At 63.5% G+C, this 57,671-nt stretch carries 42 protein-coding genes (1 of these 42 only partly in view); 17 read left to right on the top strand and 25 right to left on the bottom strand.

All coding sequences use genetic code 11. From position 1 onward, the window contains the following. On the bottom strand, positions 1 to 1,637 hold the 5' end (the start) of the coding sequence (locus OKA05_RS08780; RefSeq protein WP_264486756.1) for a DUF1553 domain-containing protein. It extends 1,741 nt beyond the left edge of the window; the window shows 1,637 of its 3,378 coding nt (coding positions 1-1,637); it begins with the start codon at positions 1,635 to 1,637; the stop codon falls past the left edge of the window. A gap of 254 nt (positions 1,638 to 1,891) precedes the next feature. Continuing rightward, positions 1,892 to 5,395, bottom strand: coding sequence for a hypothetical protein (locus OKA05_RS08775; protein WP_264486755.1), 3,504 nt, complete (start codon positions 5,393 to 5,395; stop codon positions 1,892 to 1,894). 375 nt (positions 5,396 to 5,770) lie between these two features. On the opposite strand from OKA05_RS08775, the gene OKA05_RS08770 reads away from it, so the two are divergent. The 6 genes from OKA05_RS08770 (at position 5,771) to OKA05_RS08745 (ending at position 16,737) form a co-directional block, all read left to right on the top strand. After that, a complete protein-coding gene (locus OKA05_RS08770) occupies positions 5,771 to 6,913 on the top strand; it encodes a TIGR03364 family FAD-dependent oxidoreductase (RefSeq protein WP_264486754.1) in 1,143 nt (380 codons plus the stop codon). 7 nt (positions 6,914 to 6,920) lie between these two features. Continuing rightward, positions 6,921 to 9,395, top strand: coding sequence for a GcvT family protein (locus OKA05_RS08765; protein WP_264486753.1), 2,475 nt, complete (start codon positions 6,921 to 6,923; stop codon positions 9,393 to 9,395). 14 nt (positions 9,396 to 9,409) lie between these two features. Continuing rightward, entirely contained in the window at positions 9,410 to 10,639 is a 1,230-nt protein-coding gene (phnA, locus tag OKA05_RS08760) for a phosphonoacetate hydrolase (protein ID WP_264486752.1), read from the top strand. 12 nt (positions 10,640 to 10,651) lie between these two features. Further along, on the top strand, positions 10,652 to 12,085 hold the full coding sequence (locus tag OKA05_RS08755) for an aldehyde dehydrogenase family protein (protein ID WP_264486751.1): 1,434 nt from the start codon (positions 10,652 to 10,654) through the stop codon (positions 12,083 to 12,085). Positions 12,086 to 12,098: 13 nt separating this feature from the next. Then, entirely contained in the window at positions 12,099 to 13,373 is a 1,275-nt protein-coding gene (locus tag OKA05_RS08750) for an MFS transporter (protein ID WP_264486750.1), read from the top strand. A 382-nt stretch (positions 13,374 to 13,755) separates the two neighbouring features. Continuing rightward, entirely contained in the window at positions 13,756 to 16,737 is a 2,982-nt protein-coding gene (locus tag OKA05_RS08745) for a beta strand repeat-containing protein (RefSeq protein WP_264486749.1), read from the top strand. An 865-nt stretch (positions 16,738 to 17,602) separates the two neighbouring features. Here OKA05_RS08745 and OKA05_RS08740 read toward each other — a convergent pair. The 11 genes from OKA05_RS08740 to OKA05_RS08690 form a co-directional block, all read right to left on the bottom strand. After that, positions 17,603 to 18,661 carry a WGR domain-containing protein gene (locus OKA05_RS08740; protein ID WP_264486748.1) on the bottom strand — a complete coding sequence of 353 codons (1,059 nt, stop codon included), beginning with the start codon at positions 18,659 to 18,661 and terminating at the stop codon, positions 17,603 to 17,605. A gap of 109 nt (positions 18,662 to 18,770) precedes the next feature. Then, positions 18,771 to 20,297 carry an AAA family ATPase gene (locus tag OKA05_RS08735; protein ID WP_264486747.1) on the bottom strand — a complete coding sequence of 509 codons (1,527 nt, stop codon included), beginning with the start codon at positions 20,295 to 20,297 and terminating at the stop codon, positions 18,771 to 18,773. A gap of 92 nt (positions 20,298 to 20,389) precedes the next feature. Beyond that, positions 20,390 to 21,022 carry a hypothetical protein gene (locus tag OKA05_RS08730; RefSeq protein ID WP_264486746.1) on the bottom strand — a complete coding sequence of 211 codons (633 nt, stop codon included), beginning with the start codon at positions 21,020 to 21,022 and terminating at the stop codon, positions 20,390 to 20,392. Beyond that, positions 21,019 to 21,219, bottom strand: coding sequence for a DUF2997 domain-containing protein (locus OKA05_RS08725; protein WP_264486745.1), 201 nt, complete (start codon positions 21,217 to 21,219; stop codon positions 21,019 to 21,021). Before OKA05_RS08725 ends, OKA05_RS08730 begins: the two co-directional genes overlap by 4 nt. Continuing rightward, the gene (locus OKA05_RS08720) at positions 21,216 to 21,605 is read right to left on the bottom strand and encodes a DUF1257 domain-containing protein (RefSeq protein ID WP_264486744.1); all 390 of its coding nucleotides are present in this window, start codon (positions 21,603 to 21,605) and stop codon (positions 21,216 to 21,218) included. Before OKA05_RS08720 ends, OKA05_RS08725 begins: the two co-directional genes overlap by 4 nt. A 287-nt stretch (positions 21,606 to 21,892) precedes the next feature. Continuing rightward, positions 21,893 to 22,465 (bottom strand): hypothetical protein, encoded by a 573-nt coding sequence (locus tag OKA05_RS08715; RefSeq protein WP_264486743.1) that lies wholly within the window; start codon positions 22,463 to 22,465, stop codon positions 21,893 to 21,895. Positions 22,466 to 22,635: 170 nt separating this feature from the next. Beyond that, complete coding sequence (locus OKA05_RS08710) at positions 22,636 to 23,652, bottom strand: DUF3150 domain-containing protein (protein WP_264486742.1); 1,017 nt, start codon at positions 23,650 to 23,652, stop codon at positions 22,636 to 22,638. Between the two features lie 102 nt (positions 23,653 to 23,754). Continuing rightward, on the bottom strand, positions 23,755 to 23,892 hold the full coding sequence (locus OKA05_RS08705) for a hypothetical protein (protein WP_264486741.1): 138 nt from the start codon (positions 23,890 to 23,892) through the stop codon (positions 23,755 to 23,757). A 13-nt stretch (positions 23,893 to 23,905) separates the two neighbouring features. Beyond that, positions 23,906 to 24,097, bottom strand: a complete 192-nt coding sequence (locus tag OKA05_RS08700) for a hypothetical protein (RefSeq protein ID WP_264486740.1) — start codon at positions 24,095 to 24,097, stop codon at positions 23,906 to 23,908. Further along, entirely contained in the window at positions 24,094 to 24,921 is an 828-nt protein-coding gene (locus OKA05_RS08695) for a RecB family exonuclease (protein WP_264486739.1), read from the bottom strand. Before OKA05_RS08695 ends, OKA05_RS08700 begins: the two co-directional genes overlap by 4 nt. Beyond that, positions 24,918 to 25,442: a hypothetical protein gene (locus OKA05_RS08690; RefSeq protein WP_264486738.1), complete on the bottom strand. Its 525-nt coding sequence runs from the start codon at positions 25,440 to 25,442 to the stop codon at positions 24,918 to 24,920. Before OKA05_RS08690 ends, OKA05_RS08695 begins: the two co-directional genes overlap by 4 nt. 378 nt (positions 25,443 to 25,820) lie before the next feature. Here OKA05_RS08690 and OKA05_RS08685 point away from each other — a divergent pair, with 378 nt between their 5' ends. Then, positions 25,821 to 28,109, top strand: coding sequence for a uracil-DNA glycosylase family protein (locus tag OKA05_RS08685; RefSeq protein ID WP_264486737.1), 2,289 nt, complete (start codon positions 25,821 to 25,823; stop codon positions 28,107 to 28,109). On the opposite strand, the gene OKA05_RS08680 is transcribed toward OKA05_RS08685, so the two are convergent. Beyond that, a complete protein-coding gene (locus OKA05_RS08680; protein WP_264486736.1) occupies positions 28,019 to 29,413 on the bottom strand; it encodes a tyrosine-type recombinase/integrase in 1,395 nt (464 codons plus the stop codon). The genes OKA05_RS08685 and OKA05_RS08680 overlap by 91 nt on opposite strands. Before the next feature lie 307 nt (positions 29,414 to 29,720). Between OKA05_RS08680 and OKA05_RS08675 the strand changes: the two genes are divergently transcribed. Further along, positions 29,721 to 30,494 carry a GDSL-type esterase/lipase family protein gene (locus tag OKA05_RS08675; protein WP_264486735.1) on the top strand — a complete coding sequence of 258 codons (774 nt, stop codon included), beginning with the start codon at positions 29,721 to 29,723 and terminating at the stop codon, positions 30,492 to 30,494. 34 nt (positions 30,495 to 30,528) lie between these two features. Here the strand turns inward: OKA05_RS08675 and OKA05_RS08670 are convergent, their stop codons facing one another. From OKA05_RS08670 to OKA05_RS08655, 4 genes are all read right to left on the bottom strand, one after another. After that, positions 30,529 to 31,974, bottom strand: coding sequence for a DUF1501 domain-containing protein (locus OKA05_RS08670; RefSeq protein ID WP_264486734.1), 1,446 nt, complete (start codon positions 31,972 to 31,974; stop codon positions 30,529 to 30,531). Between the two features lie 5 nt (positions 31,975 to 31,979). Next, positions 31,980 to 35,462 carry a DUF1553 domain-containing protein gene (locus tag OKA05_RS08665; RefSeq protein ID WP_264486733.1) on the bottom strand — a complete coding sequence of 1,161 codons (3,483 nt, stop codon included), beginning with the start codon at positions 35,460 to 35,462 and terminating at the stop codon, positions 31,980 to 31,982. 239 nt (positions 35,463 to 35,701) lie between these two features. Then, positions 35,702 to 36,091, bottom strand: coding sequence for a hypothetical protein (locus tag OKA05_RS08660; RefSeq protein WP_264486732.1), 390 nt, complete (start codon positions 36,089 to 36,091; stop codon positions 35,702 to 35,704). Beyond that, positions 36,088 to 36,258 carry a hypothetical protein gene (locus OKA05_RS08655; protein ID WP_264486731.1) on the bottom strand — a complete coding sequence of 57 codons (171 nt, stop codon included), beginning with the start codon at positions 36,256 to 36,258 and terminating at the stop codon, positions 36,088 to 36,090. The genes OKA05_RS08660 and OKA05_RS08655 overlap by 4 nt, the downstream gene beginning before the upstream one ends. A 633-nt stretch (positions 36,259 to 36,891) precedes the next feature. Between OKA05_RS08655 and OKA05_RS08650 the strand changes: the two genes are divergently transcribed. Beyond that, a complete protein-coding gene (locus tag OKA05_RS08650) occupies positions 36,892 to 37,320 on the top strand; it encodes a hypothetical protein (protein WP_264486730.1) in 429 nt (142 codons plus the stop codon). A gap of 270 nt (positions 37,321 to 37,590) precedes the next feature. On the opposite strand, the gene OKA05_RS08645 is transcribed toward OKA05_RS08650, so the two are convergent. Continuing rightward, positions 37,591 to 38,730, bottom strand: a complete 1,140-nt coding sequence (locus tag OKA05_RS08645) for an alpha/beta hydrolase family protein (RefSeq protein ID WP_264486729.1) — start codon at positions 38,728 to 38,730, stop codon at positions 37,591 to 37,593. Between the two features lie 122 nt (positions 38,731 to 38,852). Here OKA05_RS08645 and OKA05_RS08640 point away from each other — a divergent pair, with 122 nt between their 5' ends. From OKA05_RS08640 to OKA05_RS08625, 4 genes are all read left to right on the top strand, one after another. Then, complete coding sequence (locus tag OKA05_RS08640; RefSeq protein ID WP_264486728.1) at positions 38,853 to 39,353, top strand: SMI1/KNR4 family protein; 501 nt, start codon at positions 38,853 to 38,855, stop codon at positions 39,351 to 39,353. Positions 39,354 to 39,453: 100 nt separating this feature from the next. Next, the gene (locus OKA05_RS08635) at positions 39,454 to 40,830 is read left to right on the top strand and encodes a sensor histidine kinase (RefSeq protein WP_264486727.1); all 1,377 of its coding nucleotides are present in this window, start codon (positions 39,454 to 39,456) and stop codon (positions 40,828 to 40,830) included. A 6-nt stretch (positions 40,831 to 40,836) separates the two neighbouring features. Beyond that, entirely contained in the window at positions 40,837 to 41,586 is a 750-nt protein-coding gene (locus tag OKA05_RS08630) for a LytR/AlgR family response regulator transcription factor (RefSeq protein ID WP_264486726.1), read from the top strand. 87 nt (positions 41,587 to 41,673) lie between these two features. Then, a complete protein-coding gene (locus OKA05_RS08625; protein WP_264486725.1) occupies positions 41,674 to 43,710 on the top strand; it encodes a hypothetical protein in 2,037 nt (678 codons plus the stop codon). A gap of 210 nt (positions 43,711 to 43,920) precedes the next feature. Here the strand turns inward: OKA05_RS08625 and OKA05_RS08620 are convergent, their stop codons facing one another. The 3 genes from OKA05_RS08620 to OKA05_RS08610 all read right to left on the bottom strand — a co-directional run bounded on the left by OKA05_RS08620 (position 43,921) and on the right by OKA05_RS08610 (position 48,036). Continuing rightward, positions 43,921 to 44,841 carry a metallophosphoesterase gene (locus tag OKA05_RS08620; protein ID WP_264486724.1) on the bottom strand — a complete coding sequence of 307 codons (921 nt, stop codon included), beginning with the start codon at positions 44,839 to 44,841 and terminating at the stop codon, positions 43,921 to 43,923. Between the two features lie 208 nt (positions 44,842 to 45,049). Next, positions 45,050 to 46,309 (bottom strand): dual specificity protein phosphatase family protein, encoded by a 1,260-nt coding sequence (locus OKA05_RS08615; RefSeq protein ID WP_264486723.1) that lies wholly within the window; start codon positions 46,307 to 46,309, stop codon positions 45,050 to 45,052. Continuing rightward, entirely contained in the window at positions 46,306 to 48,036 is a 1,731-nt protein-coding gene (locus OKA05_RS08610) for an alpha/beta fold hydrolase (protein ID WP_264486722.1), read from the bottom strand. The genes OKA05_RS08615 and OKA05_RS08610 overlap by 4 nt, the downstream gene beginning before the upstream one ends. 282 nt (positions 48,037 to 48,318) lie before the next feature. On the opposite strand from OKA05_RS08610, the gene OKA05_RS08605 reads away from it, so the two are divergent. After that, positions 48,319 to 48,915, top strand: a complete 597-nt coding sequence (locus OKA05_RS08605) for a DUF4304 domain-containing protein (protein ID WP_264486721.1) — start codon at positions 48,319 to 48,321, stop codon at positions 48,913 to 48,915. A gap of 389 nt (positions 48,916 to 49,304) precedes the next feature. Here OKA05_RS08605 and OKA05_RS08600 read toward each other — a convergent pair whose 3' ends face one another. After that, the gene (locus tag OKA05_RS08600; protein WP_264486720.1) at positions 49,305 to 50,801 is read right to left on the bottom strand and encodes a glycogen synthase; all 1,497 of its coding nucleotides are present in this window, start codon (positions 50,799 to 50,801) and stop codon (positions 49,305 to 49,307) included. A gap of 311 nt (positions 50,802 to 51,112) precedes the next feature. Here OKA05_RS08600 and htpG point away from each other — a divergent pair, with 311 nt between their 5' ends. After that, positions 51,113 to 52,957, top strand: coding sequence for a molecular chaperone HtpG (gene htpG / locus OKA05_RS08595; protein WP_264486719.1), 1,845 nt, complete (start codon positions 51,113 to 51,115; stop codon positions 52,955 to 52,957). A gap of 221 nt (positions 52,958 to 53,178) precedes the next feature. On the opposite strand, the gene OKA05_RS08590 is transcribed toward htpG, so the two are convergent. Both OKA05_RS08590 and OKA05_RS08585 read right to left on the bottom strand, forming a co-directional pair. After that, the gene (locus OKA05_RS08590) at positions 53,179 to 54,066 is read right to left on the bottom strand and encodes an aldo/keto reductase (protein WP_264486718.1); all 888 of its coding nucleotides are present in this window, start codon (positions 54,064 to 54,066) and stop codon (positions 53,179 to 53,181) included. A gap of 43 nt (positions 54,067 to 54,109) precedes the next feature. Continuing rightward, complete coding sequence (locus OKA05_RS08585; RefSeq protein ID WP_264486717.1) at positions 54,110 to 55,399, bottom strand: SGNH/GDSL hydrolase family protein; 1,290 nt, start codon at positions 55,397 to 55,399, stop codon at positions 54,110 to 54,112. A gap of 260 nt (positions 55,400 to 55,659) precedes the next feature. Here OKA05_RS08585 and OKA05_RS08580 point away from each other — a divergent pair, with 260 nt between their 5' ends. Both OKA05_RS08580 and OKA05_RS08575 read left to right on the top strand, forming a co-directional pair. Beyond that, positions 55,660 to 56,838 carry an FG-GAP repeat domain-containing protein gene (locus OKA05_RS08580; RefSeq protein WP_264486716.1) on the top strand — a complete coding sequence of 393 codons (1,179 nt, stop codon included), beginning with the start codon at positions 55,660 to 55,662 and terminating at the stop codon, positions 56,836 to 56,838. A gap of 289 nt (positions 56,839 to 57,127) precedes the next feature. Then, positions 57,128 to 57,499, top strand: a complete 372-nt coding sequence (locus OKA05_RS08575; protein WP_264486715.1) for a hypothetical protein — start codon at positions 57,128 to 57,130, stop codon at positions 57,497 to 57,499. Positions 57,500 to 57,671: the final 172 nt, after the last annotated feature.

Raw genomic sequence — 57,671 nt, 5'->3', positions numbered from 1 at the left:
GTGGCACCGTCGACGCGCGAGACGATGCCGCCGTTTGCGGCACCCTGCCCCAGCGGCTCCTCGTTCCAACGCACCCAGGTCGAGACGGTGAAGGGCTGGTCCTTTTCGAAATTTCCGACGTCGGGTGCTTGGAAGCGGGTGTTGTTGTCGAGGCGGAAGGAGCCGGTGAGCAGAGGGTATTCATCCCACAAGGGCGGCGCGCCCTCGAAAGGGTATTCCTTGCCCGAGACCTGGTCGCGGATGACCTTGTCCTGCGGATGGTCCTTTCCGGTGCCGTCGTCGCGGTTCAGGCGAAAGCGGGCCGAGAGGTCCTTGGGATCGATGTCCTTGGGGCCATCCGGGCCGGCCAGCCAAGCGACCACACCGACGTCGGAGGCGGCGTAGAGCGCGTCGAGTTCGCCCTGTGCCGTGGACTTCCGCAACTGTGCCGCGTCGAAGGCCGCGCGATCGGCTTCCGGTGGCAGCACCAGAAAGGGCGGCCAATCGTCGTTGTCATTGTGGTAGGGCTTCTCGGCCACGTTGCCGAAGTACGCTGTTAGAGAATAAAAATCCTTCGCCGTCATCGGGTCGTACTTGTGGTCGTGGCATACGGCGCAGCCGCCGGTCATGCCCATGAAGACGGTGGTGAAGGCCTCGGTGCGCTCGCGTTTGACGTTGACCCACAGCTCTTGAGGGATGGTGCCACCTTCGCCCGAGGCCAAGCCCGCGCGCACGAAGCCGGTGGCGACCAGAGCGTCGAGGCCACCGCCGGGCATCAGGTCGCCGGCCAACTGCTCGGTGGCGAAACGGTCGAAGGGCTTGTCTTCGTTGAAGCTCTTGATGACGTAGTCGCGGTAGGGCCATATGGCACGGTAAGCGTCCACGTGGATGCCGTGGGTGTCGCCGTATCGGGCGTAGTCGAGCCAATATCGGGCTCGGTTTTCCCCGTAAGCCGGCGAGGCCAGCAGGCGGTCCACGACCTTGGCGTAGGCCGTGCCGGTGTCCGCGGGATCGGCGGTAAAGGCCGCTACCTCCCCGGGCGTGGGCAGCAGACCGCTCAAGTCGACCGTCACGCGGCGAATGAGGGCGGTGCGGTAGGCTTCGGCGTTGGGCTTGAGCCCGGCCTCATCGAGCTTCGCCAGGATGAAGCGGTCCACCGGGGTTTCGCACCAGGCTTCGTCGGAGACCTTTGGAAGGGCAGCCTTGACCGGCTTTTCGAAGGCCCAGTGGTCGCGGAATTCGGCACCTTGGGCGATCCAGTCGCGCAGGAGTTTGATCTGAGCCGGGTTCAGGAGTTTCTCTTTATCCTGCGGCATCATCACCTCGGGGTCGTGCGATTCGACGCGGCGGATCAGTTCGCTTTCGTCCGGCTTGCCGGCGACGATGCTGCGCGCGCCGTTGTTGCCAACATAGGCCAGTGCCTGTTCGCGAATATCCAAGCGCAAGGGCTGGGCCTTGGGCTCGCGGGTGGCGGTGTCCGGCCCGTGGCAGTGGTAGCAGTAGTTGGAGAGGATGGGCTGGACGTCGCGGTTGTAGTCCAACTTCGCGGCGGTTGTCTGGACGGGTTCATCCGTCGCGCCAGAACGGCCTGTATCATGCCGCTGCATCGGCAAGCCCTCGGCATGGGCCGTTGCCAATCCCCCGACAGTCAGAAGCACCGGCGACAACGCCGACGCGACCCGCTTTGAAAGCGCATGAATGATTTGCAATGCAAGCACGCATCCTTATACGCGAAACCCGGCCTGCGTTTTTCCAATACCTACTGTCAAAAAGGCAGGCGGCGAGCGCACGCTCGCCATTATTTACTTCCGGAGGGCGAGGCACTACGACAAGCGCTGCCCGTGCTGGTGCATCGCGAACCGGTGCTCTAACTCCAGCGATCTTCCGGGTTTCCCGGGGGAGCTGCCGGGGTTCACGAGGAAGGCTGCAGTTCCGCAGCGTTGAGCCAGCGGAAGGACACGGTGCGGAAGGCGCGGCCGAAGTCACCCAGAGTGGCACGATTCGCGGGATTCAAGCCGGACTCGTCGGGATTAAGAGGGGAAGGGATGCGTTGGACCACGGCTTCGCACCAGGCCCGGGCAAGCACCTTGCCGTCGGGATCGACTGCATCGCCATAAGCGCGGATGGTGAAGGTGTCCCCGCGGGCGGTGAGAATAGGGCCGATCGGCTGGAGGACATCGGCTTGGGTGAGGTAGCCTGGCGCACCCCAGGCCTTCGACGGCGGCATCAAGCCGGGATCGATGCGGGTGGCGTCGGCGATGTTATCCGGGTGGGCGTAGTCCTTGAGCTTCTGGGTGGCGAGGGGGTAGGTGTCGTCGAAGTCCTTGTTCAAGGCGGCGCGCTGGATCGCCGCCTCGAGCGCTCCGGCCCGCCCGCTCGGGCCCTTCGCCAAGCGGCGGTTGACGAAGTCGGAGAGGGAGAGGAAGGGACCACGGGTTTTCACCTCCGCCACCACGGCCTCGGCCAGTGACCGGACTTCAGCGTCGTCCAGGACACGGCGGCCGCTCCAAGCACCGCGCGAATCCGCGGGGTCGCCCGCTTTCCACGGTGCCGCGGTCTCGTCCAGCAGGCGCGGGAAGGTTGACTCCCCGGAGTCATCCCGCGTGGCCGCCAGCACGGCGGTCCAGGCATCCACCGAGGTCGAATTCACGTTGAAGCCGCCATCGATGCCGAGGTGGAATGCGGCCCGGTGGAAGTCCGCAAGGTTGGCGAGCGTTTCCTTCTCGCTCGCGGCGGGAAAGAGTACCCGGTGACGAGGGTTCTGCATCAAGCCCTTATCCGGCGCACCCAGGGCCTCCCGCCATCCAGCCGCGCTGCCAGTGGAGAGGAAGAAGTCGTCCCACAGCGAGTGGTTGACCTCGAACGACAGATCGTGGACCAGCGCTTCGGTGTCAGGCAGGCCGCCGACGGCCCAGCGGGCATAGAAGGCCCACTGGCCGTTGCCCTCGCTGCCGCCGGTGCGGCCGTCGTTGGCGTAGCCTATCAGCTTCTCGTTCCAACCGTTGTGCTCCTTCTCCCCGCTGTTCCGCGGCGGCGGGGCGCTGCGGTCCGTGCGGTCCTCGAGCCGCGGATCGGCGAGCGAATTGCCGATGGCGAAGGAGGGATGCCAGATGAAGGGCGAAAGCTTGGCATGGCGGAACTGAGCGAGCGAAACCATTTCGACACCCTTGCGCGGGATCTCGAAGATCACTTGCGGGCCGGGGCTTTCGATGGGGCGACCAAAAGGATTTCCCCTCTGAATGCCGGAATCGGGTACCGGCATCAGATCGTCCCACGAAACGCTCTGGTCGAAGAGATCCCGCGTGTAGGCTCCGAAAAAGTGCGGCGCGACATCGGTGAGGTTTTCGTAGGGACTGCGCAGCGAGTAGGAGGCCCGCGGGTTCCAGTTCGCCAGCGGGGCGATGTCGAAATGCCGGGTCCCCTGCAGGCTGCCGGAGCCAGAGAGGTTCGACGGGTGCTCTTCGAACCAGCGCAGACGGAACCCGTCGCGCGTGCGGGTGTCGGGCGGCGGCAAGCTCCCGCCGCTGCGCAAGTCGTTGATTGGTGCGGGATTCGAACTGTTCCAGGACACGGGTAGCTCCTTGTTGTCCCCGTACTGGAGCGCGCAGGAGACGAACGAAAGTTGCGGCAGGCCGGTGAAGGCGGCGACCGAAGTCGCGCTGCCAAGCTTCCACAGCATCCGGTAATCCTCTGCTTGCACCCCGCCGGGAACCTCGCGGAACTCAAGCGGCCGTTTGGCCCGCGGCGTGCCGATTTTCACCGTAAATCCGCGCGCGGTGGACGGCGCGACGGACGCCGAAAGCGAGTTCCCGCCCAGCGCCGTGTCGCTGTACGGCGTGCGCCCGGTCGGGCTGAAAACCGCGCAAGTGCCCGGGTCCAGGGTGACTGCCGACATCTGGAAATAAAGCGTGCCCCCCAGCGCGCCTCCTTGTCCCCAAGTGAGGTTGAGTTTTTCCTTGGCACCTCCTTCGGGGGTAATCTCCACGGCTTTGGAACCATTGGCTTGGAGCATCAGGGTGGTCGCCGGGACGCGGAGTGCCACGTTGTAGGGATTCCAGATGGCGGCGCGCGGGTAGAGATGGGCCACGAGTTGATATTGGGTGCTGGGAAGGCCCGGGCTCACCGGCTCGCTTGCCAAATTGTAGTAGAGCGAGCCCTCGACCAGCACGGGTGAAATGTCGGGCGAGTCGTAGGGTGCCAGCCCCGCCGGCTTGCGGTTGGTGCCGTCAAACGAGTCGTCCCCCGAAAGCAGGGGTGATGGGGCGGCGCCCACGGGGATGACATCTCCTTTCACCTTGCCGGGTTCGAATTTTGTCGCAAGCGCGGCCCACTCGCGCAGCAGCCTTAAGGTCGGCGAGGACCGCTGGTGGCGGGTGGTCGTCCACGACACGCCCATGTCGCGCGCTGCGTTCTGATTGGCCGGCCCGACCAGTCGATCGGCGTCCGCGAGTCCGCGCGCGAGGGTTTTCCCGGCGACTTTGAGATCCGGCAGATTGCCTGAGGACTTCAGGAACACGCTCAGGTCGCGCTTCAGCCGGCCATCGCGGACATTCACCGGCAAACCCACCGACCACACGGTGAAATCGTGGAAGCGCGCGGCCGCCTTGGCTGTCGTCGCGGGCGAGGAGAGGTCGAGGGTGGCTAGCGACGAAAGCCGCTGCTTGTCCTTTTCGCCGATTTCCAGCGCCGCATCGACCGCGCCGGGCTGATTGCTCAGAGCCAGCAGCCACCGGCGGTAGGAAGCGGGGTCATCGGCCGACGGTGCGGCACCCGCGAGGGGATCGGCCAGATCCAGCTTCGCCTTGGCGCTCTCGTCGCTCACCCACCACGCATGGCGACCGGATTCAACGCGGACCGTGGGGACTTTCACCTCCGACCCGTCCGGCCCCCCGGCCGACAGGGTGATCCAGTCCTCGTCCGCGCTGCTGTCCAGAGGATCGACCGGCTGGTCCGCATGGGTGCCGCTGACGAGCCAGCCGAGGGGCTTGTCGCGCGACCAATCGCCGGTCGCCCGGGCGTCGCGCAAGCCGCCGTCCGCATCGTCGCGCGACCACGGGGTCACCAGCCACGCCTTGCCGGTGGACCGGGCGCTTTCCCATGCTCCCAGCCAGTGCGGATGGCGCACCCCGTCGATCTCCGCGGTGGCCGGGTCGGCATCGAAGATCGAAGCCGGGGCGCACACCCGCGGGTCGGGGCCGAGATGGCGCTGGAGATCGCCAATGGCGAGCGTAATGGCGAGCCGGGCGTTGGCTCTGGCCGTCGCGGCGGCTTCCCCGCGGCTGCCGCTGCGGAGGCTGATGACCGACAGGCTGGCCAAACCGATGACAAGCAGCGTCAGCAGCGCCATCATCGTGAGCGTGGCGACCAAAGCGAAGGCATTGGAGACGTTTTTCCCGAGGCGTGGCGTGACAGTCATAGAGTCAGACGGGGATTGGTATACTCAAAAGTTGACAGGACCGTCCTTTCAGGTGAATAGCAATAAAGCCTTAATCACTGGCGATTTTGCAAGACATCGTGCCGGAAAATTCACATCGCGGTCTCGTTGTCATTTTGACTATTCCGATCCGGCGCGTCGTCGCTTCGACTTGCGGATATGCAATGAATTTTTGCGATCCTCCCATAGATGGGCTCATGCGGGAGTAGTAGCCTCGCAGGAAGTGTCGATTCGAACCCGTCTTGTCGTTGCCCTGCGCTCCCGACTGTTCGACCTGATTCGACTTGAGAAGGAAGCTGGGAATTGAGGGGCCAGGCTTGGCGGTTAGAGAACGTAAATTATTTATAGAGTAACATTATGAGCGGGAAATCCAATCGGGTCGGAATCGTCGGCGGAGGGATCGTGGGGCTCGCCAATGCCTGGGCGGCGGCGCGCGCCGGCAGCCAGGTAACGGTGTTCGACCGCAGTGACAAAGCGCGCGGCGCTTCCGTGCGGAATTTCGGCATGTTCTGGCCATTGGGCCAGCCGGCCGAACTTCATCCCGTAGCGATGCGGAGCGGCGAACTCTGGCGCGAGTTGATCGCGGCGACCGGTATCCACGCCAGACCCTGCGGCTCGGTTCATGTGGTTGATCGCGACGACGAGGCCGCGGTGCTGGAAGAGTTCGCGAAGCTCGGCGGCGACCTTGGCTACGAATGCGAACTGTGGACCCGCGCGACGGTCGAAGAGCGCTGCTCCGGCGTGCGCCGGGGCGTGACGAAGGCAGGTCTTTTCAGCCCGACGGAGATCAATCTCGATCCGCGCGAGGTATTGGCCGCGCTGCCCAAGTTCCTCGCCGCAAAATATGGCGTACGATTTCACTATAGCGCCGCCGTAGTCCAGGCGCGTAGCGGCGTGCTGCGCACCGGCGGCGGCGACAAATATTCCTTTGACGAGATCTTTGTTTGCTCCGGCCACGACTTCGAGACGCTGTTTCCGGAAGTGTTCGCAGCCGCGCCAATGAAGCCCTGCAAGCTTCAAATGCTGCGCACTGTCCCGCAGCCCGGCGGCTGGCAGCTCGGCCCGATGCTCGCCAGCGGGCTGACCCTGCGTCACTACGCGAATTTCGAGATCTGCCCGACGCTCTCCGTGGTGAAGGAACGGATCGCCCGCGAAACGCCGGAGCTCGATCGTTACGGCATCCACGTGATGGCGTCGCAGGACCGCTTCGGCGGGATCGTTCTCGGCGATTCCCACGAATACGGCAGCGACATCGAGATCTTCGACAAGGAAGAGATCGACTCCCTGATGCTGCGCGAGCTGCACAAGCTCTACGATTTCCCCAACTGGACCATCGCAGAGCGCTGGCACGGGATCTACGCGAAGAATACCGACGGTGCTGAGTTCCGCGCCGAGCCCTTGCCCGGTGTCCACATCGCCACCGGCATGGGCGGCTCCGGCATGACGATGTCCTTCGGCCTCGCCGACCGCTTCTTCGCGAACCGCGAACTGATCGCCTGACAACGGAGTGGAAACACGGTACGACAACACCCCGGTCCGGGCGAGCTTCCATGCGTCCGATTTCCCCTTTCCGAAATCCGCGCGGATCGTGATAGTCGGCGGCGGGATTGCCGGCGCTGGCATGGCCTACCATTTCGCAAAGGCGGGCTGGAAAGACGTGCACTTGTTAGAGCAATCGAAACTCGCGTCCGGCACGACCTGGCACTCGGCCGGGCAAGTCGGTCAGCTCCGCTCGAGTTCCGCGCAAACCAAGGTCAACAAGGCTTCGACGGAACTCTTTGCCAGCCTGCTCGCCGACACCGGTCACGATCCCGGCTGGCTGCAATGCGGCGGCCTGCAACTCGCCTCCTGCACCGAACGATTGCTCCAGCTTCAACGGAACGCCGCGATGGCCGAGGTCTTTGGCGTTGAAGCCCGGCTGATCACCCCTGAGCAGTGTCGCGAGTATTATCCAATGATGCACATAGCAGACGTCATTGGTGGAGTTCATCTGCCGGGCGACGGTCGCGTCCTGCCCGGCGAATGCACCATCGCCTTGGCCAAGGGTGCCATGCAGCGAGGTGTCGCGATTCACGAGGGCGTCCGCGTCACCGGGCTGCTCCATCATAAGGATAGTCGTGGTATCAAGCGCATCACTGGCGTGTCCACCACGCAGGGGGAGATCACCGCGGAATGGGTAGTCCTAGCCGGCAACATGTGGATGCGGCAACTTGGCCTCGCGGCGGGCATCGACATTCCCGTCTATCCTTGCGAGCACCACTACGTCGTCACTCGGCCGATTGATGGGGTCACGCGGAACTCGCCATGTTCGCGCGATCCGGATGCCGGGCTGTATTTCCGCGCACTCGATGACGGCGGCATGAAACTCGGTGCCTTCAAGAAACGCTCGAAGCCTTGGCAGATCGGCGATGCTGTACCGCAGGACTTCTCGTTCGGCTTGTTGGAGCCGGATTGGCCGGACTTCGCGGAACCCTTCGCCGCACATTGCCACCGCCTGCGCGGCATTACGCGCGACGACGTGGTGAAGTTCGTCAACGGCCCCGAGGCCTTCACGCCGGACAACAATTTCCTGATGGGCCAGCCGCACGCGACGGAGGGCCTGTTTGTCCTCGGCGGCTGGAACTCCGCGGGCATCGCTTGTTCCGGAGGCGCGTCGAAGTATGCCGTCGAGTGGATCGAAAACGGCGGCATGTCGCTCGACCTTGGCTCGGTCGATATCCGGCGTTTCCTGCCATTTCAAAACGGCAGGGCTTACTTGCAAGAGCGGGTCAGCGAGGTGCTCGGCCTCCACTACCAAATGGCCTGGCCAAACCGGCAGATGGAAACGTCCCGCGGAATCCGTGCTTCGGGGCTATACGATCGGCACCGCGCGCTCAATGCAGTGTTCGTCGAGACCGCCGGTTGGGAGCGGCCGCTGGCCTATGCACCGGTCGGCATCGAGCCGGGGATCGGTTATACGTTCCTCCGTCAAAACTGGCAGCCATGGGCCGAGGAAGAATCGCTCGCCTGCCGAGGCGGCGTCGCATTGCTTGATCAATCAACGTTCGCGAAGTTCGAGGCGAGCGGGCCAGGTGCACTACGGCTTTTGCAGTACTTGTGTGGGGGCAACATCGACGTGCCCGTGGGCAAAACGGTCTATACCGGTCTGTTCAATGCCAAGGGCACCTTCGAGAGCGACCTCACCGTGATTCGCACGGCGAGCGAGGCGTTTTATCTCGTGACCGGCACCGCCCAGCAGAGCCGCGATGCCGACTGGTTGCTCAAGCACCTGCCGAACGACGGTTCGGTGTCGGTCCGCGACGTGACCGAGGCGATCAACGTTGTTTCGGTCATGGGGCCGCAGGCCTTCGAGGTGCTTGCCCCTCTGTTCGACGTGACGGATTTTCCTTTCGGCACTTCGCGTGAGGCCATCGTCGCGGACATTCCATTGCGCGCCGTTCATATCAGCTATGTGGGCGAGCCAGGCTTGGAGCTGCACGTCGCGAAAGATCGTGCTGGCGAGCTTTGGGACCATCTCATGGTGGCCGGGGGCCCTCATGGCATCCGGCCGATCGGCACCCACGCAATCAACACGCTGCGGATCGAGAAGGCTTTCCGTGCCTACGGTCACGAGCTGTCCGCCGCGGAGACGCCGCTCGAAGCCGGCCTCGGTTTCGCCGTCGATTGGTCCAAGGACTTCCTCGGTAAGGAAGTTCTCGTCGCTCAGAAGACCGAGGGCGTCCGCAAACGCCTGATTTGCTTGGTGCTCGACGAGCCCGAACCTCTCCTCTGGGGCGGCGAGCCGATTCTGTGGGACGGCGAACCCGCCGGCTACACCACCAGCGCGGCATGGAGCCCGACGCTCGGCCGCAGTGTCGCGCTCGGCTACGTGAAGCGTTCCGATCGCAGCATCCTCAGTGCCGCCTCCGTCAAGCAGGGGAGCTTTGCCATCCATCTCTTCGGCCGCCATCATTCCGCCAAACCGGTGACCCGGGCCGTCTGAATTTCACCATCCACATGAGCACCTTCAAAGCCAACGCCCGTGTCTATCCGCTGCCGCCGAACCCCGTCGCCGTCATCTGCCTTGACGGCTGCGCCGACGAATATCTGAGCACCGCCATTGCTCGCGGCAAGATGCCACGCCTCGCCTCGATGGCCCGCGATGGCTGGCGCGGCATGGTCCGTGGCGCTCTGCCGTCCTTCACCAACGTCAACAACAGCTCAATTGTCACCGGCGTGCCACCTCGCGTGCACGGCATCTGCGGGAACTTCTTCCTCAATCCCGAGACCGGCGAGGAAGTGATGATGAACGGCCCCGAGTTCCGCCGCTGCGGCACCCTGCTCACCGCCGCGGCCGATGCGGGGCGCAAGGTCGCTTTCATCACGGCGAAGGAAAAGCTGCGCACCGTCCTCGGCGACGGTGTGGTCGAGCGCGGCGGGATCGTGTTTTCCTCGGAGAAGGTCGATGAGGCGAAGAAGGAAACCCACGGCATCGAAAACGCCATGGAGATCATCGGCAAGCCGCGACCGGAGATCTATTCGGGCGATGCCTCGATCTACGTGCTCGAAGCCGGTGCCGCGCTGGCCGAGCAGGGCGTGGCGGACTTCCTCTACCTTTCGACAACGGACTTCATGCAGCACAAGTTCGGCCCGGAAGCACCGGAGATCCTCGACTTCCACGCGAAGATCGATGCCGCTATCGGTCGTTTGTTAGACGCCGGTTGCACCGTCGCCCTGACCGCGGACCATGGCATGAACGCAAAGAACGATGCCGCGGGAGATCCCAAGGTCATTTTCGTTGAGTCGTTGTTGAGGGAGAAGTTCGGCAATGCCCTGCGCGTGATCTGCCCGATCACCGATCCCTACGTCGTCCACCACGGCGCGCTCGGATCGCTGGTGATGGTGCACCTCGACGATCCGGCGCTGAGCAGTGCGGTTGCGGATTTCCTCTTCTCCCAGAAGGGCATCACCGAAGTGCTCACCCGCGAGCAAGCCGTTGACAAACTTGAGCTCGCACCGGACCGCATCGGCGATCTCGTCGTCCTGTCCGGCCGCGATGTGGTCGTCGGGAAGTCGCCGGAACATCACGACCTTTCCGTCCTCAAGGGCGGCCTCCGCTCCCACGGCGGACGTTACGAGGAAATGGTGCCGCTGGTGATTTCCAAGCCGCTCACGCCTGACCTGAAGCGGGTCGCCGAGGGTGATCCGCGGAATTTCGATGTGTTCTTCTTTGCCTGTAGCGTCTGAATCCTTCCCGTCATGGCTTGGTCACCCGTCCACCTTCCTTCCTACGTCGCCGGCGAAGCGGTGACCACCGGCCGCGCGCTGGAGGTCCGCTATCCGTGGGATGACTCGCTCACCGGCAGCGCCTCGCTGATCGGACCGGAGCATCTCGAAAGCGCGATCACTACGGCGCTTGCCTTTCCGAACGAGTTGCTGACCCGCCGTGACCGCCACGACATCCTGCGCCGCGCCGCGGTTCTGTTGGCCGAGCGGCGTGACGAGTTCGCCGCACTGATCACCCGCGAGACCGGTCTGGCGATCCGCGAGGCGAAATACGAGACCACCCGTAGTTCCGACGTGCTCGACTTCGCCGCGATGGAAGCGCTGCGCGACGACGGCCGGATCTTTTCCTGCGACATCACGCCGAACGGCCGTCCAAGGAAAGTCTTCACCTCGCGCTACCCGGTGAAGCTGGTCGGTGCGATCACGCCATTTAACCACCCGCTCAATCAGGTCGTCCACAAGCTCGCGCCGGCCATCGCGGCGGGAGCGCCGGTGTTGCTGAAGCCCTCCGATCGCACGCCGCTCACCGCGCTGAAGTTCGCCGAAGTGCTCTACGAAGCCGGGCTGCCGGGCCCGATGCTGAGCCTCTTCGTCGGCGGTATCGACGACATCGTCACGCCGATGATCACCGACGACCGCGTGGAAATCGTCACCTTCACCGGCTCGGTGGAAATCGGGAAAAGCATCGCCCGCACCTGCGGCTATAAGCGGATCTGCCTCGAACTCGGCGGCAACTCGCCGCTGATCGTGCTGGAGGACGCGGATCTCGACCTCGCCGCGAAACTTGCCGCCGAAGGCTCGTTCCGGAACTCCGGCCAGCGCTGCACCGCGGTGAAGCGCATCCTCGTTCAGGAGAGCATCCTCGACGCCTTCACGGCGCGCTTCGTCGATCTCGTCCGCCGCGAGTATCCCGGTGGCGACCCGGAGGATCCGGCCACGGTCGTTGGTACCGTGATCCACGCGCCCGCCGCGGTGGAACTCCAGCGCCGCGTCGAAGCGGCGGTCGCCATGGGTGCGAAAGTCCTTCTCGGCAACGGACGGCGCGGGGCTTTGTTAGAGCCGACCATCATCGCCAACGTCCCGCGCGAGGCGGAGATGGTCGCCTGCGAAAGCTTCGGCCCGCTGGCCCCCATCATCCCGATCCGCGATCTCGATGACGCGATCTCCTACTACAATGCCGGCCCCTTCGGCCTGAGTGGCGGAGTCGTCACCAATGATCTCTCGCTCGCGATGAAAGCTTGTAAGGAACTGCGCGCCGGTACGACGAACATCAACGAGGTCCCCGGCTATAGGCTGGAGCTGACGCCCTTCGGTGGCACCCGCGATTCCGGGCTGGGGGTGAAAGAGGGAGTGGTCGAGGCGATCAAGTTCTTCACCCACGAAAAGACTTGGTCGCTGCCCTGGTAACACCTTTCCCACCATGCAAACGACGAGGCCCAATCCCATCCCCGAAAGCCCCGCCGCCACCTCGCCGCCCGTCTCGCTGCAGACGCGGATGGTGCTGCTGTCCTACCTCGCCTACTTCTTCTACTACTTTACCCGCAAGCACCTCGGCGTCGTCACGCCAGCCATGGTGGAGAGCGGTTTTTCCGACACGACCATCGGCTGGGTGCAGACGGCCTACGGCGTGTGCTACGCCACCGGCCAATTCCTCAGCGGCGCGCTCGGCGACCGTCTAGGCCCGCGCATTGCACTGACCGCGGGAATGATCCTTTCGGGCATCGCGACCCTTGCATTCGGAATCTTTCCCTTCATGGGCGTGCTGGCCGTCTGCCTTTCGATCAACGGCCTTTTTCAATCCACCGGCTGGCCGAATGCCTGCAAAGTCGTATCGCAATGGGTGGGCTTCCGCCATCGCGGCCGGGTGATGGGCGTGTGGATGACCTGCTACATCTTCGGCAGCATGGTCGCCAACCTGGTGGCGGGCTACGTGCTCGGGAAGTTCGGCTGGCGGGAGGTTTTCCTCGTCACCGGCATCGCGGTGATCGTCGTGGGCATCGCGCAAGGCTTGTTCCTGATCAACCGGCCGGAGGACCGCGGCCATCGTCTCGAGCGGCGTGCCTCCAATGCTTCCGGTGCTTCGGCGAAGGGTGGCTTCATGCTGATGATCCGCCAGCCGTCGATTCTGCTGTTAGGGGTCTGCTACACCGGATTGAAGTTCGTCCGATACACCTTCTTCGCCTGGAGTCCCTACTACCTCGCCAGCAAGGTGGGCATGGCCAACGACTCGGCTGCTTACGTGTCGAACGGCTTCGAAGTCGGCGGCATCCTCGGTCTCGCGGCCGGCGGCTGGGTCGGCGACCGCTACTTTGCGGACAACCGCGTGCGCCTCGCGCTGGTGGCTTTGTTGGGGATGATCGCCGCGGTCCTGCTCTACCGCGTGATCAGCGCGGACGGCGGCATCTGGGGAAATGCTGCCGGCCTCGCCGCGATCGGCTTCTTCCTCTACATCGCGGACTCCATCGTTTCCGGCACCGCGGCGCAGGACATCGGAGGAGCGGAGAGCACGGCGTCGGCGGCTGGCATCATCAACGGCATTGGATCCACCGCTCAGCTCTTCGCCGGCATCGTGCCAATCTGGCTGAAGAACACCTGGGGTTGGGACGCGGTGTTTGTGTCGTTCATAGTGCTCGCGGTGTTCTCGTCCCTGGCGGTGTTGCCGGTGGCTCGGCAGCGGAGTCTCTCCAAGGCTTAGGTATGCAAGCCACTTAAAATTCTTAAAGTGGCGAGAAGATGAAATTTGAGGCAGCTTTACCGAAAATTGACTAGCCGTGCCTGCTGTTCCAGCACCAGTCGCCCGGCGTCTGCAGTCACTAGGGAAATTGGGAGTATCTCGATCAGGTGGTCAACACTGGTCTGCGAAGCGCGGGAATGTCCCAGGTCGTCGCGGTGTTCTCGGGTCACGACTGCGAACGGGCGGATGCCGGTGCCAGCTTCGCAGTCTACTCGATGGTTCGCCCGCCTGGAGGTGTCGCAACCGTCGCCGCTAAGCGGCATGTTTGCCAATTTTCCTTGCGGAAGAGCAATTATAGATGGCGCTGACCTCTGCTAAATTCCCAGTGATCCAAAGCGCAAGTATGAAAATTCACCGCCTATACCATGCCGTCGCCGGCGTCCTGATTCTTGTAAGCCCGGAGGCTGCTGCCGCCACGCTCGAAGCCTACCTCCCGCTCGATGGAACCCTCGACGCCGGCACCGGCACGAGCATCCAAGGCACTGCCATCGGAACCAACGGCACGCCCGGCGACAACTTCACCACCGGGAAGTTCGGCCAAGCCGCGTCCTTTACGAACACCAACACCACCGCCACGACGCCGAACGACTGGGCGGTGACGCTGGGCAATCTCGACACGATCTACGCGTCGAGCTTCACGATCTCGATTTGGGTCCAGACCACGACCGTCGGCTTCACCGCGGACAAGGGGTTCTTCGGAAACAAGAACTGGACCAGCGGCGCAAACGTCGGTTGGACGCTTAGCACGGCCAGCACCACCGGCGGAGGTGGCCGGGTCAATTGGAACACCAGCGGTGGCACCCGTAAGGATCCGAACATCGCCTTCAACAACGGAAACTGGAACCAGATTGTCGTCGTGTTCGACCGCGAGACCAATGAGGTCGAGCGCTTCCTCAACGGCGCGAGCATCGGCAAGACCACCGCGGCTTTCAGCAGTGCCGGCGCCGGCAGCTTGGCCGCGGCGTTTCCGACGCTCATTGGCGGCAGCGGCAATGGCACCTACAGCGCAGGCTCAGTCCGCCTCGATGACGCCGCGATTTTCAGCGGAAAGCTCAGCGCCTCTCAGATCATTTACCTTTACAATGGCGGCACCGGCCGCACTGCGGACCAGTTCGACGCTGCCCCTGTTTCGAAGAATCTCACTTGGAGCGGACTGGCAGGTTCCGAATGGAGTACTAATGCCATTCCCGGCGCGAAAAACTGGGTGCTCACTTCCGACGGCGTCACCGCGGCCAACTTCGCGAACTCGGACGCGGTGCTGTTCGACGACGTTGCCACCGGGACCACAGTTGATATCAGCAACGGCAATGTCTCTCCGATCGCGCTGAGTTTCCAGAACACCGCGAAGAATTTCACGGTCACGGGAAGCAATGGCATCGTCGGCAATCTCGTATTGCTGAAGTCGGGCATGGGCGCGCTCACGCTGGCCAATCCGAATTTCCATGTTGGCAAGACGCTCTTGAACGAGGGCTCGCTGATGATCGGCCACGAATTGGCGCTTCAGAATAGCACGCTGGAAGCCGTTTTTGGAGCGTCCACCCATGCCTTCGGTCCGATCACGGCCGCCACGCTGGGCGGACTTGCGGGGAATGCTGATCTCGTGCTGGAAGGCAGTAATGCACAAGCCCTATCGCTGACGGTTGGCGGAAACAACGCCAATACCGTATTCGGCGGGCAGTTAAGCGGCGACGGTTCGCTGACCAAGGCCGGAACCGGCCGCCTGTCGCTCACCTTTGACAACACTTTCACCGGTGGCATCACCGTGGCGAATGGCTCCCTGCGGGCGCAGGCTGGCACCGCCTTCCCGGCCGGCACCATCACCAGCACCGGCGGTGTGATCGAATTCGGTATCGCGAGTAGCAGCGAGACGGTGATTTCGAATCCGTTCGTGCTGCCCGTGACGGGCACTGGGAATCTGCGCATGTTCAGCGTCTTCGGCTCGGGCGGATTGGCTCCGACGCCAGGCACAGCCATCCGGCTCACCGGGAAAATCAGCGGTGGCGTCGCGACCCGCTCGTTCCAGTTCTCCGACACTGGTGTCGGTGGTGAACACGACAACATCCTGATCTTTGACAATGCGACCAATGATTTCACCGGGACAGTCAATCTGAACCGCGGGACTATCGCTTTCACCAGCGACGCTGCCTTGGGCGATCCGGAAAACGACATCCTCCACTTCTCCGAAAACCTTCTCGGCAAGATCCGCTTCGATGCCGACAACATCGTTCTCAATGCGCAGCGTGCCGTGAATCTGCCGAGTACCGAGAACAACCGGCCCTTCGACACGCAGGGCTTCACCAGCACCATCGCCGGACCGGTCTCAGGCACCGGCATCTTCGTTAAACAAGGTGTGGGCACGCTGATTCTGAACTCGCCGTCCAGCACGTTAACGGGCCCGGTTATGATCTCGGAAGGCACTCTCCAGGTCGATGGCGTGATCCCCACCTCCGCCGGCGCGGTCACCGTGGTCGCCGGTGCGACCCTGGCAGGCAGCGGCACTGTACAACGAAGTGTAACGGTCAATGGCGGCACGCTCTCGCCCGGCTCCAGCGTGGGTGCGTTGCAAGGCCTGGTCACCCTGACGCTCGGCGCGTCCTCCTCCTTCGACTTCGAGGTGTCCGATTGGACCGGCGCTGTGGGCACTGGCTACGATACGGTCACCGCAGATGCCGTGACCGTCACCGCGACTGATGTTTCGCCGGTCACCGTCTCTATCACCCCGCAGACGCTCGCGAATTTCAGCGACACGCAGAAGACCTTCACGCTGGTCGCCACTACCGGCGGCATCAGCGGCTTCACACCCGGAGCCTTCGTGGTCGATGCCAGCGCGCTGCCCGCGGCCACCGCCTTCGTGTGGTCGGTGCAGGTGCAGGGAAACAACCTCGTGCTGGTCTATGGCGAGGCATCCGGCACGCCGTTTGAGAGCTGGGTGGCGTCCAAAGGACTGACCGGCCCGGCCGCCGACTTCGACGCCGACCCCGACTTCGACGGCATCACCAACGGCATCGAGTTCGTCATCGGCGGCCAACCGAATCCCGCCAATCCGAACGCCGACTCCGCCGCGCTGCTGCCGACGGCGACGACCGATGCCACCCACCTGCGTTTCGTTTTCCGCCGCAGCGATCTGTCCGACCCGGCCAAGTCGGCGGTGCACTATGACACCGATCTGGCCGGTGCCTGGACTCCGGCCCAGCACGGCAGCAATGGCGTGGTGGTCACGCCGACCAACGACATCGAGCCCGGCATCGACTCCGTGGAAGTGGCGATCCCGCGCGCCCTAGCACCCGGCGGCAAGCTCTTCGCGCGGCTCGTTGTGACCGAGTGAGGTTTTCCTTGGGTAAGAGGTCAGCGGCCGTCCTGGAAGGGGGCGGCCGCTTTTTCGTGTCCATTGTTGGAATGCGGAATTTCCAAGAAACTTGGCATTCTTGTCGATGCCTGTGCGCATGAACGAGGTTGGTTACGGGACTGTTACATAACTGGAATATGCTGTTTCGCCAGCCCTCTCACGGATATCCAAAAAAACGCTATCCGTGCTCAGCGGCTTCTAGGATACTAACTCAATGTTACGGCTTCTTCCATCTCCCCGGATGAGAAGGGTAAGCTTCGCGTGAAGGTGAAAATCCGGAATGCCAGCGTGGCACCTTTCTACTAGCAATGGGCAGCTGAGTTTGCCGCTTATGATCCGCCAACGCAAGGAACGCGTGTGCTGGGTCAGGCGCAGTCGGTCAAGCCCGTCCGGGAGACCACTGGCGGCAGCAACATGTGTGCTCGCAGCACTGGGACAGACAGGATTCAGAGTTCCGGTGGAAGGACGAATTGGAGTGCCTTACCAGATTCGAGCGATCGCCTCAGAACGGGTAACGACCCGTTTCGATGTGATTCTTGTGGTGGGCAGGGGACGATTCAAACTCAGTCTGGTTACGTGACCGCCTGCCCCGATTGCGCAGGCAGAGGCCTTGCTACCTCAAGAACGTGCGATGCGTGTGGAGGGACGGGTCGGTGGCGGTAAGGAATTCCCACCTCGCCTGGTGGGCTATCGCAGTCGGGCTCATCGACGCACGCCACCACATGTAAAAAAATGAGGAGAGCTGTTTGGGGATGTACGCGGAAAGACCCCGTTGCAGAGATGCTGCGAACGGGGTCTTTTCCGCGGGCGTTATGGCTGTGCCCTTACAAGAGCGGTGGAGGATTCAGGCGGCGACGCCCTGGTCCTTGTACTTGAGCTGCCGGACGTGGCAGTCGGCGGGGTCGATATCGTCGCGCCTGCCTCGATAGACCGGTTGGTAGATGCAGCCGCTTTCGGGAAAGGCATATAGGAACCTCACTTCCACGATTTCGCCCGGTTGCGGAATGTCGTGGTCGGGCGGGATCGTGACGTTGCCGGCGGGCACCCGCTTGTCCCCGTCGAGGAGAACGAGCGCGACGCTGCGACGCTTGTTGATGGCGCCGACGATGAAGGAGGCGCTGGTGACAAACTTACACTTCAAATGAGGACCGCCCGAGTATGGACGGCCCGGTTTGAAGTGGCTGTCCATGTCCTTGAAGACGACGCCTTCGGCTCCGGTGGAGCGAAGGGTATCGAACATCGCCTGCTTGTCTTTCGGTTCGACGACGGTGCTGACCGGCCGGATCGCGCTCATGGCATCGAGCAGGCGGAGCAGGCCCGCGAAGCGGTCCAGGTATGCGCGATCCCGGACATCGTTTCCTTTCACCTGAAGCAAATCGAAGGCGTGGAGGACATCGCCCACAGCCTCGCCATCGATCAGGAAGTCAACCGGGATGCAGAGAGCTGCCTCGGCGATCGGCTGCGGCAGCGCGACAATGAGGCCGCGGCGGTTGATGCCGTGGACGTCCTTGCCTAGCTTGCGGACGAGCATTCGCTTTCCGTCGTGCTTTTCCTGGAGGACGTGGCGGGTGTCGCCGAGCAGCCGAGCCAGATCGCATTCCTCCACCGGGTTGAGGAGTTGCGGGCGGACTCCGCTGTCACGGCCCTCGTTGCCGGTCGCGTGGTAGGGCGTGCCGTCCTCGGCCGGCGTGTAACCCTTGGCGAGCTTGGAAGCGATGAGCTTCGCGGCGATCGATTCGGCTTCTTGCCGGCTAACGGACTTGGTGGTCTTGGTGCCGGTCTGGAGCGTGGCTCCGCGCCGGCCGTAGGCGAAGGTGACGACGAAGCCATCGCCGGCGGGTTCGATGTCCGTCTGATAGACTTTGTCGGAGCCTCCCTCGCGGTAGTACAGTGTAGTGGGCATGGTTGTTTTGGTTGGGGTTGGTTTGGTAGGCCCCGCCGATCGGCGGGAGAGCGGGAAAGTGGTGTGACCTCCTCGGGAATGAGGAGGTCACGTCGACCGCGCGTGGCGGTCAGTTCAGCGACTGGACCCGGCGGGACGGCCGAGCTGTCGTGGGTGCCGGCTTCGTGAGTGATACTCCTGCTTCGCGGGCGCGTCCTTTCGACCACCTCCGCAACGCCTCGATCCGCTCCTCCATCAATTTCGACACCGGGGTGGTGGCGGCGATGGCGGAGCAAATGTCCGCGGCAGTTGGCTCCCGGTTTTCTGCAAATGCTTCGTGTAGGGCCTCGCGATACGAGCCTTCGATCTCCGCGCCCGTGAAGCCGTCTGATGCCTCGGCTAGGTCGGCGAGGTTCTGGGACATCGGATCGCGTCGGTGCCGGGCAATAACGATTTCCCAGATGGCCCTGCGCTCTTCCGTATCGGGCAGGTCGACGAAGAACATTTCGTCGAAGCGGCCCTTGCGCAGGAACTCTGGCGGGAGCTGGCTCACGTCATTGGCCGTGGCCACCACGAAAACCGGCTTCTCCTTCTCCTGCATCCAGGACAAGAAGCTGCCGAAGACCCGGGACGAGGTGCCGCCGTCGGAGCTTCCGCTGCCACTACTTCCGCCGAAGCCTTTTTCGATCTCGTCTATCCACAGGACGCACGGGGCGATAGCCTCGGCAGTTCGGATTACGGAGCGGAGGTTGGCCTCGCTCTGGCCGACGATGCCGCCGAACACCCGGCCCATGTCGAGCCGCAGCAACGGGAGTTGCAAGACGCTTGCGGTGGCCTTGGCGGTTAGGCTCTTGCCTGTCCCGGGGATGCCGACGATCAGCAACCCTTTCGGTACCGGCAGCCCATAGTCACGGGCGGAAGCACCGAAAGCGGGACGACGTTGGGAGAGCCACCGCTTGAGCTCATCGAGCCCGCCGATGTCGTCGAGGTTCGGCCTGGCCTCAATCACTTCGACGAGACCGCCGCGTTTCAGGGCGCGTGCTTTCTCGCGTGCGACCAAGCTCGGATCGACCTGGCCGGATTCGATCAGGGAGAGTGCGAAGGCGTTCTCGGCTTCCACGGTGGTGAGTCCAAGGGCGGAGTGCAGGACATCTTCGCGGATTCCTTCTTCAACGGTCGATCGGTCGGCGGAGCGGAGAATGCCGTCGAGCACGTCCCCTAGCTTGGTGATGTCAGGCAGGTCGAGGTCGATGACGGCCAATTCGTGTTCGAGTTCCGGCGGCAGTTTGAAGCGGCAACCGGTGGGGACCAGCGCGTGACCGGCACCCTTGGCAAGACGAAGGAGATCCTTCAGTCGGCGGACGAGCATAGGGTCGTTCTGGTCGAGGTGCATTTGCAGGTCGCGTAGCATGACGACATAGCGTTGGCCTTCCTGGCGGAAGAGCATTTCAACGTGCATGAGAGCTTCCAGCGGATCCGGGCACGGGGTGGCGCGCCCAGATTGCACATCGACGAGGCCGTCGGTGGACGACCAGGCGTGGAGTTGGCGATTGAGTTCGGCACAGGCGGCGGCGAGTTCGGCTTCGGCGCGTGCTTCTTCCGGTGTGACGAGGACAAGGCCGGGATAACCGGCACGGAGGTAGGTGATCAAATTCATGGTATGTAATTTCTTCCGGCGGATTTCATTTAATCGGAAAACGGAAGCCCCCGGTCCTCGCGTGAGGACCGGGGGCATGTGCCCGACGGGTTTCAGTCGAGCTGCGGCACGATCTCCGTGCGCCGCTTCGCGAGCTGTTCGTGGCGTTGTTTGAGCTGGTCCAGCGAGATGCTGGAAGCGTCGTACTGGAGAGCCGACTCGACCGCCGTGCCGACGCCGTCGCCAGCAAGCTGGTAGTCGCCGGACACGGCACCGTAACCGGCGGCGAACGACCCAACGAACGCATCGAACTCCGCCGCGCTCATGCGAGCCCGGTACTGTCCGGCAACGGAGCGGATCTGGACCAACTCCGCGTCGATCGACTGGAGTTCGGCACGGAGCTTGGCTTTGTCGGGACCGCAGGCGGCAAGCACAGCGGCGAGAACGAGGATGACGATGATGGACTTCTTCATGATGGATCGGGATTTGGATTTGGTGGATTCGCGCACTGGGGTGCCGGGTTGCAGGTGAGTTTGCTCCCACGCGAGACAGGCTGCGCGGGAGGGATCGGAGTGGAGGAGCTTCCCGGAGGCCGCACAGCGGACCTCCCAGCGCTGCTCATCCTGATCGAAGGCGATCTCAGTCGCCCGGACGACATGTAGTCGCCCGAGCGAACGAAGATCGACCTCTTCGGTGTAAAGGCACTCGATGCCTCCCTTTTGGTCGAAGCGAAGTGTCGTGCTCATGACTCACCCAGGGTTTGTTGCTGCTGGACGGAGACGCCGCCGTGCCGGTGTTCGGGCTTGAGCGTCCGGCCGGTGCGTTTGCCAAGCGCCTGCTCGATCTCCCGAGTAGCGACCTCGCAGCCTTTGCCTTGGAAGCCTTCCGCTTCCACCTGGATATCACCGGTCGGCGACACCCGGACCAAGATGCGACGGATCACAACGAACCTCCTTCCAAGGTAAGCAGGACGCAGCCGTCCGGCTCGATCTGACGGCTGAAGCGAAGGCCCCGGGTGCGTGCCTCCCGGATCGTTTTCTGCACTCCGTAGGATTGCAGGAGACGACCGAAGCCAGCGCCAACTTCGCGTTCCACGTGGCCACCCCACCAGTCGGTGGTGAGTGCATAGGATCCTCCATCTTCACCGGAGGGATCGACAGCGATGTCGTAGGGGCCTTTTAGCCGCACCACATGGTGGGAGTTCCGGTTGATGCCAGCATAGCCGCGGCACATGATGCCGGACTCAAGCACGACATCGAGTTCGGTGCAGGCGTCGCGGAGTGCGTCGAGGTCACGAACCTCGGTTTTAACGGTGGTGAAGTGTGACATGATGTTTCTGATTGTTAGTCGTGTTTGGAGTGAGGGTTTATTACGCGCGAAGGGCGGCTCCTTGCATGGAGCCGCCCTTCGCGCGGTGGGTCGCAAATTTTTTGGCTTGTCGAGTCGTTGTAGTGGCTTTGGTGGATTGGGTGAGAAGTGGTGGTTAGAAATACAAGCGGGTCAGGACGGAGGATGTTTGGTCGGGTGATTCAGATTAGGCGGGTGTGAAAAGTGGCGGACTCGAGAAAGCCCGCCTGCCATGCGGCGGGCGGGCTCTCGCGGGGATTGGGTGCCGGTTAGAAGCTGAACTTCCCCGCGGCGATGCGGCGGGCCATCCGGTGGATGAACTCCCACTTCTTCACGACCGGCTTCCGCGACGACAGCCGCAATGGGAGCCGGCTCCTGTGTCGAAGGTAGTAATGGAAGACTTCGGCGAAGTCCTCACATGGCCTGGCGGCGGCGTAGCGGGTGACGTGGCGGCTTGGGTCGTAATTTGCCACCGGGCTGGTGTCCTGATAAGCCCCGTCAAAGCAACGGACGAAAAGGTCCGATTCGACGAATCCGGAGAAGGTGTCCGCCACAGCGTGCGCCCACTCGTGACGCAACACGTCCGTCAGTCGGGTGTGCTGGCCGTTGCACAGGTCGCGAAGGTGTGCTCCGGAGATGCTGGGGATGGCGATGCTGCCATCGTGCCATCCGTAGCAGGTTAGCGAAGCGGGAACCAGGAACACCCCCACTCCGGCCAATTCGTCCGACCAGATGCCGTGCCGCGCCATCTCGGTGGAGACCTGCGTGTTGGCCCGGTCAAGCTGCGACAGCGTGATGATGTGCCGGAGCGGCCGGCGGGGAGTGCGGCGGGTATGGGGCATCGTCGATGGAGAGAGTGAAGTTTCTGCCGGGGCTGCGGACGACGTTAGACCATGTGGGCTAAACCGTGGTTCCAGAGGCTCCTCCAGATAGAGGCGGGTGATGGGTGTGTCAGAATATGGTGTGGTAGCCCGGCAGGAGACAACTCCCGCCGGGCACATTCGATAGACGCTCAGCTAGCGACCGCGAGCTTGCGCCCGCCGAGCTGGCCAAAGCGTGTGAGCACGTCGCGACCTTCTGTGCGGACCATCGCCACCGCGTTGTCGCGGAGACGGTTCAGGCCCTCGGTGAGGCTTTGCATCGCGGTGCTGTCGTTGCGGTAGTCCTCGGCGCTCCGGGTGAGCAGCTGCTCGCGGAAGCGTTCGAGGGTGGTCTCCAACTGCTGGTCGCCGGCGAAGTTCAGCGTGCGGAAGCTGTCGATGAACGTTGTGAGCCGGTTGAGGGTGCGCTGGTGGACGCCGCCCTCGCTGCCGTCGATGGTGGCGAGCACGTCGGAGGCAAGCCGGGCGGTTTCCTCCCGGAGCGTGGTGACGGACTCCCTGATGAAGCCATCAAGATCAGCTTGAAGACGACGTCCGGCATCCTCCGCGACGCGGCGGCGCTGGTCCGCGATTTCCATCTGATCGATGGACTCGGACACCTCAAGGCGCAGGCTCTCGGGAGCCGCGACTTGGAACATCCGGGTGTCGAAGCCAAAGCGCTTCGCGATGTCGCCTGCCGGCGGGAACGATTGTTCGATGGTAATGAGCAGGGCCTCGGCGCTTCCATTGAGGTGACGGGCGGCTTCACGCCATTCCTCCATCGCCCTGTCCCGCAGCGGGCCGTAACCAGCCACGAAGTCGAGGGTGGCATCGCGGAACTCGTCGCGCAGCTTGTCGAGACCGTCGACCAGGGCGGCGAGCCGGGGGTTCGGGACGAAGCGTGCAATGCCTCCCAAGAAGGGAAAGCTACCACTTTCAACGAGGGCATGCGCGCGCGACTCGATCAGCGAGAATGCAGACAAGGCCTCGCGCGGGATGAGGCGCTTGTGACCAAGCTGGATCAGCCGGTCGGAGACGTGGGCGGGATCGAGGCCGAGGTCTTCGGCATTAAGGCGTTTGCAGCCCCTCCAGAATCGGATCGAAGTGGCGCACAGGACGCCGCGTCTGCACACGGCTTCCAAGAGGGGCAGGTTGTATTGCTGGGACATGATGATGGCTGGTTGGTTTGTTAATTTGGTAGGGGACTGGAAAACGAAACACCCGCCGGGTCGGGATGACCGGGCGGGTGTTTCGTCGATGCTGGCTGGGGGTTATCGAGCCCAGCGGGCTATCAAGACGGTCACTCCCACTCCTAGAGCCATTGGAAGCCAGTAGCTTTCAATGATCTGAAGGCTGAGCGCCGTGATCGAGATGCCGGCGAAGACCGCGATGTAGGGATTGGGGTTCATTTTTTGGGGCGGGTTAGCGGAGCAGGCGGCCGAGCGTGATGACGACGGATGCTCCGAGCAGCGCGTAGGCGAGGGTTTTGATCCCCTCTCCCAGCGGTTCAGTGTCAGTGACGGCCACCGACACGGGATCGGGCGAGGGAGCGGAGCTGCAACTGGAGAACAACAGCACCGTGGCGATGGCGAAGAACAGGAGGAGCGGCTTCACGCGGCCCTCCTTTCGGGCATGTTTCCCGGCCAGCGTTTGCACTCGTTGCGGTATTGGCAACTCATGCAGGTCATTCCGGGCTGGGGATGGAAGCGACCCTCGGACATGCTGGTGACGGCAGTGTCGATCATGCGGATCACCCGGTCCTTCCGCTTGCTGTCGGCAGGCGGTGAGGACACCCGGATGACCTGCGGCACTTTGGTCTTCACCAGGAACACGAGGTCGAGCGACGGAGGCTTCTCACCCGTGGCCTTTTCCAGCAAGAGTTGGTAGGCGACGAGCTGGATCTCATGGTCGAAGACCGCGTGCTTGGGATCGGGCTTCGCCGCCGCCGACTTGAAGTCGATGGGGGCGAAGATGTCGGTGACCAGGTCGACGGTCCCAGTGAGCGGCACGCACAATCCGGCGATGTCCTCGGTCAGCGGGACTTCCACCGCCCGTGGTTTCGCCGTCGGAGCCTCCGGGCTGTCCAGGTAGGCGGCGACCACGCGAAGACCGGCAAACCGGCACTTCTCTCGCTCGCCCTCTTTCCATTTCACCGGACCTTCGTTGCGTTCGAGCTTGATGAATGAATCCTCGAAGGCTGCGGCGACCACCTCGGGCGAGTCGTCGGTTCCGCGCCAGCGAGCCAGGTGGAAAGCCTGGAGGGCTTCGTGCACCGACTTGCCCAGGTGAAGCGCCGGGGTGGTCGCCTTCTTGATCTGCAACACGCGCTCGAAGTAGAAGCGCAGGGAGCAAGCCAGGTAACTCTTTGCGGCCGACGGGCTGATGTAGTCCGGTAGCGTTGAGGTCCGGGACGGCGGTGGATCGGCGAGCGCGATCATCGGCGGCCTCCGTTTCCGTGGACCCCGGCGTAGGCGGGTCGCCTGCCATTGGTGGCCAGACGTTGCCCCCCGCCGTGGGTGTCTAGCAGCTCGTCAATCAGGCCACTCGCTTCCACCTTGTTGAGCTGGCGGACGCCTTTGCCGAAACGCTCGTTGGCGAGATTCTCGACGACGTTCTTTTCGAGGTGATGCTCGGCAACAAGGTTTTCAATAAGCTGGCGCTGTTTGGCGGTGCACTTCCAAGCGGTTGAGGCAGGGGGGCGGTCCGTTCCGTTGGTGTGCCCGTTGGCGGAGGGTTCCGGCGGGTTCTCCTCCATCCCGTAACCGGTCGGAGGCACGAATCCGGTCGATTTCATCTGCTCGTCGACGTTGGTCTGGAGCAGTTCGTAGATGCGGGCCGATTCGGCGGCCACGTCGTCGGTGGTCACGAGTTCGGTTTCGATTTCGATGCTGAACTGGTGACTGGAATAGCCCGGGAGACCCAGGCGCTTGCTGTAGTTTGCGATTAGTTTAATGGCCATGGCTGGTTGTTGTTAGGGTTGTTGTTCCGGGGACGGATGATTCAGGCGACCGCCTTGCCGGGAGGGCCGGGCGGGCGGGGATCAGGTAACACGGTGAACATGCTGCCGGTGGCACCTAGCGTTCCCGCAAGAGCAGGACGGCCAAGCGGGTCGTCGGCATTCTCCGCCGCTCTCCCTCCCGGTAGAGCGAGCGGACCACGCCGTCGGAGAGCCGAGGAGAGAGTGTGCGGGGCATAGTAGGAACGGTCGTCCTTCAAATTCTAATGACACGGCAGAGGGAGGAATTGCGCGCCCTACGACGACGAGGCCCGGCAGCCGAAAACGCTGACCGCCACCGCGCGGCGGGACAACGTGCTCTACGTCGCCGGCAAGCCCCCGATGAACGACCTCCCCACGGAGATCATGTTCATCGCCACCTCCGTGCAGGAGGAGGAAGCCTCGGAGGGCTACCAGTCGATGTACGGCATGAAGTTCAAGCAGGATGCGGAATACCTGCGGGGACCGATCGGGGACATGTTCAAGGACGTCTGCGGCCGGGCCGGGATCGACATCCGGAAGTGCTACTACACCTCGGTGGTGAAGTGGCTCCTGCCCCGCGCGATGCGGAGCAAGCCGGCGACCAAGGTCCTGAAGTGGGGGATGCCGATCCTCCTGGACGAAATCAAACGGGCCAAGCCGAAGATTGTGGTCTGCCTCGGCAAGCCCGCCTTCGACCAGCTCTCCGACACGAAGATCGGCTTCGACGACGCCACCGGCGGATGGTTCTGGTCCACCAAGGCCAACGCCCACATCTACGTCATGCGCTCCCCCACGGAGCTCCTGATGAAGCCGGAGCTCTACGAGGGCTTCCGGGTCGACCTGGTGGCGGTAAAGCGCAAGCTGGACATCCTCAACGAGGTCGCCGACATCGAGGACCTCCCGGTAAGGATCCAGATCATGCGCAGCTCGGACGACCTCCGGGACTGGGTGGCCCAGATGATCGAGGAAGAGCACTCCCTGTTCAGCGTGGACGGTGAGTGGCACGGCAACACCCACGTCGACGGGAACCTACGATCGCTGCAGCTGGCATGGACGGACAGCGACGCCATCTACATCCGCTTCCGGGACGAGCAGAACTGCTGGGCCTTTGAGTTCGGCGACGAGGAAAATGACCTGATCGAGGAGGAGGCGATGCGCTTCATGGACGCCGAGCACGGGGTGCTTGAGAATTTCATGAGCCACCCCGACTGGCCCCTGATGATGAAGCGGGCGCAGTACGCCGCGGTGGGCCGCATCCTCCAGCCCCTGCTCAACCGGCAGAACGTCAAATACGTCGGTCACCACTACGTCGCGGACGCCCTGTGGATGCAGCACTGGCTGGGCCTCGATGTCCTGCACAAGTGCTACATGGACACCGAGTTCGCGCAGCAGACCATCGACGAGGCCAGCGAGCTGAAGTTGGAGCGCGGCATCTCGATGAAGTACACCACCCTGGGGCGCTACGACATCGAGCTGATCCTCTGGAAGAAGGCCAACAAGAAGCTGTGCGAGGACGGCTACGGCTACATCCCCGACAACATCCTGATCCCGTATGCCTGCCGAGACGTCCTCGCCGTCTTCCGGGCGGTGCCGATGATCCGGAAGCAGATGAACTTCCAGAAGCTGGAGCACTACTACGACACGATCTTCGGACCGTTCGTGACCGACGTGTTCTACACCTTCTCGGAGGTGGGGCTACCGATGGACATCCCGCTCATGGACGAACTCCGCGAGCTGTTCAACTTCGCGAAGCGGGAGCTGGACCGGGAGTTCCGGCAGAAGGTCTTCAAGGATGCCAAGCAACGCCTGATGGCGAAGCTGATCGAGGCCCTCGGCGTGATGAAGGTGGCGCAGGCCATGGCCATCACCAAGGACGTGGTCGCTCTGATCGCAGACGGCCACCACGAGCAAGCGTGGACCTGCCTGAAGGCGGAGATCCCCATCGACCAGGTGGTGAAGTTCAGGGCGGTCCTGGACCACCTGATCATCTCCCCGGACTTCAACATCCGGAGCGCCCCTGACATGCGCCGGTGGCTGTTCGATGTCTCCGGCATGACGCCGATCAAATCGACCAACCAGAAGTCCAAGGGCATGCCCTCCATGGACTGGGCAAAGGTCCTGGAGATGAAGCCGGAGCAGCAGCGTGCCTACACCCCGGCGTGCGACAAGCAGACCCTGCAGATCCTCGCTGAGAAACTCCCGCTGGTGGACGAGCTCCTCGACCTGAACGTCGTGGGCAATCTCTGCAAGGCGTTCCTCAAGGAGGCGGAGGTCTACTGGGATGAGGACCTCGGGGAGGAAGTTGAAGAAGAGGCCGGCCTGCACAAATGGCTGGCATCAAACGGCAGGATCCACGGGCAAACCAGCACTACTGAGACGGGCAGGCCTCGAGGGTGGCGTCCGAACTCACTAAATTGGCCATCTTATGTCAATAAGCGCATCGGAAAGGCCATGGCGCGCATTATCGTGGCGTCGGTCGAAGCGCGGAAGATCGACATGCCCAACGAGGAACGCATCGCGAAGGGGCTGCCCCTGCCGTTGCCGGACTCGCTGATGCTCTATCGGACACGCGGCTTCTTCCCGGCACCGGGTAGCAGTCCGATTTTCCAGAATGCTGCGCCGTCCTTGTACCCGGCAAGGTTAAGGTAATGTCGCTTCACTACCGATTCAGTGTTGCCGCCTTCGATGGCCGCCTCTCCGACCGACTTGAAAGTAGCAACGTGCATCGAGAAGAACGTGTGTCGCAACACGTCGTGGCCGAGCTGGAATTTCGCGCGAACGTCCTTGATCATCCGGTCGTGATTCTTCGGTAGGATCTCCCCGGTGAAGTCCTTCAGCCAAGCCATGAGGTTCGGGCGGATGATCACCTGTCGGTACTGATGCGTCTTGGAAATCTCCGGCTGTACGTGGATCACACCATGCTTGAGGTCGATCAGCTGCGGCCGGTCCTTGTGACGGGCCAGCTTGTAGAGTTCTCCGTTCGGCCCGGTACGCAGACCAGCGAAGAGGGCCAGCGCGAAGAAGGGCGCCACCTTTCCACCTTCGTAGTCTCTCACGTAGGCCATCAGCGCCTGCGTCTGTTTTACCGAGAGGCACGTCGGCACGCCGCGGCCGTCCTTGAACTTATCCACCCCCGCAACCGGGTTGTCCCGGATCCAGCGCCGTTGCCGGTCACAAGTCCACGAGAAGAAGGCGTGAAGGTCAGCGCGGTAGTTGTTCCACGTCTTCCGGCTGGCCGTCGCTGCTCCGTCCTTCGTGCGGATCGATTGGAGGAAGCGGACGATGTCTGCCGTCGTCACCGAGTGAACGGCTGGGCGAGGGAAGTCAGGATTTCTCTTCTCCAACTCGGCCAGCAAGGCGCGCGGGGAGCTTTTCTTGCCCGGATCGACGCTGGCCTTCGCCAACCGAAGGTCAGACGCAAACTCGACCGGGAGTTGATCGAGGGTGAACCAAGTGACGAACGCCTTTACTGTGGCCTTGAGCTGGGCGATGGAACGAGCCCGGACACCGGCCCGCTCACGTGCATCCAGGAAAGCACTCAGCGCCTCCTGTAGGGGCTTAGCGTCCTCGGGCTCGGCATAGTGGCGCAGGAAATACTCAACCGTCTCCGCAAGCGTGTAGCGCCCCTTGAGCCGGTTCAGCGCTCCCTCGGCGTCCCGCACCTGATCCGCCGACAGCGGGGTGTTGATCGTGTTCAGCTCCGTCTTGGCGTTTGTCACCTTCACCCGACGGGTTGCCAACTCGCCTTCTGCCTCGGCCAGCGTCTTGAAGCGTAGGCGTAGTCGGGTGCCGTCTGGCAGGTAGCCCTCCACTCGATAGAACTTCACCCGCCGGCCCCGCTCGGTTGCCTCGATCTCCCGGACATGAATCTTGTCCGCAGCAGTCTTGATTTGCCGGACCGGCGGTTTTTTGGGACGCTTCGGCTTGTCGCGCATGCCGGGCCACCGTGGCATTGTTGGACACGGAATCAAGCGGTTTGGGCATGCACTTGGGCATGCGGATCAGCAATCCTTTATAGGGTAATGGATCACTCCCGTCTCATAACCTGAAGGTCGTAGGTTCAAATCCTACTCCCGCCACTTCAATAGAGGCCGGTAACTCAAGGGTTACCGGCCTTTGCCTTTCTAAGATTGAGAGCGGTGTGGACACCGATTGTGGACGTGACTCCGCTCGAAAGCGCGAAGTGACCTTCGCCATAAAGCCGGCATCCGCTGCCCAGACGTAAACGCCGTCCCCTGCATTCTCGCTTCTCATCCCATCATGAAAGGCATCTTCACCGCTATCCTTGTCTGCGCGGTTTCCTCACTCCTCGCCGGGCCCGCGCCGCGCCGCGCCAACCCCGTGCTGGCTCCAGTCCCGAAGCTGGAAGAAGACGGCTATGACTGGAACGGTCGCCATGAGGCGATCGTCCGTGAACAGAAGGCGATCAATCCAGACCTCGTATTCGTCGGCGATTCCCTCACCCACGCCTGGGGTGGCGTACCGGAAACCGGGCTGTCGCCCCAGCGGCGCACGGGCGAGGCCATCGCGGCCAAGGCCTTCGCCGGCCACCGCGTGCTCAACTGCGGCTTCGGTTGGGACCGCACGCAGAATGTCCTCTGGCGACTCGACCACGGCGAACTCGACGGCATCCAGCCCAAGACGGTCGTGGTCAACATCGGCACCAACAACACCACGCCCACGAACAACGCCGGTCCCTGCTCGCCCGCCGAAATCGCCGAAGGCGTGCTCGCCGTGTGCGACCGCGTGCGCGCGAAGTGTCCCGCCACGAAGATCGTGCTGATGGAAATTTTCCCGCGCTGGACTCCCGGGCATCCCGGCCGCGCCGTCATCGCCGAAGTCAACAAGCGACTGGCCGAGGCGGTGAAAGCCCGCAGCCGCGGAGGCGAGAAGATCGTCCTGCGCGACCTCGCCCCCGCGCTGCTCGATGACAAGGGAGAGTTCAAGCCCGGTGTCATGGCCGGCGACAAGACCCACCTCGCCGCTGGCGGCTACGAGGCTTGGGCGAAGCTGATCGCGGACGAGTTGAAATGACCGGACGCCGTCGCCTAGACCCCCGCGAAAACCCTCACGTCAGGATCTTCTTGATCACCTCGCCGTGGACGTCGGTGAGGCGGAAGTCGCGACCTTGGAAGCGGTAGGTGAGGCGCTCGTGATCGAGGCCTAACAGGTGGAGGATGGTCGCCTGGAGGTCGTGGATGTGGACCTTGTCGGCGGTCACGCTGAAGCCGAGCTCGTCGGTTTCGCCGTAGGTGAAGCCGCCCTTCACGCCGCCGCCGGCGAGGAAGATCGTGAAGGCATCCGGGAAGTGGTCGCGGCCGAGGATGGCGCTGCCGCTGGTGCGGCCTTCGCGGAAGGGCGTGCGGCCGAATTCACCGCCCCACACGATCAGCGTGTCTTCGAGCAGGCCGCGCTGCTTGAGGTCGCGGATCAAGGCGGCCACGGGCTTGTCGGTGCGCTTCATCTTCTCTGTTAGACCGCCGCGGATGTCCTCGTTGCCATTGGTGCCGTGGAAGTCCCAGCCCCAGTCGAAGAGGTGGACGAAGCGCACCCCTTGTTCGAGCAAGCGGCGGCCGAGCAGGCAGTTGTTCGCGAAGCTCGAGTCGCCGGGCACTGCCCCGTAGGCCTCGAGCGTCGCCTTCGATTCGCGCGAGATGTCCATGACCTCCGGCACGCTGGCCTGCATGCGGAAGGCGAGTTCGTACTGGGCGATGCGGGTGGCGGTTTCCGGGTGGCCGAGTTCACTGGCTTGCTCCTGGTTGAGATCACGCAGGGCATCCAGCGTCTTGCGGCGCAGCCCGCGGTCCATCCCCGGAGGATCGCCGACGTAGAGCACGGGGTCGCCCTTCGAGCGGCATTGCACGCCTTGGAAGACCGAGGGGATGAAGCCGGTGCCCCAGCAGCTCTGGCCGCCGCTCGGCTGGACGCCGCTGCTGATCAGCACCACGAAGCCCGGCAGGTTCGAGTTCTCCGAGCCGAGGCCGTAGGTCACCCACGATCCCATCGACGGCCGGCCCTGGCGCGGCGAGCCGGTGTAGAGCAGCAGCTCCGCCGGCGCGTGATTGAACTGGTCGGTGTACATCGACTTGATCACGCACATCTCGTTGGCGATCCCGTGGAAATTTGGGATCGCGTCGGACATCCAGATCCCGGCATCACCGTGCTGGGTGAAGGTGCGCGGCGTGCCCATCAGCTTCGGCGTGCCGTTGGTGAAGGCGAAGGTCTTGCCTTTCACGAATTGATCGGGCGCGTCCTGTCCATCGCGCTTCACCAACTCCGGCTTGTAGTCAAAGAGGTCGAGGTGCGGCGGCCCGCCTGACATGTGCAGGTAGATCACGCGCTTCACCTTCGGGACATTTGGCGCTGGCCGCGGGTCGAGCGGGTTGTCGCTGGCGGAGGGCGCGCTGCCTTGGGCGAGCGCCTGCATCGCGATCGCCCCGAGGCTGAACTGCCCGGCATCGCGCAAGAAATGGCGGCGGGTCCGGTTCTGGAGTTGTTCGAATCGTGGGTTCATGGGCGTCACCGTTTCAGCAGGGTTTCGTCGAGATTGAGGAGGACACCGGCCACCGCGGTCCATGCCGCGAGTTCGTTCGCATCGGCACCGGCTGGCAGCGGGCCGATCGGGACGGTCGCCATTTCGGCGGCCTTCTTGGGATCCTTCCGGTAGTCCGCCAGCAGCTCCTGGCGCAGCTCTAACAATCGCTTCAGCTCCGTGCCCGATGGCACACGCGACAGCACCCGGCGGAAGCCCTCGCGGATCACGTCCTCCGGCGCGGAAGCCGTGGCCATCAGCCGGCGGGCGAGCGCTTGGGCGGCCTCGACATAGACCGGGTCATTCAGCAGCACCAGTGCCTGCAGCGGTGTGTTCGAGCGGTCGCGTCGCAGCGTGCAAATCTCGCGGCTCGGCGCGTCGAAGGTGGCCATCGAGGGATAGGGGCTGGTCCGGCGCCACTCGGTGTAAAGCGCGCGCCGGTGCTGGTCGCCCCCGGTGCTGGTTTGCCAATCGAGACCGCCACCAAAGGCCGCCGACAGCCCCAGCGCGGGCCGGACCGGCCGCACCGATGGGCCATACATTTCCGGCGAGAGCAGCCCGCTGGTCGCCAGCGCCTGGTCCCTCACCATCTCGGCCGTCAGGCGGACCCGCGGCCCGCGGGCGAGCAGCCGGTTTTCGGGATCGCGCTCGGCCATGCCAGATGCGATCTTCGACGACTGCCGGTAGGTCTCCGAAGTCACGATTAGCCGGATGAAGCGCTTGATGTCCCAGCCGCCGCGGACGAGATCGACCGCGAGCCAATCGAGCAATTCCGGATGCGTCGGCGCATCGCCCTGCGCTCCGAATTCCTCGCTGGTTCTCACGATGCCGAGGCCGAACAGCGACTCCCAGAAGCGGTTCGCGATGACCCGGGCGGTCAGCGGATTGGCGGGATCGACCAGCCAGCGGGCGAGCGTCAGGCGGTTGCGCGGTCCACCTTCCGGCAGCGGGAAAAGCGCCATCGGCACGCCCTCAGTCAGCTCGTCGCCGTGGTTCAAGTAGTTGCCGCGGATCTGCAAGTGCGTCTTCCGCCGCTTGCCTTCCGGGAGTTCGCGGAGGATCGGCACGGTGCTTGGCTGGAGGGAGGCGAGCTGCTTCTTGAATCCGGCCAAAGCCTCGCGGTCGGCCGCCATTTCCGGAGCGAGTTCGCGCAGGTAGTAATTCGTGACGCGTGCCTTCTGGGCGGCATCGCGTTGCGCGGCCGGGAGCGCGAGGATGCCCGCCAGTTCGCTCGGGATCTCGGTGAGACGTGCGGCCTCCGGACTGCGGGTCATGCTCAGGCGGAAGCGGCCCAGCGTGTGTTGGGCGAAGGCGGACTGCTGCTCGATCGTGATCCGCAGCATCGACCCGGCGGGAATCTCGACCGGACGCGCGGTGGCAAGAACCAGCGAGTGGGCCACGCCTTGGCCCCCTCCGATCGCCCAGCCTGCCTGCGAGCCGCGCGGCTTCGCGATCGTGCTACCGGCGATCACGCGGGCTTCGTTGAAGTCAGCCTGCACGAAATCCGCCGCGGCTCCGGCAAACGGGATTTCACGCGTGCCATCGAGGCCAAAGGGAACCTCCGCCGCCGCGGCATTGCCCGACTTCTCCCAGACAGGCTGGCGTTGCGCATCCAGAGCGACGATGCGGAATCCCGCGAGGCGCTCCGGGGCTTCGCTGCGGTTCCACACGACGATCCGGCTGACCGGCTGGTCGGATTTCAGATCCACTTCCCACCACGGATCCGCGGTGCGCTCCGCGGTGTGGGCGACCGAGCCCTTCGCGTATTCGCCCGCCGTGTTGCCGTCATTGGCCCGTGCGGCGGCGGCATCGGCGTAGGTGGACTTCTGGGTGGCGCTGCCTTGCGGTGCCACATTCACGCCCTTGCTGAAGACCTGCACTTCGGCGAGTTGGAGCAGCTTGTCCTTGCCCGGCAGTTCGATGCGGACGTAGCGCACCTGCGGTTCCTTCGCGCCCCGGGGCGGCTTCACTTCCGCCTTGATGCCGGTGACCACGAAATTCCCCGCCGCGTGCCCGGGGCCCTTGTTCGGCAGCGTCTCGTGCGGCAGTGCTTCCAGCCGGAGAGCTGTTAGAGTCCCTGCGCCGGTGGCTGGCACCTCGATGACGTAGCTGTCCTTGGTGGCACCGGCGGCGACCGCGATGATGCCGTCCTTCTCCTGCGTCATCGCGAGGCCGGATTGCGAAGTCAGCGCATGCGGCTTCAGCGTCTGCCACTCGAGCGATGGTGGAAACCGGCTCGCCCACTGGTCGGCGGCGGCCTGCAGCGGAGGGGAGGGCTTCGTGAACCTGGCTTCCACCTCGGCGAGGCTGGCTTCGAGCGTCTGGCGCTTTGCCTTCTGTTCCTCGGGGAAGAAGCTGAGCAGCGGGGCCTCGTCCCGGAGGTCGGCATCGGCCGTGTTGTTCAGGAAGGCGAACATCCGGAAATACTCGGCCTGCGTGATCGGGTCATACTTGTGCGTGTGGCACTGGGCGCAGGCCATCGACGTGCCCATCCAGACGGCCATCGTGGTGTTCACCCGGTCGACGACGGCGGCGTTGCGGAATTCCTCGTCGTTGGTGCCGCCTTCGCTGTTGGTCATCGTATTGCGATGAAAGGCGGTGGCGATCCGCTGCTCCTCGGTCGGCTCCGGCAACAGGTCGCCGGCGATCTGTTCGAGCGTGAACTGGTCGAAGCGCTTGTTCTCATTGAACGAGCGGATCACATAGTCGCGATAGCCCCAGATCGAGCGTGCCGGGTCATCCGCGTAGCCCGCGGAGTCGGCGTAGCGGGCGAGGTCCAGCCACTGCCGCGCCCAGTGCTCGCCATACGCCGGCGAGGCCAGCAACTGGTCGACGAGCCGCTCGTAGGCACCGGCGGCGGTATCCTTCACGAAGGCATCGACCACCTCCGGCGAAGGCGGCAGACCGGTGAGGTCGAAGGACAAGCGTCGTGCGAGCGTGGCACGGTCGGCTTCCGGCTGCGGCTGCAGGCCTTCCTGCTTCAGCCGGTCCCGGACGAAGGCATCGATGGGATGCAAATCCGTGCGTGGCGGTGTCACCGCGACCGGCGGGACGTAGGACCAGTGCTTGGTGTACTTCGCGCCGCTGTTGATCCATGCCTCGATCAATTTCACTTCGTCGGGGGTCAGCGGGCTCCCGGATTTCCGCGGCGGCATCACCTCGTCTTCGTCGGTCGAGATGATCCGCGCCATCAGCTCGCTGTCTTTGGCATGGCCCGGCACCACCGCCGCGCGGCCGCCCAGGCTCGCCCGCGCGCCTTCCTCGGTATCCAGCCGCAAGCCGCCGCTGCCCTTCGGCCCGCCCTTGCGGTCCTCATCGTCCGGCCCGTGGCACTTGAAGCAGGCATTGGACAGGATCGGGCGGATATCCAGGCCGTAGGAGGGGACGCGATCAGCCGCGGCCGGACAGGTGGACAGTGCCGCCAGCAGCAGGGCGAAAGTAGCCCCCGCATCATGGAAACGGTGATTCAATCGGGTAATTAAAACCTGTTTCATTATTGAAAGATGCGGCATTAAGCCGGATTCGCTCGCCCGTAACGATCTAAAATGGGGAATCCTTCCAGAAAAGAAGAAGGGCTTTAGGCGCCCACTCCGTCCTGCTTGATCGATTCATCGCTGCCGGGCGAGGAATAGGGGCGCACGAGGCGTTTCAAATTAACCCGGGTAAAATAGGAAATTTCTTATCGGCAGATGCCCCACGACCTTTCTGTTCATCCCCGAAGGATCAGTAGGGAAGCCTTTGCAGGCGGCGCCATCGCCACCAGCCAGCCGGCCCATAGGCCGAGAAAGGAAAAGAAGACGAGGGGATCAGGAACCTTGAAGCCGCTGACGCCGTCGCCGAGTTCCCAGAACGGCGGCAAGACCGGTAGTTCGTTGTGCGAGAATCCCCATGCATTGCCCATAACCCCGAACTCGATCGTGCATCCTCTCGCGAAGATGGTCTCGCCAGTCGCGCTGTAGAGATAGGTCGTGCGGGTCCAGCCCGAGCGAAACGCGACGGTTTCGTGAGAGTTGCTATCCCACCAGGCCCACCCGAGGAAGCTGGCGACGAACAGCCCGAGCCAAAAGGTCTTCCAGCGGTAGCAGGGGCGCGGCGTCATGGCTTGGCTTCTGTTAGCCGCTTCAAGCGCTGCGAACGCCATGCGAGGAAGGCGGCCCACGGGAGAACAAGGAGGAGGGGCAGAAACCAATGGGCAATGCCGATGCTGAAGTGGTGAATTTTCCCAAGCGAGGGCTTCTCCGCATTCAACAAACGATCCTCGATCATGGGACTCACGAACCGTGGAAGGCTCAGCCGCCCGATCCGCGGCGTCTCCCCGGATGGTGGAGAAGACGCCGTGCGCGATGACGTGACGTAGCGCCCCGGCCATGATCGATTCGACGGCGTCTGCGTGTGGTAGATTACCCACTCTCCCCCGTGTTGTGCGATTCCGATCTGCCGGGTGTCGTGACAATACGCCAGGTCGGTTGCGCGCCATGCGGAGTCCATCCATGCCCATGCGATGAAGACGAATCCCAACACGCCGAACCAGACGAGCCGGGACCGATGGAGCGGCCGGTGATGCACGGGTACCAATCCAACAGAAAGATCGGTCCTGCGCAATGCCACCGCTTTGCCATCGGGAGCGAAATTACCTGTTCCTTCATTGAACTCCCGATCACTGCGTAAGTCCGCAATCGATCGTCGTCGCCGTGAACCGGTTCATTTGCCCCTGTTACAATTTTCCGGCTTGCGAGTCGCTGCGGGCCAGCGATTATCGTCGCGGTGTTAAGCAACCGAAGTGCCGTCCGACGTGCACTAGGAAGCGGCCTTCCATTAGCGGTTCTTTGCCTCTGCTTTTTGCAGCCGCTAATCGCGGAACCCCAACCTGCCACTACTACTACGGGCATCGTAGATGCTGTGAGAAAGGCTCTCGCCGAGCCCAAGCAAGTCCGCCCGCGAACCGACGAGGGAGCCGAGGCACAACGAAAGGCGACCGTCGAAAAGTTCCTGGCGGAAAGTTCCGGCGAAATCGCCAAGGAATTGGAGGAGGCGAAGAAGATCCTCAGCGAGCACAAGATTCGCCTGGGGTATTCCGTCGAAAAGGAGGGCGACGCCCCCCAACTTGACGAGGGCGCGCGTCCGCAATTGGTGGTGCGGTTGTACAAGGATTCGCTGAAATACTCGCTGTATTTCAGGCTGACCGGCTCGGACGTCCGGGTTTTCGCCCACCCACCCATCCTCCCTTACAGGGAGCTCATCTACCACATCAAGGGAGACAAATACGGCAAACAGGCCGTGGGCGCATGTATCGGCGAGGCCGTGGCCTACATCCTCGACCAGACCTAGGGGAGGCGGCGACGCGGGCACCGGTCCTGGCAACGATGCCTTGGGGTCTTGAAGGCGCGTGGATTTCACCTCTCCCTCTCCCTTCACCTAACGGGATTTGAAACCTGCCGCGCTCCCGGGTAAAAGCCGTCCCCGTGTTCCCGCTGCCTGATCCTCCTGATTGCGAGTTTGCCGCTGACGCGGCCATTGTCGTTGCCTTGGCGATCGTTTGGCTCGTCGGGCGATTCATGGAGGACCCGCAGTAGGTCGCCCGATTCGCCTCCGATTGACCTAGTAGAGCTTCGCCTCCGAATTCGCCGGCACTTCGGTCTCGGGGCGCGGGTGCGTTCCGTCGAAGGCCCGCAGCGATGCCCCGGGAAGAGCCACTACGCTTGCCTCATCCGCCTTCGCCGCATCGAGCGAGAAGGACTTTCCCACGAAGCGATACATCGCGGTGCGCTTCGATGGGCCGTAGTCATGCCCTTCGTCCGCGAAGTGCGCGTTCTCCACGGCATCCTCTTTGCCGAAGAGTCCGTAGATTCGCTGCAAGTGCGGCAGCTCCAGCTTGGGCACGTGCTGCGTCCAGTCCTTGCCATCCGAGATCACCAGCAGCGGCTTCGGCGCGATGACTGCGGCGATCTCTGCGTTGTTCGCCACATGATCGGGCCGCACGTGGATCGGCAGGCCGCTTTCGCACGCGCAGCCGCCATAAAACCACGACGACACCTGCACGCAGGGGATCGATGCCGTCACGCGGTCGTCCACCGCGGCGAGGAGGAAGGCCTGGGTGCCGCCGCCGGACTCGCCGGTCACCGCCACCCGCGTGGCGTCCGCGCCGGGCAGCGAGAGCATGAAATCGAGCGCGCGCATCGAGTTCCACAATTGCAGGCGCAGCTCCTGGCCGCTCACGCCGTGCTTCCACCCCGCGACAGCGGACTCGCCGTAGCCGATCATGTCATACGCGAAAACCGCGCAACCCATCTTCGCCAAGGCACCGCAGCGCTTCTGCATCGACTCATGGAAGCGGCCACGGGCCAGCGCGTCCTTCATCGAGCCGTGGCCATGCGTGCAGAGCACCACCGGCATCCTTTCCTGCGCCTCTGGCAGGTAAAGATTCCCGCAGAGGTAGAAGCCGGGCGCGGTTTCGAGCGTCACGTTTTCCACGGTGTAGCCGGCTTGCATCTGCTCGGAATGGCGGATCACCACCGGTGGCTTCCGTGCTTCCGGCAGCGGCCAAAGCCCGGTGCCTTCGAGGATGCCCTGCCGAATTGCCGCTGCCCGCTTCTCCCAGCCCTCGCGAGTGCCGTAGTCCTGCCAACGAGCATCCATTTCCGCCTTCGCCTGCTCCGGCGTGTGAAAGCGGCCCTGGCGCAGCTCGGGTTCTGCGAAAGCGATGACCGGCAGGAGCAAGGCGAGGAGCATCGGTTTCATCCCACTACGTTGGTTAAATCGGGCCCCCGCGTCGATCCTCCGATGAGGTAGGGTGGAGGCCGTGTTTGGTCGTGGATTCCCGACAGATTTCCTGCTAGAGCGTCGCTGTCTTTCTAGCCGTCGTGTCCGATTTCGAAGTCGTTATCCTAATGGCGGTGCTGGCCATTCCTGCCATCGGCCTCATCTGGTTGGTGCGACGTATGCGCGCACCGTTCAGGAAGCGGCGCGACGAACTGGCGGTAGCCCGCTATCGGGAGCGGCTGGCCGCGCCTGATTTCGCTGCGATGGAAGCTCATTTCGGAGTGGAACTACCTGCCGAGCTAAAGGCCTTTTACCGTCAGCCTTTGCTCGAGAAGAGTGCGACGCTCCGGCTCGAATCGGGCGAGTGGGATATCGATTCCTTCGAGGCAATTGACGGCGAGTCCCCGCGGGAAGCTTGGCCGGGATGCGAGTCCTATGTCGCAATCGCGAATGACGGTTGCGGTAACCGGTATCTTTTCGATCCCAAGCAGCCGGGGCGCGGCGTGTTCTTCCACGACCACGAGATTGGCGAGTTCCCGGTCGTGGATTCATTGCGCGGGTTCCTGATGGCCATTGAGGCGTCGGAAGGATGGCGGGAGTGATCTCTCCATCCCGATTTTTGGTGCCTTCATCCCCGTTGGCGGCTAGTTCGTCCCAATGCACGCTGCCGCTGAACGGTGATCCCTCATGATGACAGCGCCGATGACCCTGTCTTCATCACGCACCGGCTTCCTCCTGCCACGGTGGCTGCCGGGCGCGTTCTTCGCGGCGTGGACCGTGCTTGCCGCAGCGGTGCTGTGGTGGTTTGCGCTTCGCGAGCCGGAGAGCCGCGTCGTCTTCGTCGAGATGGGGGCCGGTGGCGCGCTCGATTCGTCCGCGTCGAGGCTGTTGCTGAATCAGCAACTGCTGCCGTGGGTGCCGTGGCTGATCCTGTCGCCGTATGTGTTGTGGTTCGCGTTCCGGTTTCCGCTCTTCGGTGTGGCGAAGTGGCGGAATGCCGCGCTGCTTCTAACAGCGGGTGCGCTTTTCATCGGGGTGAGTGCCGCCTTTCAGGACCGTGCGGCGCGGAGGCAGCCGATCCTGGCTCCGATGCCCGCAGTGGAAACGTGGTTCCCGCCGGGCTTCGACAAGACCCCGGGCGGGGAATTCGGCATCCCGCTGGCGCGCGAGATCGGCCGCAATCCGCAGACGGAATTGCCCGAGGCCTTCGGCCTACCGCCGGAAGTCGATCCGCGGAAATTGCCGGGCATGATCTTCACGCGGGAGGAAATGAAGCAGCGCATCGAGGCGAAGTGGTCGGTGATCGCCACTCGTTCGGAGGCGGCGCTAGGCGGTCTGCTCAAGTCGCAGGCGAGGTCGATGGTTTTGTTAGATAGCTTTGCGTTTCTTGCGCTGCTGGTGGCCGCGCATGCCGGGATCTTCCTGCGCAAGGCGCGGCAGGAGAATGAACGCGCGGCGCTGCTCGACTCTAGCCACGCAATGGCCCGTGCCCGCGCCTTGCAAGCCCAGCTCCAGCCGCACTTTCTTTTCAACACGCTCAATGGCATCGCCATGCTCACCCGCAAGGATCCGGAGCGGGCGGAGGAGATGATCACCTCGCTCAGCGAGCTGCTGCGCATCGCGCTTGATGGTGAACGCCAGGCGGAGATCCCGTTACGCGAGGAGCTGCATTTCATCGACCGCTATCTCGATCTGCAGCGGATGCGCTTCGGCGAGCGGCTGAAGGTGGAACGCGAGATCAGCCGCGACACGCTCGGACTGCTGGTGCCCGCGCTACTGGTGCAGCCGCTGGTGGAGAATGCGATTCACCACGGCATCGAGCCACGCGGCGCGGGCGGCAGCGTGCGCATCTCCACCACGGTGGAGGGCGAGATGCTGACCATCCTCATCGAGGACGATGGCGTAGGCCTCGGTCATTCATCGGGCAGCTCCGGCAGTGGGAGCGGCATCGGGCTGGCCAGCATCCGCGAGCGACTCGCCGCGCTCTATCCCGGTCGGCACGCTTTCCGCTCCGAGGAGCCGCCGGGTGGCGGCGTCCGCATGATCATCCAGCTCCCCGCACACTCTTTCACACCATGACCTGACATGAAAAAGTTCCGCTGTCTGATCGTGGACGATGAAGAGCTGGCCCGCGAACGGGTCCGCAGTCTGTTAGCCTGCGAGCCAGACATCGAGATCGCCGGGGAGGCAGCCGATGGAGAGGGCGCGCTCGCTATGTGTGTGGAGTTGCGGCCGGAGCTGCTCTTCTTGGACATCCAGATGCCACGGCTGAGTGGCTTCGATGTGCTGGAGGAACTGCCCGCCGATCCCGCGCCGGCGGTGATCTTCACCACGGCGTATGATACCCACGCGGTGCGCGCATTTGAAGTGAGCGCGGTGGATTACCTGCTGAAGCCCTTCAAGGCAGCTCGCTTCAAGGAGGCCATCGAGCGTGCCCGCGAGCGGCTGGCCTCGGGGTCGGATGGGGGGCTGGCGCAGTTGAAGTCGCACCTGCACACCATCGATGGCGGCCCGCGGGTGCTGGTGAAGTCGCCGGAGCGCATCATCTTCGTCCGCGCCGGAGAGATTGATCATGTCGAGGCAGCGGGGAATTACCTGGTGCTCCACTGCGGTACCGAGCGGCACATCGTACGCGAGACCATGGCGGCGATGACCGACCGGCTGGAGCCGTATGGCTTCATGCGCGTGAGCCGCTCGGCGATCATCAACCTGTCCCGACTGCGTGAGGTGCAGCCGATGGGGGCGGGAAGCTATTGCGTGATCCTGAAGTCCGGCGCGCGCGTGGACATGACCAGCCCGCTGCGCGATCTGCAGGAACGGCTGGGTGCAGGCTGAGTCTGTCGATGGCGCTTTCGTCACGGGGCGAAGCCGCTTCGTCCCATCCGGGTGGTGATCGTCGTGGCAGGCGGATATCGGGCGATCGTGAAAAATAGGTTGCCTTCGATCCCCGTTCAAACCCGCTTCACTTCGACCCCCGTCACCCGTCGCCCAATCCAAGCTCTGGCGACGGCGATCCTCCTCGCCACTCCCCTCCATGCCGCGAGCATTTCGTGGTCGGGGGGGGAAGGTGATTACAACGACACCGCCAACTGGACCGGCGGCGTGTTACCCGGCGGTGGTGACACCGCCATCGTCTCCAACGGCGGCACCGTATGGCTCACCGACGGGCGCACGGTGGGTTCGCTCAGCGTGCCGGAGGGTAGCTTCGGCGTGACGCCCGGGCAGTCGCTTACGAACTCGGGAGCCTTCACCATCGGCCAGCAGTCCGGAGGGCTCGGCAAGTTCGACCTGGACAATGGGCAGCTCGTGGCCAGTGGCGCGATGACCGTCGGCACCGCCGGAGGTAGCGGGCTCTTCACCTTTTACAATGGCTTCATCAATCGCTCCGGTGCCGGGGCCACGATCATCGGTGAAGGGAATGGCAGCAATGGCGAGTTCGTCCAATTCTCCGGCTTCATCATGTGCATGACCTCGTGGCAGATCGGCAGCGGGACCGGCGCCACCGGGATCTACGACTTCACGGGCCAGTCTGCGGCGAATGCGCATGACTGGTTCATCGTAGGCGGGGAAGGCGCCAGTGGGACCTTCAAGATCAGCGGTAATGGTTCCTTCAGCAAGCTGCCAACCATGCCGGGCACCCATGTAGCCATCGGCCGGGGGAACGGCAGCACCGGGGCCATCGAACAAACCGGAGGTTACTTCGTCAACCGGGAGCGCGACACCTATCTCGGTGAAAGTGGCACCGCCACTGCCACCTGGACGCTGAGTGGCAGCAACTCGATCGCGACGCTGGCCACGCTGGTGATGGGCCATGCGGACTCCGCCAGTGCGACCTTCGTGCACAATGGCGGCACGCTTTCCGCGAGTCGCATCGTGAAGGGCGACAGCACCGGCACCGCGGCGATGATTTTCAATGGCGGCACGCTAACCGCCCGGTCCAACGATGCCGATTTCATCAGCGGCCTGGACAGCGTGACGATCGAGGATGGCGGGGTGATCATTGATACGACTCCCGAGTTGAACTCGGGTTTCACTCAACTGGACATCGGATTTGCCGTGGACTTGCTCGATGGTGGCGGCGGCTTGACCAAGAGGGGTGTGGGCTCGCTGACCTACGAGGGAACGGGTTTCTACACCGGCACCACCGTGGTGGAGGGTGGGACACTTTACATCGATGGTGAACTCACGGATTCCGATGTGACCGTGGCGGCCGGCGGCACGCTTGCTGGTGCGGGCACGATCGGCGGATCGGTGACGGCGCAAGGGACCATTGCGCCGGGCCACGGGGTTGGCACGCTCACCGTCGAGGAGGATGTCTCGGTGAGTGGCACGCTGGCGATCGAACTCACGGCCGCCGATGGCGACTTGCTCGCGGTGACGGGCGACCTGAATGTGGAAGGCGCGACTCTTTTGATCGAGCTTCCGGATGGTCCGCCATTGACGGAGCCCTACATCATCGCGAGCTACGGGACTCGTAGTGGTGGTGACTTCGCAGGCATCGAGGGTGGTGACGGTTATACCATCGACTATGCCTATGAGGGGAACAAGATCGCGGTCACCCCCGGCGTGTCTCCCTATGCCACCTGGGCGTCGGCGTTCGATTGGGAGAACGAAGGGGACGAGCTTGCCGAAGCCGACCCTGATTCCGATGGCTTTGCCAATGCGCTGGAGTTCTTCCTGGATGGCGATCCCCTGGTCGCGGGTCCGCCGCCTGGCGAACCGTCCGGTTCCGTTTCGGGTGACCGTTTCCTCTTCGTCTTCGAGCGCAATGCCGGCGCGTCTTCGGTCGAGCCCGTGATTGAGTACGGGACGAGCCTGGATCTGCCATTGGTCGCAGCCGATGGCGAGGATGGTGTGACCATCACCACGGAGGAAAGCCCCGGCGGGCAAGTGTGGACCGTTAGCTTCCCGATGCCGCCGGGCGGCAAGCTCTTCGCTCGCCTCAAGGTCGAGCTCTGATGATTTCTCATGGTACCCGTCCGGAGGGACAATGGGGGAGGTCGTCCCGCACGGGAGCGCGGGGCGGCCTTTCCCGAGTCTTTTCGCTAAGTAGCGGAAGGACTGCTTCCTTCCGGCGGGGTGCGGGCCGCAGGGGCCGAAAGCGATCGCTTCGCCGTTGCGGTCCGCCCCCAGTCGGAGCGGCGCAGCCGCTCCGCTACGTGGCAAATGCTAGATCTCGAGCGTCCGCGTGATCTCCCGACCGTGACCGGTCACGACGATGCGGTCGGCGTGGACATCGATGATGGAGAACGCCGTGTTCTCCGGATGATGGAGCATCGAGCGGAAGGTCAGGTACGGCCGGCCATTGCGCTCGACGAAGTCGCCGGCGTGGTTGTGGCCATTGAACCATGCGACCACGGACGGATGCCGGTCGAGCACGGCGAGCACCGCCTCGAAGTTCCAGAGCTGGTGCATGTCCGCGGGGAGTAGCGGGTGATGGCCGCAGACGATCACGTGCTCCTTCGCAAAGTCGGCGGCGGCGAGCTCGCGGTCGAGCCATTCGAGTTGGGGATCAGAGACACCGCCATTCCATGGCTTCGCACCGGGACTGCCGCTGGCTTCGGCGGCTTTCAGTTGCGCCGCCGCGGCTGCCGTGGCGGGTGAATCCTTTGGGTTCTTGTAGGTTGAGATGGAATTCGTATCCAGCATCACGATGCGGATGTTGCCACTACGAAAGGTATAGTAGTCGTGCGGCATGCCGAGCGTGGCGACCACCCGGGCCTTGTCGCCGTCCGCCACGGTGTAGTCGTGGTTGCCCAGCAGGTGATATACTGGATGGCCGAGCTCATTGATCAGCGGCAGCATTGTATCGAAGGACTTGAAATCGCGGTCGATGAAGTCGCCGAGATGCAAGGTGAAGGCGGGCTTCGCGGCGCGGATCGTCTCCACCGCGCGCTTCAGCTTTTCCGGCGTGGCCCGGTAGTGGCGCTCGCCTTCAGCATCGGCGTCCGCGTATTGGGCATCGGCAATCAGGCCGAAGCGGAGTAGCGGGGCTTGCGCTTGAGCTTGGGTTTGCTCGTCGGCGGCGAGGGACAACGATGCACCTGGCAGCAGGGCGGTGGCGGTGCCGAGGAAGTGGCGGCGTTTCATGGCTGGCTCACTCCATAGCGTCCCGGCGGTGCGGCGGCAATGTCCGTCCTCGTGACAGAACGGCCCCGCTCCGCTGGGAGCGCGGGCCGCTGGCCCGCTGAACGGTCCCTGATGGCTTCAGCCGGGCACTGGAGATGCAGGCGCTATCCTCGTTCAGTCCGGCTAAAGCCGGGACTACTTACACTTTCACTCGATGCGTGAGAGTCTGTCAGCGTGAGAGGATGGCCTCCGGCAAGCGGGTGCGGACGAGGGCCTTCGCTCCGTCGATGTCTCCAGCTCCGCCGCTTTCCAAGAGCCAGTGGGCGATGATCAGGGCGGAGCGCTGCAAGCCGAGTTGGCAGTGGACATACACCCGCCGCTGCGGTTGCTGCTCGCGGATGAAGGCGATGGCTTTCGCGATGTCCGCGTCCGCCGGTTTCACCAGATCCAGCAGTGGCAGGCTACGGTAGAGGGCTTGTTCGCGGAAGACCGTCGGGGCATTCGACTCCGCGGTCAGGTCGAGCACCGCCAGTGGCCCCCCGGCGAGCAGGCCCTTCGCCTCGCGGCCGGTCAGCTTTCGCCCGAACATGACCCCCGGTGCGATCTCGCACCATGCTGGCTCACGCCGCAGCCACCGCCGCTGATAGATCCCTGCCACCAGCAGCACCGGCATGAGGCACCACTCGGCAGCGGGCGAGAGCGTGCCATTCTCCTTTCCTAACACCCGCGACAAACCGGTGGTGTAGGCGATCGAAACGATGGCTAGCGACAGTGCCGGCCAGGCAAAGCCGAACCACAGGAATGCCAACGCTGCACAGGCAAGCGCGCCGGCCCCGTAGCGGAGCGCAAGCTTGGGCGATGGTGTCCGCTGGGTCTTGAAACGCGGGTCCGGGATCAACGCGGCGATCAACCAACCCATCATGAAGCCGGTGGCCACGTCGATGACGTGGTGCTGCCAGACGAGCAGCGTGGAGAGGCTGATCAGCATGAACCAGACCTTGGTGATCTTCCGCGTCAGGCCTGTTAGATGCGCGCCATAGACGAACCACACCAGCGATCGCAGGCTGATGTGCAGCGACGGCGCGAGATTGAAGGGCATGTCATTCGCATACAGCGCGTGGAAGAGCGGGGCGGTCCAGCCGGAGGGCACGGGCCGGTCGAAGCCCATCTTCAGCGGGAAGAGCAGGAAGCAGAGCCCGCTCGCCACGACGACCGCAAGCAGCCGCTTGGTCAGCAGGTTCAGTTCCGCCTTGCTAGAGCACACGAAGAACGCGCCGACAAAGAAGAGATCCAGCGACCAGTAGGGGATCACCATTTCCTTCACGAAGGGGATGTGGCGCTCCCATTCCCAGAACCACGTGCCGACATTGGGGCGCGTGGAGGTGAAGGTATTGCAGAAGCCATAGACCAGTATGAACATCCCGCCTGCCAGCGCCAGTCGCCACAGCGCGGGCCACAGCAGGCCGGATTCACGAGGTGAGCGATTCATGGTCGGCGGGCGATGCTCACGGTGAAGATGCCGAAGTCATCGATCCATTGCTTCTCCTTGCGGAAACCCGCGGCCTCGACCAGCGCGTCCATTTCTCCCTGCGGTCGGCGGCGCATCACCCAGAAGCGGCCGTCGCGGTTGGTCAGCGTGCGGGCGATCATTTCCACCTGCGGGTGCCACGGTTGGCCGGTGTAGATCAGCCAGCCACCGGGGGCCACTGCGGAGTGGAGGCCGCGCAGCGAAAGCTGGAGCCGGTCATTCTCCGGGAAGAGTTCATAGAGGCCGGAGACCACAGCCACCGAGGGCTTGGGCTCGACGCTGGCGAGCGAACTTTCATCGAAGGCATCGGCGCGGACATGGTCGATGCGGTTTTTCAACAGGCGCGCACTGGCCGCGGCACGGCCGGTCTCAAGCGCGGACTGGCTCCAGTCCCGGCACAGCACATGCAGGCCGGGGCCGGCTTCGGGGTCGTCGAGGATGTCTAACAGGTAGCGTCCCGCGCCGCCGGCGATGTCCATCAGTTCCAGTGGCAGTCGATCTTCGCGGACCTTCGCGAGGGCGAAGCGCAGCGCTTGGTTGAGGCACTGGCGGCGTTGGCGGATGCCGCGCCAGCCGATGGCGTCGAGGTAGCCTCGGTCGATGAGCTTGCCGATGCCGAGGCCTCCGCGCGCCTGATTCTCATAAACGTAGTCGAGCGATTCGCCGGAGTCGAAGCCGGTGGCGTGACCGATGCGGATGCCCTTGCTGAGCTTGCCGAGGCTGCCTAACAGGGCGCGCTGCGCTGAGAACGACAGCCCGCCGAGCGAGGGCGACGGCCGCGGCCTCTGCAGCGCCGCGTATTCCGCATTCGTGACCGGATGGGATAGGTCTGCTTCCAACTGCGGCGGCGTGGCCTTCTCAAAGCATCGATCCGCAAAGCGCCGGATCGCGCCGGTGACTTCCTCGCGGCAGAGGTCGTGGAAGATCGCGTGGCGGGCGTCCTTCAGCGTGAGGTGGACCTTTTGCTCGCTACCATAAGTCTCGTAGAAGGTGTCGATCGCGCCCCGCTTCACCACCCGGTCGGCACCGGCGGAGAAGAGCAGCAGCGGCCGGTCCATCACTGCGGCGTCGGCGATGACCCGCTTGCCGGTGTCGAAGAGCTCGACTAGGATCTTGGCGGAGATGTCCTTCGAGATCGCGGTGTCGGCATCGTAGGTCGCGGCCGCCTGCGAATCCCGCGTGAGCCATGGGCCGCGGACGTAGCTCTTGATCGTGGCGTCGGGCTTGAGCTTTTGCAGCAGGCGGATGTTCGTGAGCGCGCCGGGCACGATCAGGTTCACGTGGAAGGCCGGCGTTGCCAGCACCAACCCGGCGATCCGCGGAGCGAAATCATGCACCCATGCCGCGGCGATGACCGCGCCCACGCTATGCGCGACCACCACGGTGCGCTCCGGGGTCAGGCCGTGGGCCGCCTGCAAGTGGCGGAAGAAGGTATCCAGATCACGCACATACTGCATGAAGCCGGTCGCGTGGCCGCGTCGTCCTTCGGATTGCCCATGGCCGCGGGCCTCCCACGCGTAGATCGCGGTGTCCGGCATTTCCAGCGACGGGATCACCGGGTCCCAGCGATCGGCGTGCTCGTGGCCGCGGTGAATCAGCACGAGTGCGCGGGTGGCTCCCTGCACGTTCCAGGTCTTGTAGTGGAGGCAGGCGCCGTCGTCGGCGGTGAATTGGAGGCGGCTGCTCATGGCGGGTGGGGGGAAGGGGAGCGCAGTGTCGGGGCCGGGCCTCGGCGGTTGTGGCGAGGGCTGGCGGTCCGCGGATTCTCTAACCCATTCCAGGGGCAACGTGAAGCTGAGGTTCATAGGCGTTATCACGGAGTGTGGCATGAAACGACGTCAGGCGGTCATCGTGAGTTTTGGGGGGATCATCGGTTTTGGTGAAGCTTCCAGCGACAGGCATTCGTAATCTCGATTGACCGGAGATCCTTACTTGCCCTTGGGCGTACGGTGCTGATTCTCGTGAGAATCATGCCTACCGCTCAGAACGTCATCAAGGAAGCCATCTCGGCGCTGCACGCACTGCACCTGAAAGGCCTGGGTTTCCGCAAAGACGGCAGCACCTGGGTGAGGGCATCGAAGTGGCCTCAGGTGATCAACCTCCAGCTCTCAAGTTGGAATACCGCCGACGACGCAAGAGTCACTTTGAATCTCGGGGTGTTCGTAGAGGAACTCCGCCAGGCACTCGGCGAGAGCCCATTGAAAGGGAAGCTCAAGGAGTATGACTGCTCGCCCCGTGCACGGATCGGCCAACTCCGTCCGGGGGGACAAGACCACTGGTGGAAGGTCACGCCGTTGATGCCGCCCGATACTTTGGCGGACGAGCTATTTGCCGAGCTTGCGGATCATGGAATGCCATGGTTGGAGAGGATGGATTCCTTCGAGGGATTGGCGAGAGAGTTCGAGAAAGAGAAGACCTACTTCAAGGCGGCCGCCGCCTTTCATCTCGCGGGGTTGCCCTCAGAGGCGGAAGCGAAGATGGCTGAAGCGCTTTCGGACTCGAACGAACATTTCCTCCCGCGGCTGCAGCGTATCGCCGGATCACTCGGCATCCCGATTCGGGCGTGAGCACTTGCCTTCTTCCGCCGCTGACCATGGTCCGGCAGTCTAATGAACCACCCCCATCGCACCCTGTCAGACCAAGCCATCGCTGAGCATGATCAGGTCGGAGGATGCGCCCGTTTAGGTTGGCGGGATCGGAGAGAGCGGACGGCTCATCGATGCCTATGTGAGCCGGTTGCTCACCAACCCGCCGCCAGAAGCATAAGGCGTCACGTTGTGACGCGATGGCCTTGGGCATGCTACCCGGCACTCTGTGCCGGGCTTTTATGAGTCGTCCCATTGGGACAAAGAATATGCTTCGAATCTCCACACGGGCTCGTGCGTGGATGTCCGCCTGAAAGCTCGCTTCTGCGGGACGGAGGCTCCGCGTTCCCAGCGGGGGCGCGCTCCCACCTTCACGCCGTCACCTCGGTCTCCAGCATCTGTTCGTAGCGCTTGATGTAGGCCGCGGCGGTGGCCTCGTGATTGAAGCGGGCTGCGGATTCCTTCATGATGCGGGCGAGGTGATGGGCGCGGTGCTCGGCGCCGCCGTGGTAGAAGGTCATCGCCTCATTCACCGCCCAGCGCAGGCCGTCGCCATTGAAGTGCTGGAAGAGGAAGCCATTGCCGCTATCAGCTTCGGCATTGAAGGGATCGACGGTGTCGTGCAGGCCGCCGGTGTCGTGGGCGAGGGTCAGGCTGCCATACTTCGGCGCGATCATCTGGGGCAGGCCGCAGGGCTCGAAGGACGAGGGCATGAAGATGAAATCGCTGGCCGCGTAGCCGAGGTGCGAGATCCCTTCATCGAAGTCCCGCACCGCCACGCGATCGTGGAAGCGATGCCGGTTCACGATGTCGTGGAAGTGGTTCTTGTAGGCTCCGCTGGCGACAATCGCGATCTGGAGGCGATGGCGGGTGACGATGTCGTGAAGGATCTCGCCGAGGAGTTGGCAGCCCTTCTGCACGGGATCGAGGCGCGAGGGCCAGAAGAACAGCGGCACATCCGGATCGCCCATCAGGCCGAGCCGCTCCTGGAGTTCCAGCTTGTTCAGGCGCTTACCCTCGGCATGGGTAGCCGCTGTGAAGTGGCTCTTCAGGTAGGGGTCGGACGCGGGGTCGAAGACCGGGTCGGGTGCATTCAGGATGCCGGTGGCGCGGCCGTCGCGATACTTGTCCCGGAGCTGGTTGCGGATCGCATCCGGGATGAAGTGGTGGCTGCCGTGGACGATCTCCTCGAGGAAGGTCGGGCTGACGGTGTTCACGTGGTCGGCGGAGAGGATGCCGGTAGTCAGCAGGTCCACGGGATTGTTGGCGCGGCTTTCCTCGTAGTTCCATGGCGCGCGGCGGAAGTAGCAGTGCTGCCAGAATGCGGCGGCATCGATTCCGCGGTCCTCGATCTGGGCGAGAGCGAGGTGCTCGGAATGGATGTTGTGGACGGTGAAGAGCGATTTGATCCCGTATTGCTTCGCCACCGCGGGGATGAGGCCGGTCATCCAGTCATTGCAGTGGATCAAGTCCGGCCGCACCTGCGGAAGCGTGTGGTTGATCACCTCGCGCTGGAAGGCCAGGGCGATCAGGTGATTCTCCGCGCCATAGACGCTGGAGCGGTGGTAAAAGACGCGGTCTTGGGCGAGGTGAATGCGCTGCTCCGGCAGGGCGCTGCTGACTTTCTGGAACTCATTGTCGAAGACGCTGGCGACATCCTGGTGGAACATCCGGCGGTAATTTGGCAGCGCGACGTGGACGTCGGCGCCTTGGTCGTAGAGGGCCTTGACCAGCGAGGCTGAGACGTCGGCGAGGCCGCCAGCCTTCGCGCACATGCGCTGGGCGAGGTTTCCCATCCCCTCCGGCAGGTAGGTGATCTCCGGGGTGACGACGAGGATGCGGGGGCGGCGGGGCGGGTTTTCTGACATGGCTATTCCGGGTTTCCCGATTTTTTAGGCGCTTCGCCTGCACCAAAGCAAGGATGCGTGATGGCACCACAAAAGAATTTATGCGGGTGGGAAACCGCGAATGGACGCCAATGAACGCGAATGAGAGCTTGGGAAAATGAGGATTTCGGGTGGGGTGCCCGTGATCGACCGGGAAGTTCGTGAGCTGGGTTCTGGAAACTGACGTCCATTCGCGTCCAGTCGCGGTCGAAAAATGTCTCTCCGACGGTCGCTCTCGCCCTTTGACAGGCGGGATTCGCCCGCTATTTTCGCGGCCCCAAACCACTCTCCCAATGAGCGAAGCCACTCTCGAAACGCACTCCTTCCAAGCTGAAATCAAGCAGCTCCTCGACCTCGTCGTCCACTCGCTCTACACCGACCGCGAGATTTTCCTCCGCGAACTGGTGTCGAATGCCTCGGACTCGATGGAGAAGCTGCGCCATCTCCAGGGCACGGAGAAGGACATCCACGATGCCGCGCTGCCGCTGGAGATCCACATCACCACCGACACCGAGGCCCGCACCGTGACGATCGCCGACCGCGGCATCGGCATGACCCGCGGCGAGCTGGTGGAGAATCTGGGCACCATCGCCCACTCGGGCACCAAGGCCTTCCTCACCGCGATGAAGGAAAGCGGGAACTCCCCGGCGAACATGATCGGCCAGTTCGGCGTGGGCTTCTACTCGGCCTTCATGGTCGCGGACAAGGTGGAGGTTTTCACCCGCTCGTGGCGCGAGAATGGCGAGGACCTGCTGTGGACCAGCGACGGCGTCAGCGGCTACTCGATCGAGGAAGCAAGCGGACTTGAGCGCGGCGTGAAGCTCGTGCTTCACCTGAAGGAGGAGCACGCCGAGTATGCCGAGGAGGCTCGGGTTAAGCACCTCATCGAGCGTTACAGCAATTTCGTCGGCTTCCCGATTCTCCTGAATGGCGAGCGCGTCAACAAGGTCGAGGCACTGTGGCTGAAGAACAAGGCCGACATCACGGAGGCGGAATACAAGGCCTTCTTCGAGTTCGCCTGCCACGCCTACAATGATCCCGCCTACCGCCTGCATTTCACTGCGGATGCACCGCTGGCGATCAATGCGCTGATCTTCGTGCCCGATGAAAACATGGAGCGCTGGGGCATGCAGAAGACCGAGCCGGCCGTGGCGCTGTATTGCAAGAAGGTGCTCATTGATCCCGCGCCGAAGGGCCTGCTGCCGGAGTGGATGCGATTCCTGAAGGGCGTGATCGATAGCGCCGACCTGCCGCTGAATATTTCGCGCGAGACCATGCAGGACAGCGCGTTGGTGCGGAAGCTCGGCAGCGTGATCTCCAAGCGCATGGTGAAGATGTTCGAGAAAGAAGCCGAGGCGGACCCTGAGAAGTACCAGGCCTTCTACCGGAAGTTCGACCGCTTCTTTAAGGAGGGCGTGGCCACCGACTATGCGAACAAGGAAAGCCTCGCGAAGCTGCTGCGCTTCGAGTCCTCGATGACGGAGGACGGCAAGCTCTCCAGCTTTGCCGACTACGTCACCCGTGCGAAGGATGGTCAGGACAAGATTTACTACATCGTCGGTGCGAGCCGGGCGCAGCTTGAGACCAGCCCGTATATCGAGGCGTTCAAGGCGCGCGGTCTGGAGGTCGTGTACTTCACCGATCCGGTGGACGAATATGTGGTCGAGTCGCTCGGCGAGTTCGAAGGCAAGAAGCTCGTCTCGATCAGTCACGCCGGCCTGGAGCTGGATGACAGCGAGAGTGAAGGCGATGCCCTTGGCGCGGAGGCGACCGAGAAGCTGTGCGCGTTTCTCAAGGAGGAACTTGGCGGCAAGGTCACCAGCGTCGCCAGCGGCAAGCGCCTCGTGGACAGCCCGGTGATCGCGCTGGTGCCGCAGGACGGCATGACGCCACAGATGCGCCGGATGATGAAGGCGATGGACGAGAACTTCCAGGATGAGGTGAAGGTCGAGCTGGAGATCAACCCGCGCCACCCGCTGGTGAAGAAGCTCGCCGAGACCAGCGAGACGAATCCGGAGCTGGCGAAGCTCGTGGCCGGCCAGCTTTTCGACAACGCCCTGATTGCTGCGGGATTGCTCGATGATGCGCGCGAGACGGTCAAGCGGATGAATGCGCTGATGGAGAAGGCGATGGGGTGAGGCCTATAGGCGGCACCAAGTTGTGGCCGCTGCGCCGCCCTCGGACTGCTGCGATTGTTCGCAGCTTTTGAGTGGAGGGTGCGGCTGGGTGCTTTGGTGCGATGAGGCGATCCTCCGGGATCGCCTCAATCCTTTTGCGAGTGGCCGGCCGTTAGATTCATTCGAGAGCTGCGAAAAAATCGCAGCAGTCCGAGGGCCTTCGGCTTTATCGGGCGGAGCGCTCAGGTGACCTCCGCCGCGATCCGCTTCCGCATCGCTTCGTCCGGCATCGTGCCAATGCCGGCCTTCATGTTGTCGCGGAGGTGTGCCACCTTTGACGTGGCCGGGATCGCGCAGGTCATGGCGGGGTGGGAGACCACGAACTTCAGCATCACCTGCGCCCAGCTTTCGCAGTCGATCTCCTTCGCCCAACCGGGCAGCGGTTTCTCGCGGAGTTTCTTGAACAACTCGCCGCCCGCGAAGGGACGATTCGCGATGACCGCGACACCTCGATCCTTGGCGAGCGGAAGCAGCTTGTCCTCCGCCTCACGCTCGCCGAGCGAGTAGTTGATCTGCAGGAAATCGAGCGTCTCGGAAGCAACCAGCTTCGCGACCGCTTCATGTTGGCTGGCCGTGTAGTGGGTGATGCCGAGATAGCGGACGAGGCCGTCCTTCTTCCACCCGCGCAAGGTGTCGAGATGTGCCCCGACATCGAGGAGATTGTGCACCTGCATCAAGTCGATCGGCTTGGCGCGCAGCTTCTTCATCGAGGCATCCATCTGCGCGATGCCCTCCGCCTCGCCCTTGGTCCACACCTTGGTGGCAATGAAGAGCTTGTCCCGCAAACCAAGCTTCCCGATCAGATCGCCCGCGACTTGCTCGGACTTGCCATACATCGGCGAGGAATCCAGTAGCTTGCCGCCGAGTTCGGAGAAGACCTTCAGCACTTCCTCCAATGGCGCGGGGTCCGCGACGTCGAAGGTCTGCCACGTGCCCATGCCGATGACGGGCAGCTTCTCACCGGAGGAGGGGATGAGGCGGGTCATCATCGCAGCGGCGGGTTCCTGGGCGGCGACCTGGCTCATTGCCAGACCACCGGCCATCAGACGGAAGGTATCACGTCGAGTCATGCCGGGCACGATGGCACGGATCCGCCGTCTGTCGATGAAGCGCTCACTTCGCCGTGACAGTGATCACGTGCTCGGCGGGCTGTTTCGCATCGGCGACCGCCTTCGCGAGCTTGGTGCGGACCTTCTCGGTGAGGGCGAAGGTCGCATCGAGATCCGCCGCGCCTTCGGGCCCGTGAACCAGCGATTTGATCTGGCGGGTCTCGTAGTCCTGCTTCGCCGCCACCGCGTCCCAGACCTTCTTGAAGGCGGGCAACAGCGGATGATTCTCGAAGTCCTTCGCCAGGTTCACGCCCTGCTTGAGGTGGTCCGCGGTGTAGGTCTTGGTCGTCTCTCCCCACGTCACGTCGTAGTTCGTGGCGGAGGGGAAGTCGATCTTCAGGATGAAGCGGTTCAGCTCGTCATCGAACGGCACCAGCGCGAGTCCGGCGCGGATCGAGTCGTCGTTCTTCACGTCGCCGGGACCGGGGCTGAAGGGCAGCTTGGTGCTCTTGATCGTGATCTTGCCGCCGTCGTCGGAGACGATCTTGTGGCCTTCGGTGGCTGTTGCCTTGCCGGAGCGGCCGAGCGTGATCGTGCCGAGGTCACCATCGATGCCCATGCCCTTCAGGAAGGCGTAGGCCATCACGACCTGACCCGCCCAGCCGGGATGCACGCCATCCTTGCCCGCGACCATGAACTCCGGACCATGGAGCTTCTCCGCGTGGTTGTCCGCGAGCAGCATCGGGCGGTAGACATCGGCGAATGCGACATTCTCCGCCGCGGCGATCTGGATGCCGATATTGCGGAACTTCGACAGCGCGAGATTGAGGTCTTCCTTGGAACCCTTGGCTGATTTCACCCAGTGCGGCACGGTATCGATGATGCCAGACGAGCCTAACAGCACGCGGGCGCCGGCCTTCTTGAACGCCTGCACCATGGCGGTCTCGTTCTTGCGATACTCCGCGGCGATCGCCTCGTCGTAGGGCACGTAGCGGAAGTCATTCATGCCGTAGCAGGAGGTCGCGAAGGTCGGCTTGAAGCGCAGTACATCGCTCTCCAGTCGGCCGAGGAAGCCGCGCGCTTGCTCGCCGCTCCAGCCATACTGGCGGCAGGTGATTTCCAGTTCCGGCAGGCAGGTGGTGAGGTAGCTCTCCATGATGACGGAGTAGCGCCTTTGCTCGGTGATCGAGTCGCCGCAGATCGCCACGCGGTCGCCTTTCTTCAAGAGAAGGCCGGCCGGCTCCGGCGCGGGGTCCAGCACGTAGGCGGAAAGTTCGGCTGGCAGGGGCGGGGCTTCCTTGGCGAAGGCGGGAAAGGCGATGGCGGCGCCGGCGAGGAGCAGGGTGCGGTTCATGGGGTTCCTCCCAAACGACACGGTCCCGGCGGGGCTTTCAAGTCCGCAGGTGTTCAGCGCCACGGCGTGCTATGACTTTTCATAGCTTTCCCACCGAAGCTTGCCGAGGCGGAGGCGGAAGAGGAGAAGTGATGCTGCACGGAGGTCGGCCGGGAGCGCCGGTCTTCAGACCGGCTCGAATGGTCTTTTCAAGCCGCTCTTTCCACAAGGCCTCCGCCGAAAGTCCTGCTGTTCTCCCGACGTTCTCTCCATCCATCCCGATGAAAGCCCACGCCATCCTCTTGCCCGCCGGACTGTTTGCCATCGCCCTGTCCGTCGCCAATACCCCCGGGAGACCGGCATGGAAAAAGCAGGTGCTCACGCGGGATTTCCTCACCGAAGGCCTGGCCGCGGGGGATCTGGATGGCGACAAGGTGAAGGATCTCGTCGCCGGTGCCTTCTGGTTTAAGGGCCCGGAATTCAAGGAAGCGAAGGCTTATCGCGAGGGCAAGGCGATGCCAATCGGTGCCTACATGGAGGACTCGTTTTTGAGCTGGGTGGAGGACCTGAATGGAGACGGCAAGAACGACATCCTCATGGCCAGCCACCCCGGCAAGGACATGACGCTCTACCTGAACCCCGGCAAGGAGGGCGAGTGGACTGCCCACCGGGTGATGACCGAAGCCGCGCACGAAAGCCCGCTGTGGCTCGATCTCGACGGCGACAAGAAGAACGAGATGGTCTGCATGCAGGGTGGCAAGTTCGGCTACGCGGAGGTCGATTGGTCGGACGTAACCAAGCCGTGGTCCTTCATCGCGATTTCGGAGAAGCGCACCGGGACGCCGTATCTGCATGGTTTGGGGGCGGGGGACTTGAGCGGCGATGGTAAGATGGACATCGTGGAGAAGGATGGCTGGTTTGAGCAACCGGCGGAGAAGGGCGGAGCGTGGACGTGGCATCCGGAGGAATTCGCCGGTCCCGGTGGCGCGCAGATGCTGGTCTTCGATGTGGATCAGGATGGCGACAACGATATGGTCACCAGCCTCAATGGCCATGGCTACGGGCTGTTTTGGTACGAGAACCATCGTAGTGACGGCAAGGTGGCTTTCACCCCCCATGAGATCCTGCCGGAGGATCAGCGCAAGACCGGTGCGAACGGTCTGCAATTCAGCCAGCTCCACGCGATGGATGCGGGCGACTTCGACAAAGATGGCCGCATGGACTTCACCACCGGCAAGCGCTTCTGGGCGCACATGGGCAATGATCCTGGCGAGCGGGATCCCGCTCTCGCGGTGATTTTCTACAATCGGAAGGATGGCGACGGGGTTCGCTGGGAGGCGGAGGTCATCGACAATGACTCGGGGGTGGGCTGCCAGGTGCTGGCCGTGGATCTGGATGGGGATGGTCGGCTGGAGTTTGCAGCGGGGAGCAAGAAGGGCGTGCATGTGATCCGGCGGTGAGAGGACTTTCGATAGGCGCGATGGTGACAACGCGGGAGGCGAGGGCGGAGTCAAAAGGGAAAGCGGAGCGGTGAGGTGCTTCTGCGGGCCAGAGGCTCCGCGCTCCCAGCGGGCTTTTCGATTTGTGTGTGCCTTTGGGGACCATTCATGCCGGTCGGAAGACCGGCGCTCCCGGGCCTGTTCGGTTTCGTGTCGCCAATAGGAGCACCCGATTTTGCCTTGATGGCGGAGCCTCGCCTCCTTAGCTCTCTTCACGCCCCTGAAGAAGCTCTTCCAGCTCCTGTTCGCCGTGTTCGCCAGCATTCACTTGGCAGGCGGGCCGTATGCGTTGGTGCAGACCTACGCGTGGGCGGGTATGTTAGTCAGCTACTCGAAGGAGGATGGCTTGCTCAAGGGGGCGAAGGAAACCTTCAGCGGTGAAAAGCCGTGCGCCCTTTGCTGCAAGATTGCCGAGGCGAAGAAGTCCGAGGGCCAGTCGAAGGAGCTGCCGGCTTCGCCGACGGTGAAATTGCTGAAGGAGATGCTCCCGTCGTCATTGCCGCTGGCACTCTTGCCACCGCGGTTCACGGAGACCCCAGAGGTGACATTTCAGGGCATGAGTTTGCCCGTTGAAGCCGGTACGTACGCGCCGCCGGTGCCGCCGCCAAGGTGCTTGTCCTGATAGGACTCCGCGTCGCATCGTTCGTAGTCCCGGCTTCAGCCAGACCGCGCCAGGTGACGGCTGCACGTCTTCTCTAACAGAACGCTCAGAGGCAGGCCCACTCGCCGCGCCACGATTTCCTCCGGGGACACTCGTGTCCGCGTGCCGTCCCGGTCCTGCCGCGCCTTCCATC

The sequence above is a fragment of the Luteolibacter arcticus genome (assembly GCF_025950235.1).
GTDB lineage: Bacteria > Verrucomicrobiota > Verrucomicrobiia > Verrucomicrobiales > Akkermansiaceae > Haloferula > Haloferula arctica.
Note: the sequence above shows the minus strand (reverse complement) of the source record. Positions and strands in the feature narration are given on the sequence as shown.

Bases quoted from the DNA above. Each gene is read 5' to 3' on its own strand.
- OKA05_RS08580 (WP_264486716.1), top strand. From the start codon at position 55,660: ATGAAAGCCCACGCCATCCTCTTGCCCGCCGGACTGTTTGCCATCGCC.
- OKA05_RS08710 (WP_264486742.1), bottom strand. From the start codon at position 23,652: ATGTCCCAGCAATACAACCTGCCCCTCTTGGAAGCCGTGTGCAGACGC.
- OKA05_RS08690 (WP_264486738.1), bottom strand. From the start codon at position 25,442: ATGGCCATTAAACTAATCGCAAACTACAGCAAGCGCCTGGGTCTCCCG.
- OKA05_RS08680 (WP_264486736.1), bottom strand. From the start codon at position 29,413: ATGCCACGGTGGCCCGGCATGCGCGACAAGCCGAAGCGTCCCAAAAAA.
- OKA05_RS08670 (WP_264486734.1), bottom strand. From the start codon at position 31,974: ATGAACCCACGATTCGAACAACTCCAGAACCGGACCCGCCGCCATTTC.
- OKA05_RS08770 (WP_264486754.1), top strand. From the start codon at position 5,771: ATGAGCGGGAAATCCAATCGGGTCGGAATCGTCGGCGGAGGGATCGTG.
- OKA05_RS08620 (WP_264486724.1), bottom strand. From the start codon at position 44,841: ATGAAACGCCGCCACTTCCTCGGCACCGCCACCGCCCTGCTGCCAGGT.
- OKA05_RS08730 (WP_264486746.1), bottom strand. From the start codon at position 21,022: ATGAGCACGACACTTCGCTTCGACCAAAAGGGAGGCATCGAGTGCCTT.
- OKA05_RS08600 (WP_264486720.1), bottom strand. From the start codon at position 50,801: ATGTCAGAAAACCCGCCCCGCCGCCCCCGCATCCTCGTCGTCACCCCG.
- OKA05_RS08715 (WP_264486743.1), bottom strand. From the start codon at position 22,465: ATGCCCCATACCCGCCGCACTCCCCGCCGGCCGCTCCGGCACATCATC.
- OKA05_RS08750 (WP_264486750.1), top strand. From the start codon at position 12,099: ATGCAAACGACGAGGCCCAATCCCATCCCCGAAAGCCCCGCCGCCACC.
- OKA05_RS08585 (WP_264486717.1), bottom strand. From the start codon at position 55,399: ATGAACCGCACCCTGCTCCTCGCCGGCGCCGCCATCGCCTTTCCCGCC.
- OKA05_RS08590 (WP_264486718.1), bottom strand. From the start codon at position 54,066: ATGACTCGACGTGATACCTTCCGTCTGATGGCCGGTGGTCTGGCAATG.
- OKA05_RS08695 (WP_264486739.1), bottom strand. From the start codon at position 24,921: ATGATCGCGCTCGCCGATCCACCGCCGTCCCGGACCTCAACGCTACCG.
- OKA05_RS08720 (WP_264486744.1), bottom strand. From the start codon at position 21,605: ATGTCACACTTCACCACCGTTAAAACCGAGGTTCGTGACCTCGACGCA.
- OKA05_RS08675 (WP_264486735.1), top strand. From the start codon at position 29,721: ATGAAAGGCATCTTCACCGCTATCCTTGTCTGCGCGGTTTCCTCACTC.
- OKA05_RS08605 (WP_264486721.1), top strand. From the start codon at position 48,319: ATGCCTACCGCTCAGAACGTCATCAAGGAAGCCATCTCGGCGCTGCAC.
- OKA05_RS08655 (WP_264486731.1), bottom strand. From the start codon at position 36,258: ATGATCGAGGATCGTTTGTTGAATGCGGAGAAGCCCTCGCTTGGGAAA.
- OKA05_RS08745 (WP_264486749.1), top strand. From the start codon at position 13,756: ATGAAAATTCACCGCCTATACCATGCCGTCGCCGGCGTCCTGATTCTT.
- OKA05_RS08630 (WP_264486726.1), top strand. From the start codon at position 40,837: ATGAAAAAGTTCCGCTGTCTGATCGTGGACGATGAAGAGCTGGCCCGC.
- OKA05_RS08685 (WP_264486737.1), top strand. From the start codon at position 25,821: ATGAACGACCTCCCCACGGAGATCATGTTCATCGCCACCTCCGTGCAG.
- OKA05_RS08705 (WP_264486741.1), bottom strand. From the start codon at position 23,892: ATGAACCCCAATCCCTACATCGCGGTCTTCGCCGGCATCTCGATCACG.
- OKA05_RS08635 (WP_264486727.1), top strand. From the start codon at position 39,454: ATGACCCTGTCTTCATCACGCACCGGCTTCCTCCTGCCACGGTGGCTG.
- OKA05_RS08660 (WP_264486732.1), bottom strand. From the start codon at position 36,091: ATGACGCCGCGCCCCTGCTACCGCTGGAAGACCTTTTGGCTCGGGCTG.
- OKA05_RS08610 (WP_264486722.1), bottom strand. From the start codon at position 48,036: ATGAGCAGCCGCCTCCAATTCACCGCCGACGACGGCGCCTGCCTCCAC.
- OKA05_RS08775 (WP_264486755.1), bottom strand. From the start codon at position 5,395: ATGACTGTCACGCCACGCCTCGGGAAAAACGTCTCCAATGCCTTCGCT.
- OKA05_RS08740 (WP_264486748.1), bottom strand. From the start codon at position 18,661: ATGCCCACTACACTGTACTACCGCGAGGGAGGCTCCGACAAAGTCTAT.
- OKA05_RS08735 (WP_264486747.1), bottom strand. From the start codon at position 20,297: ATGAATTTGATCACCTACCTCCGTGCCGGTTATCCCGGCCTTGTCCTC.
- OKA05_RS08755 (WP_264486751.1), top strand. From the start codon at position 10,652: ATGGCTTGGTCACCCGTCCACCTTCCTTCCTACGTCGCCGGCGAAGCG.
- htpG (WP_264486719.1), top strand. From the start codon at position 51,113: ATGAGCGAAGCCACTCTCGAAACGCACTCCTTCCAAGCTGAAATCAAG.
- OKA05_RS08645 (WP_264486729.1), bottom strand. From the start codon at position 38,730: ATGAAACCGATGCTCCTCGCCTTGCTCCTGCCGGTCATCGCTTTCGCA.
- phnA (WP_264486752.1), top strand. From the start codon at position 9,410: ATGAGCACCTTCAAAGCCAACGCCCGTGTCTATCCGCTGCCGCCGAAC.
- OKA05_RS08615 (WP_264486723.1), bottom strand. From the start codon at position 46,309: ATGAATCGCTCACCTCGTGAATCCGGCCTGCTGTGGCCCGCGCTGTGG.